The organism is Actinomycetospora chlora (assembly GCF_039542135.1).
GTDB lineage: Bacteria > Actinomycetota > Actinomycetes > Mycobacteriales > Pseudonocardiaceae > Actinomycetospora > Actinomycetospora chlora.
In genome coordinates this window covers 1-47,886 of sequence record NZ_BAABHO010000049.1, presented here as the reverse complement: position 1 = coordinate 47,886, position 47,886 = coordinate 1, and the positions used below count along the sequence as shown (strand labels likewise).

At 74.2% G+C, this 47,886-nt stretch carries 47 protein-coding genes and 1 pseudogene; 12 read left to right on the top strand and 36 right to left on the bottom strand.

The window, feature by feature from the left end:
• The 3 genes from ABD994_RS24440 to ABD994_RS24430 all read right to left on the bottom strand — a co-directional run.
• Window positions 1-2,283, bottom strand: a 2,283-nt coding sequence (locus ABD994_RS24440) for an ABC transporter transmembrane domain-containing protein (RefSeq protein ID WP_345421612.1), incomplete at its 3' end; no start/stop codon positions are given.
• Window positions 2,280-3,242 carry a cytochrome d ubiquinol oxidase subunit II gene (gene cydB / locus ABD994_RS24435; protein WP_345421610.1) on the bottom strand — a complete coding sequence of 321 codons (963 nt, stop codon included), beginning with the start codon at window positions 3,240-3,242 and terminating at the stop codon, window positions 2,280-2,282. The genes ABD994_RS24440 and cydB, both read right to left, overlap by 4 nt.
• A gap of 10 nt (window positions 3,243-3,252) precedes the next feature.
• Window positions 3,253-4,695, bottom strand: coding sequence for a cytochrome ubiquinol oxidase subunit I (locus ABD994_RS24430; protein ID WP_345421607.1), 1,443 nt, complete (start codon window positions 4,693-4,695; stop codon window positions 3,253-3,255).
• A gap of 88 nt (window positions 4,696-4,783) precedes the next feature.
• Between ABD994_RS24430 and ABD994_RS24425 the strand changes: the two genes are divergently transcribed.
• Window positions 4,784-5,212: a BlaI/MecI/CopY family transcriptional regulator gene (locus tag ABD994_RS24425; RefSeq protein WP_345421604.1), complete on the top strand. Its 429-nt coding sequence runs from the start codon at window positions 4,784-4,786 to the stop codon at window positions 5,210-5,212.
• 31 nt (window positions 5,213-5,243) lie between these two features.
• Complete coding sequence (locus ABD994_RS24420) at window positions 5,244-6,146, top strand: M56 family metallopeptidase (RefSeq protein WP_345421601.1); 903 nt, start codon at window positions 5,244-5,246, stop codon at window positions 6,144-6,146.
• 79 nt (window positions 6,147-6,225) lie between these two features.
• Here ABD994_RS24420 and meaB read toward each other — a convergent pair whose 3' ends face one another.
• A complete protein-coding gene (gene meaB, locus ABD994_RS24415) occupies window positions 6,226-7,176 on the bottom strand; it encodes a methylmalonyl Co-A mutase-associated GTPase MeaB (RefSeq protein WP_345421598.1) in 951 nt (316 codons plus the stop codon).
• A gap of 98 nt (window positions 7,177-7,274) precedes the next feature.
• On the opposite strand from meaB, the gene mce reads away from it, so the two are divergent.
• The 3 genes from mce to ABD994_RS24400 all read left to right on the top strand — a co-directional run bounded on the left by mce (window position 7,275) and on the right by ABD994_RS24400 (window position 10,389).
• The gene (gene mce, locus ABD994_RS24410) at window positions 7,275-7,733 is read left to right on the top strand and encodes a methylmalonyl-CoA epimerase (protein ID WP_345421595.1); all 459 of its coding nucleotides are present in this window, start codon (window positions 7,275-7,277) and stop codon (window positions 7,731-7,733) included.
• Between the two features lie 90 nt (window positions 7,734-7,823).
• Window positions 7,824-9,155, top strand: a complete 1,332-nt coding sequence (gene ccrA, locus ABD994_RS24405; protein ID WP_345421592.1) for a crotonyl-CoA carboxylase/reductase — start codon at window positions 7,824-7,826, stop codon at window positions 9,153-9,155.
• A gap of 100 nt (window positions 9,156-9,255) precedes the next feature.
• Complete coding sequence (locus ABD994_RS24400; protein WP_345421589.1) at window positions 9,256-10,389, top strand: DivIVA domain-containing protein; 1,134 nt, start codon at window positions 9,256-9,258, stop codon at window positions 10,387-10,389.
• 4 nt (window positions 10,390-10,393) lie between these two features.
• Here the strand turns inward: ABD994_RS24400 and ABD994_RS24395 are convergent, their stop codons facing one another.
• The 8 genes from ABD994_RS24395 to nucS form a co-directional block, all read right to left on the bottom strand.
• Complete coding sequence (locus ABD994_RS24395) at window positions 10,394-10,696, bottom strand: hypothetical protein (protein WP_425550118.1); 303 nt, start codon at window positions 10,694-10,696, stop codon at window positions 10,394-10,396.
• The gene (locus ABD994_RS24390; protein ID WP_345421585.1) at window positions 10,696-12,480 is read right to left on the bottom strand and encodes a 3-hydroxyacyl-CoA dehydrogenase family protein; all 1,785 of its coding nucleotides are present in this window, start codon (window positions 12,478-12,480) and stop codon (window positions 10,696-10,698) included. Before ABD994_RS24390 ends, ABD994_RS24395 begins: the two co-directional genes overlap by 1 nt.
• A gap of 61 nt (window positions 12,481-12,541) precedes the next feature.
• Complete coding sequence (locus ABD994_RS24385) at window positions 12,542-13,999, bottom strand: MFS transporter (RefSeq protein WP_345421582.1); 1,458 nt, start codon at window positions 13,997-13,999, stop codon at window positions 12,542-12,544.
• Complete coding sequence (locus ABD994_RS24380) at window positions 13,996-15,129, bottom strand: MBL fold metallo-hydrolase (protein WP_345421579.1); 1,134 nt, start codon at window positions 15,127-15,129, stop codon at window positions 13,996-13,998. The genes ABD994_RS24385 and ABD994_RS24380 overlap by 4 nt, the downstream gene beginning before the upstream one ends.
• The gene (locus ABD994_RS24375) at window positions 15,126-16,493 is read right to left on the bottom strand and encodes an FAD-binding oxidoreductase (protein ID WP_345421576.1); all 1,368 of its coding nucleotides are present in this window, start codon (window positions 16,491-16,493) and stop codon (window positions 15,126-15,128) included. Before ABD994_RS24375 ends, ABD994_RS24380 begins: the two co-directional genes overlap by 4 nt.
• A gap of 69 nt (window positions 16,494-16,562) precedes the next feature.
• Entirely contained in the window at window positions 16,563-18,077 is a 1,515-nt protein-coding gene (locus ABD994_RS24370) for an aldehyde dehydrogenase family protein (RefSeq protein ID WP_345421573.1), read from the bottom strand.
• A gap of 50 nt (window positions 18,078-18,127) precedes the next feature.
• Window positions 18,128-18,619 carry an HIT family protein gene (locus ABD994_RS24365; RefSeq protein ID WP_345421570.1) on the bottom strand — a complete coding sequence of 164 codons (492 nt, stop codon included), beginning with the start codon at window positions 18,617-18,619 and terminating at the stop codon, window positions 18,128-18,130.
• Entirely contained in the window at window positions 18,620-19,279 is a 660-nt protein-coding gene (gene nucS, locus ABD994_RS24360; RefSeq protein ID WP_345421567.1) for an endonuclease NucS, read from the bottom strand. It abuts the gene before it with no gap.
• 84 nt (window positions 19,280-19,363) lie between these two features.
• On the opposite strand from nucS, the gene ABD994_RS24355 reads away from it, so the two are divergent.
• Complete coding sequence (locus ABD994_RS24355) at window positions 19,364-19,849, top strand: NUDIX domain-containing protein (protein WP_345421618.1); 486 nt, start codon at window positions 19,364-19,366, stop codon at window positions 19,847-19,849.
• A 49-nt stretch (window positions 19,850-19,898) separates the two neighbouring features.
• On the top strand, window positions 19,899-20,849 hold the full coding sequence (locus tag ABD994_RS24350; protein WP_345421564.1) for a methyl-accepting chemotaxis protein: 951 nt from the start codon (window positions 19,899-19,901) through the stop codon (window positions 20,847-20,849).
• A gap of 2 nt (window positions 20,850-20,851) precedes the next feature.
• Here the strand turns inward: ABD994_RS24350 and ABD994_RS24345 are convergent, their stop codons facing one another.
• Entirely contained in the window at window positions 20,852-21,247 is a 396-nt protein-coding gene (locus tag ABD994_RS24345) for a PaaI family thioesterase (RefSeq protein ID WP_345421561.1), read from the bottom strand.
• A 114-nt stretch (window positions 21,248-21,361) separates the two neighbouring features.
• Here ABD994_RS24345 and ABD994_RS24340 point away from each other — a divergent pair, with 114 nt between their 5' ends.
• Window positions 21,362-21,721 (top strand): nuclear transport factor 2 family protein, encoded by a 360-nt coding sequence (locus ABD994_RS24340; protein ID WP_345421557.1) that lies wholly within the window; start codon window positions 21,362-21,364, stop codon window positions 21,719-21,721.
• A 1-nt stretch (window position 21,722) separates the two neighbouring features.
• Here the strand turns inward: ABD994_RS24340 and ABD994_RS24335 are convergent, their stop codons facing one another.
• Window positions 21,723-23,753 carry a protein meaA gene (locus tag ABD994_RS24335; protein ID WP_345421554.1) on the bottom strand — a complete coding sequence of 677 codons (2,031 nt, stop codon included), beginning with the start codon at window positions 23,751-23,753 and terminating at the stop codon, window positions 21,723-21,725.
• 165 nt (window positions 23,754-23,918) lie between these two features.
• On the opposite strand from ABD994_RS24335, the gene ABD994_RS24330 reads away from it, so the two are divergent.
• Window positions 23,919-24,215, top strand: a complete 297-nt coding sequence (locus ABD994_RS24330) for a hypothetical protein (RefSeq protein ID WP_345421551.1) — start codon at window positions 23,919-23,921, stop codon at window positions 24,213-24,215.
• A 12-nt stretch (window positions 24,216-24,227) separates the two neighbouring features.
• On the opposite strand, the gene murA is transcribed toward ABD994_RS24330, so the two are convergent.
• Complete coding sequence (gene murA, locus ABD994_RS24325) at window positions 24,228-25,496, bottom strand: UDP-N-acetylglucosamine 1-carboxyvinyltransferase (RefSeq protein WP_345421548.1); 1,269 nt, start codon at window positions 25,494-25,496, stop codon at window positions 24,228-24,230.
• A gap of 70 nt (window positions 25,497-25,566) precedes the next feature.
• On the opposite strand from murA, the gene ABD994_RS24320 reads away from it, so the two are divergent.
• Window positions 25,567-26,151 (top strand): cob(I)yrinic acid a,c-diamide adenosyltransferase, encoded by a 585-nt coding sequence (locus ABD994_RS24320; protein ID WP_345421545.1) that lies wholly within the window; start codon window positions 25,567-25,569, stop codon window positions 26,149-26,151.
• Here ABD994_RS24320 and ABD994_RS24315 read toward each other — a convergent pair.
• Complete coding sequence (locus tag ABD994_RS24315; RefSeq protein WP_345421542.1) at window positions 26,148-27,314, bottom strand: alanine racemase; 1,167 nt, start codon at window positions 27,312-27,314, stop codon at window positions 26,148-26,150. The two genes, ABD994_RS24320 and ABD994_RS24315, sit on opposite strands and share 4 nt — an antisense overlap.
• A 23-nt stretch (window positions 27,315-27,337) precedes the next feature.
• Between ABD994_RS24315 and ABD994_RS24310 the strand changes: the two genes are divergently transcribed.
• Together ABD994_RS24310 and ABD994_RS24305 are read left to right on the top strand one after the other, a co-directional pair.
• Entirely contained in the window at window positions 27,338-28,642 is a 1,305-nt protein-coding gene (locus ABD994_RS24310) for a D-arabinono-1,4-lactone oxidase (RefSeq protein ID WP_345421539.1), read from the top strand.
• 38 nt (window positions 28,643-28,680) lie between these two features.
• Window positions 28,681-29,181: a hypothetical protein gene (locus ABD994_RS24305; protein ID WP_345421536.1), complete on the top strand. Its 501-nt coding sequence runs from the start codon at window positions 28,681-28,683 to the stop codon at window positions 29,179-29,181.
• Here ABD994_RS24305 and ABD994_RS24300 read toward each other — a convergent pair.
• The 20 genes and pseudogenes from ABD994_RS24300 to rho all read right to left on the bottom strand — a co-directional run.
• A complete protein-coding gene (locus ABD994_RS24300; protein WP_345421533.1) occupies window positions 29,163-29,606 on the bottom strand; it encodes a DUF2550 domain-containing protein in 444 nt (147 codons plus the stop codon). The two genes, ABD994_RS24305 and ABD994_RS24300, sit on opposite strands and share 19 nt — an antisense overlap.
• A gap of 18 nt (window positions 29,607-29,624) precedes the next feature.
• Window positions 29,625-30,023 (bottom strand): F0F1 ATP synthase subunit epsilon, encoded by a 399-nt coding sequence (locus tag ABD994_RS24295; RefSeq protein WP_345421530.1) that lies wholly within the window; start codon window positions 30,021-30,023, stop codon window positions 29,625-29,627.
• Complete coding sequence (atpD, locus tag ABD994_RS24290; RefSeq protein ID WP_345421527.1) at window positions 30,023-31,483, bottom strand: F0F1 ATP synthase subunit beta; 1,461 nt, start codon at window positions 31,481-31,483, stop codon at window positions 30,023-30,025. The genes ABD994_RS24295 and atpD overlap by 1 nt, the downstream gene beginning before the upstream one ends.
• 11 nt (window positions 31,484-31,494) lie before the next feature.
• Entirely contained in the window at window positions 31,495-32,547 is a 1,053-nt protein-coding gene (locus tag ABD994_RS24285; protein WP_345421524.1) for a F0F1 ATP synthase subunit gamma, read from the bottom strand.
• Window positions 32,548-32,756: 209 nt separating this feature from the next.
• Window positions 32,757-34,301 (bottom strand): annotated as a pseudogene (gene atpA, locus ABD994_RS24280) (F0F1 ATP synthase subunit alpha); the annotation flags it as partial.
• 56 nt (window positions 34,302-34,357) lie between these two features.
• On the bottom strand, window positions 34,358-35,200 hold the full coding sequence (locus ABD994_RS24275) for a F0F1 ATP synthase subunit delta (protein ID WP_345421521.1): 843 nt from the start codon (window positions 35,198-35,200) through the stop codon (window positions 34,358-34,360).
• Window positions 35,197-35,910 (bottom strand): F0F1 ATP synthase subunit B, encoded by a 714-nt coding sequence (gene atpF, locus ABD994_RS24270; protein WP_345421518.1) that lies wholly within the window; start codon window positions 35,908-35,910, stop codon window positions 35,197-35,199. Before atpF ends, ABD994_RS24275 begins: the two co-directional genes overlap by 4 nt.
• A gap of 44 nt (window positions 35,911-35,954) precedes the next feature.
• A complete protein-coding gene (gene atpE, locus ABD994_RS24265) occupies window positions 35,955-36,161 on the bottom strand; it encodes an ATP synthase F0 subunit C (protein WP_116706531.1) in 207 nt (68 codons plus the stop codon).
• A gap of 61 nt (window positions 36,162-36,222) precedes the next feature.
• Window positions 36,223-37,053, bottom strand: coding sequence for a F0F1 ATP synthase subunit A (gene atpB / locus ABD994_RS24260; protein WP_345421515.1), 831 nt, complete (start codon window positions 37,051-37,053; stop codon window positions 36,223-36,225).
• Window positions 37,050-37,349 carry an AtpZ/AtpI family protein gene (locus ABD994_RS24255; RefSeq protein ID WP_345421513.1) on the bottom strand — a complete coding sequence of 100 codons (300 nt, stop codon included), beginning with the start codon at window positions 37,347-37,349 and terminating at the stop codon, window positions 37,050-37,052. Before ABD994_RS24255 ends, atpB begins: the two co-directional genes overlap by 4 nt.
• A gap of 87 nt (window positions 37,350-37,436) precedes the next feature.
• Window positions 37,437-37,910: a Cg1360 family ATP-synthase-associated protein gene (locus ABD994_RS24250; protein WP_345421510.1), complete on the bottom strand. Its 474-nt coding sequence runs from the start codon at window positions 37,908-37,910 to the stop codon at window positions 37,437-37,439.
• Window positions 37,911-37,946: 36 nt separating this feature from the next.
• Window positions 37,947-39,080 carry a glycosyltransferase family 4 protein gene (locus ABD994_RS24245; RefSeq protein ID WP_345421615.1) on the bottom strand — a complete coding sequence of 378 codons (1,134 nt, stop codon included), beginning with the start codon at window positions 39,078-39,080 and terminating at the stop codon, window positions 37,947-37,949.
• Between the two features lie 54 nt (window positions 39,081-39,134).
• Window positions 39,135-40,421 carry a serine hydroxymethyltransferase gene (locus ABD994_RS24240; RefSeq protein WP_345421507.1) on the bottom strand — a complete coding sequence of 429 codons (1,287 nt, stop codon included), beginning with the start codon at window positions 40,419-40,421 and terminating at the stop codon, window positions 39,135-39,137.
• Between the two features lie 55 nt (window positions 40,422-40,476).
• Window positions 40,477-41,121 carry an L-threonylcarbamoyladenylate synthase gene (locus tag ABD994_RS24235; RefSeq protein ID WP_345421503.1) on the bottom strand — a complete coding sequence of 215 codons (645 nt, stop codon included), beginning with the start codon at window positions 41,119-41,121 and terminating at the stop codon, window positions 40,477-40,479.
• Between the two features lie 11 nt (window positions 41,122-41,132).
• On the bottom strand, window positions 41,133-41,963 hold the full coding sequence (gene prmC, locus ABD994_RS24230; protein ID WP_425550119.1) for a peptide chain release factor N(5)-glutamine methyltransferase: 831 nt from the start codon (window positions 41,961-41,963) through the stop codon (window positions 41,133-41,135).
• A complete protein-coding gene (prfA, locus tag ABD994_RS24225) occupies window positions 41,960-43,060 on the bottom strand; it encodes a peptide chain release factor 1 (protein WP_345421497.1) in 1,101 nt (366 codons plus the stop codon). Before prfA ends, prmC begins: the two co-directional genes overlap by 4 nt.
• Window positions 43,061-43,148: 88 nt before the next feature.
• Entirely contained in the window at window positions 43,149-43,367 is a 219-nt protein-coding gene (gene rpmE, locus ABD994_RS24220; protein ID WP_345421494.1) for a 50S ribosomal protein L31, read from the bottom strand.
• Window positions 43,368-43,460: 93 nt separating this feature from the next.
• Window positions 43,461-45,035 carry a phenylacetate--CoA ligase family protein gene (locus tag ABD994_RS24215; RefSeq protein ID WP_345421491.1) on the bottom strand — a complete coding sequence of 525 codons (1,575 nt, stop codon included), beginning with the start codon at window positions 45,033-45,035 and terminating at the stop codon, window positions 43,461-43,463.
• Window positions 45,032-46,096 carry a nitroreductase family protein gene (locus ABD994_RS24210; RefSeq protein ID WP_345421488.1) on the bottom strand — a complete coding sequence of 355 codons (1,065 nt, stop codon included), beginning with the start codon at window positions 46,094-46,096 and terminating at the stop codon, window positions 45,032-45,034. Before ABD994_RS24210 ends, ABD994_RS24215 begins: the two co-directional genes overlap by 4 nt.
• A 124-nt stretch (window positions 46,097-46,220) precedes the next feature.
• Window positions 46,221-47,886: transcription termination factor Rho (gene rho, locus ABD994_RS24205; protein WP_345421482.1), on the bottom strand; the 1,666-nt coding region annotated here is incomplete at its 5' end.

The following is a 47,886-nucleotide window of genomic DNA, read 5'->3' as shown; positions in this document are numbered from 1 at the left end:
GTCGTGCAGCGCCCGGCGCACGGTGAGCTCGTCGCGGGCGGCGTGGGTCTCCACCGCCGCCGCGCGCAGGGCGGCGGGGCCCCGCTCGACGGCGGGCGCATCCCGCCGGGCGGCCGCCGCGGCGAGGGCCGGTGCGGCGAGCACCGCGACCGCGAGCCCGGGCAGCAGCGCGCCGGCCAGTGCCGGGCTCGCGAGCGCCGCGAGACCGAGCAGAGCGGGCAGGGCGAGCGCCGCCACGGCCAGCGGCAGGACCCCGCGGACCAGGCCGTCGAGGCGCACGTCGACGTCGTCGACCACCCGCGTGAGCAGGTGCCCGCGCCGGCCCGACACGGCGCCCGGCACGCGATGGGCCAGGGCCGCGACCACCCCGCGGCGCCAGCCCACCACCCGCGCGAGCCCGTCGCCGTGCGCCGCGACCCGCTCGAGGTGGCGCAGCAGCGGCCGGGCGATCGCGAAGGCCCGCACCGCGACCACGGCGATCGAGAGCGTCAGGATCGGCGGCTGCGCGGCCGCCCGGGCGATGAGCCAGGCCGCCGACGCCGTCAGCGCGACGCCGGCCACCGCCGCCCCGGCCCCGAGCCCCACCGCCCCCGCCAGCCCGCGCCGTCGCCGCCCCGGTGTGGGCGCGAGGGACTCCCTCGCACCACCGGGCGCGGCGCCGGCGTGAGGAGCGAGGGCGTCCCTCGCTGTGTCCGGCGGAGCCGAGGAGTCCCTCGCTCCCGAGGGAGGGACCAGGTCGAGGACGCGGTCGGCGGCGGCGCGCAGGGCGGCGCGGTGGGCGACGGCGACCACGAGGGCACCCCGGGCCGCGAGGTCCCGGAGCTCCGCGACGACGGCGCGCTCGGCGTCGGGGTCGAGGTGCGCGGTGGGCTCGTCGAGCAGGACGACGGTGCCGGCCGGGTCGCGGTCGGCGTCGCCCAGCACGCGCGCCAGGGCGAGGCGGCGGCGCTGGCCGGCCGACAGCGAGCGCCCGGCCTCGGCCAGCGGCGTCGCGGGGTCGAGGTCGAGCCCCAGCCGGCGCAGGCGCTCCGGCGACGCGCCGGCCAGGGCCTCGCCGACCGTCGCGGCGTGGGGCAGCTGGGGGTCCTGGCCGAGGACGACGAGGTGCCCGCTCCCCGTCACGGAGCCGCGCGCCGCGGACGCGTCGTCGAGCGTGCCCGCCACCGCCCGCAGCAGCGTCGTCTTGCCCACCCCGGACGGCCCGGCGACGACCACGAGCTCGCCGCCGGCGGCGTCGAAGGCCGGCACGGACGGGGTGGCGTCGGCGCGGTCAGGGTGGCGTACGGCGAGGTCGCCCACCCGGACCCGGGCCGGGCCGGCGGTCCACGCCCGCGCGAGAGCGCCAGGGGCGGGCGCGGCGAGCGCGTCCCGCTCGTCGAGCACCGCCGTGGCGCGGGCGTTGTCGTGGAACCGCGCGCCGGCCTCCCGCAGCGGCCGGTGGGCCTCGCCGGCCAGCAGGATCGCGACGAGCGCCGGCCACAGCGCCACCGTGCCCTCGACCAGCCGCACCCCGGCCCCGACCGCGACGAGCCCGACCGAGAACGTCCCCAGGAGCTCCAGCGCCGTCGACGACAGGAACGCCACCCGCAGCACCCGCACCGACGCCGCGCGGTGCCGCTCGCCGAGCGCCGCGACGGACGCGACGGCCCGGTCCGCCCGCCCGAACAGCCGCAGCGTGGCGAGCCCGGCGACGGTGTCGAGGAAGTGCCCGGCCAGCCGCTCCCCCGCCGCCCACTCCCGCCGCGCCCGCCCCCGCGCGGCCCGCCCGAGCAGCACCGCGAACACCGGCACCAGCGGAAGCGTCACGGCCACGACCAGCGCCGACGTCGGGTCGGCGAGTGCGATGACGACGAGCACCGCCGGCGGGAGCACGACGGCCAGCACCAGCGCCGGCAGCGTCGCGGTGAACCAGCCGCGCAGCGCGTCGACGCCGTGGGCGGCCAGCGGCACGATCCGGGGGTCGTCGTCGTGGGCGAGCCGGTCGAGCAGGCGCTCCCGCTCGCGCTCGACCACCCGCTCGCCGGTCCGGGCGGCGAGCCACGGCTCGAGCCAGGCCAGCAGCGCGCGGGCCACCACGACCGCGGCCAGCACCGCGACGGCGCCGTGCGGCACCTGGCCCGGGCCCGTGACCAGGGCCGTCACGACCGTCGCGGCCGCCAGCGCGACCGCGACCGTCCCCGCGGCCTGGAGCACGCCGACGACCACGAGCCCGGCCACGCCCACCCAGGCGCCCCGGGCCAGGTCCAGCAACCGAGGGTCGACCGGGCCCCTCACGGTGCTCACGACGCCACCCGCTCGCTCGCCACGCGCCGCCGGAACACCCAGTACGAGAACGCCTGGTAGGCCACGACGCCGGGCAGGACGACCACCGCGGCGAGGGTGATCAGCCGCAGCGCCTCCGGGCCCGCGGCGGCCGAGGCGATCGTCAGCGACGCGGCCGGGTCGAGGGTGCTGGGCAGCACCACGGGCAGGTGCGCGGCGAGCACGGCCACCACGCCGCCGGCCACGGCCAGCGACGCCGCGGCGAACGCGAGCACCTCCCGGCGGGCGGCGACGAGCCCGGCCACCACGACCACAGCCGCCAGCCACCAGACCTGCACCACCGCGACGACCGCGGCCACCGGCACCAGCGCAACCAGCGCCGCCGTCCGCGCACGTCCGCGCAGCGGTCCGGTCGTGCGCAGCCCGAGGAACGTCGCGCCCTGCACCAGCGCCACCGCGACGCCGAGCACGGCCCCGAGCAGCGCCGGCCCCGACACCAGCGGCGCCAGCGAGCGCCCGAGCCCCGCGCCCGCGACCTCGCCGTCGGCGCCCAGCGCGAGCCCCGCCGACAGCACCCCGAGCACAGCGCCCCACAGCGCCGCGACCACCAGCGACGCGCCCGCCAGGACGCCGTCGCAGGCCGCGCGCCAGCCGGCCGTGCCGCCCTTGCCGCGGAACTCCAGGGCCACCCCGCGCGCCGCCAGCGCGAGCAGGACCAGCACGAACGGCAGGTAGAGCCCGCTCAGGAGCGCGGCGTACCAGTCCGGGAAGGCCGCGAACGTGACGCCGACCGCGGCGACCAGCCACACCTCGTTGCCGTCCCACACCGGCCCGATCGTGGTGACGCCGGCGGCGCGCTCGTGGTCGTCGCGCCCGAGCGCGGACGCGAGCACGCCGACGCCGAAGTCGAAGCCCTCGAGCACGAAGAACAGCACCCAGCAGGTGACCGCCAGGGCGAACCAGAGGGTCGGGAGGTCCATCGCGGGCTCCTCAGTAGGACGGGACGAGGGGGCGGTCGGGCTCCTCGGCGGGGTCGGGGGCCGGGTCCTCCGCCGCGCGCGTCACCCGCAGCACCAGCCGCACCCAGACGACGGCCAGCGCCCCGTAGACCAGCGCGAACCCGGCGAGCGACGCGACGATCTCGATCGGCGTCAGGCCCGGCGAGACGCCGTCGGCGGTGCGGAAGAGCCCGAAGACGAGCCAGGGCTGGCGAGCCGTCTCGGTGAACAGCCAGCCGAACGTCGCGGCGAGCGCCGGCAGCACCGGGACGGTCCAGAGCAACCGCAGCAGCCACCGGTCGGCGACGTGCGCGCCGTCCAGCGCACGACCCCGCCGCGTCCGCCACAGCACCCAGGCCGCCACGACCGTCGCCAGCACCCCGAAACCGATCATGAAGCGGAAGCTCCAGTAGGCGACGGGGACGACCGGGACGTAGTCCCCCGGCCCGAACTGCGCGACGTACTGCGCCTGCAGGTCGTCGATGCCCTGCACGGTCGCGGTCGGGTCGCCGGTGGCGAGGAACGACAGCAGCCAGGGCACGTCGAGCGAGAAGAACGGCTCCTTCGCCCCCGGCGCCCCGACCGCGAACAGCGAGAACGGCGCCCCCGCCTGCGTGGCGTAGAGGGCCTCGGCCGCCGCCATCTTCATCGGCTGCACCGCGGTCATGACCTTGCCGAGCAGGTCGCCGGTGAGCGCCACCGCGACGCCGCCGGCGAGCGTCGTCCACGCCCCGACGCGGGTGAACAGCCGCCACGCGCCATCCGGGTCGGCCTCCTCGACGGGTCGAGCTCCGCTTCGCTTCGTCTCCCGGCGCGCGCGATACGCCCCCACGGCCAGCAACAGCGCCCCACCGCCCGCGAAGGCGCCGGCGATGGTGTGCGGGAAGGCGGCGAGGACGACCTCGTTGGTGAGCAGGTCGGTGAAGCTGCCCAGCCGGGCGCGGCCGGTGGCCGGGTCGAGCGTGTAGGCCACCGGGTGCTGCATGAACGCGTTCGCGGCGAGGATGACGTAGGCCGAGATGAGCGTGCCGACCGCGACCACCCAGATGGTGGCCAGGTGCAGCGCGGGGCGCAGCCGGTCGCGCCCGAACCACCACAGCCCGAGGAACGTCGCCTCGAGGAAGAACGCGAGCATCCCCTCGACGGCGAGTGTCGGGCCGAAGACGTCGCCGTAGAAGCGGGCGAACGCCGACCAGGAGAGCCCGAACTGGAACTCCTGCACCAGGCCGGTGACCACGCCGACCGCGAACGTGATCATGAGGAGCTTGCCGGCGAGCAGGGTCAGCCGCGGCCACCGGGCGTCGTCCGGGCGCCGGTACGCGAACGTCTGCAGCAGCGCCGTCAGCGTCGCCAGCGAGATCGACAGCGGGACGAACAGGTAGTGGTACACCGTCACGACGGCGAACTGCAGCCGGGACAGCTCCACGGCGGTCATCGTCGACCCTCCTACCTACGACAGCACGTCGTATCTACGACTCAGCGTAGTACGACGGGTTGCGTTGGCAAGGGGATCCCTCGCTAGGATGTGTGACGTGGCCTTGGGTGAGCTGGAGCGCGCGGTCATGGCGCAGCTGTGGGCCGCTCCCGGCCCCCTGACGGTGCGCGAGGTGCACGACCGCCTCGAGCGCGAGCTGGCGTACACCACCGTGATGACGGTGCTGGGACGCCTGGCGAAGAAGGGCGTGGTCCGCCAGGAGCGCGACGGCAAGGCATACCGGTACGCCGCGGCGTCCACGCGGGAGCAGCTCGCGGCCTCGCTGATGCTCGACGCGCTCGGCGACGTCGGCGAGGACCGCACCGCCGCCCTCGTCGCCTTCGTCGACCGCGTGGGCCCCGAGGAGGCCGCCGCCCTGCGCGCGGCCCTCCGGGACGCCCCCGCCCCGGCCGCGAGGCCCCTGCCGGAGGTGCCCGAGCCGCGCGTCGACGGCGAGGACACCGGCCCCGGTTCGTGATCTGACCGCTCCGGCACCAGACTGACGTGCCATGGCCTCGGTGTGGCTGGCCGTGCTGGCGCTCCTGCTGGCCGGCCCCGTCCCCTCGGTGCTCGCGCGCGCCCGCTGGCCCCAGCGCGTTCCCCGGGCGGCCATCGTGCTGTGGCAGGCGATCGCCCTCGCGGCGGTCCTCGCCGCCGTCGGCAGCGCTCTCGCCGCGCCGGAGGAGCTCCTGCGCGCGCTCGGGCCCGAGGACCGCCGCGGGACGCCCATGGTCGTGGCGGTCGTCGTCGCGGCCACCGTCGCCGGGCTGATCGTGCTGCGCCTGCTCGGCGTCCTCGCCCTGCTGGCCGTGCGCACGCGACGGCGGCGGGCCCGCCACCGCGACATGGTCGACCTGCTCGACCGCGCCGAGCGCAGCGCCGCCCTCGGCGGGTTCGGCGCGCGCACGGTGCTGCGCGTGCTCGACGGCGCCGTGCCGTTCGCCTATTGCGTGCCCGGGCGGGCACCGCGGGTGGTGGTCACCGACGGCGCGCTCGACACCCTCGACGACGACGAGCTGCGCGCGGTCCTCGCCCACGAGCAGGCCCACCTCGACGCCCGGCACGACCTGGTCCGCGAGGGCTTCGTGGCCCTCCACCAGGCCTTCCCCGTGCTCGTGCGCAGCCGCCAGGCCCGCGACGCCGTCGGGCTGCTCCTCGAGATGCTCGCCGACGACGCCGGGCGCGCCCGCTGCTCGGACGCCGCGATGGCCGGCGCGCTCGAGGCCTTCGTGGCCGCGGGCGACGCCGAGGTCGCCGCCCGCCTCGAGCGGGTCCGGGCCCACCGCTGCGGCGGGCCGGCCCTGGCCACCGGTACCTACCTCGTGGCCGCCGCGGTCGTCGTGGTCCCGACCGTCGCGGTCGTCATCCCGTGGCTGTCCCAGGCCCTGCCGGCGGCCGGCTTCCTGCGCTGATCCCGCGAATCAGCGGTTACTGGCTGGTATCGCTCGCTGGGCGAGCGATACCAGCCAGTAATCGCCGAGCTCCGGCGAACTAGCCGCGGACCGAGGCGACGAGCTCGTCCGCGGCGGCGAACGGGTCGAGCTCGCCGGCCACGACCCGCTCGGCCAGCCGGTCCGGGGACCCGGCGCCGGCGAGGGCGCGGATGCGGCCGCGCAGCTCGGCCAGGGCGATGGCCTCGATCTCCGCGCGGGCACGCCGGCGTGGTCCCTCGGCCAGCCGGCCGTGCTCGGCGGTCCAGGCGTGGTGGGCGTCGAGGGCGGCCACGAGGTCGTCGATCCCCTGCCCCGACGCGGCGACCGTGCGCACCACCGGCGGGCGCCACGACGGCCCGGTCTCGCGGCGCTGCAGCGACATCGCGTGCTGGAGCTCGCGCACGGTGGCGTCGGCGCCGTCCCGGTCGGCCTTGTTCACGACGAACACGTCGGCGACCTCGAGGATCCCCGCCTTCGCGGCCTGCACCCCGTCCCCCATCCCGGGGGCGAGGAGCACGACCGTCGTGTCGGCCAGGGCGACGACCTCGACCTCCGACTGGCCCACACCCACCGTCTCGACCAGGACGACGTCGCACCCGGCGGCGTCGAGCACGCGCAGCGCCTGCGGCGTCGCGGCGGCGAGGCCCCCGAGGTGGCCCCGCGTCGCCATCGACCGGATGAACACGCCGGGGTCGGTCGCGTGCTCGCCCATCCGCACGCGGTCGCCGAGCAGCGCCCCGCCGGAGAACGGCGAGCTGGGGTCGACGGCGAGCACCCCGACCCGCCGCCCGTCGGCGCGCAGGGCCGTGACCAGCGCGGACGTCGTCGTCGACTTCCCGACCCCGGGCGAGCCGGTGAGCCCGACGACCCGGGCGTGGCCGGTGTACGGCGCGAGCGTCGCGGCGAGCTCGCGCCGGCGCGGGCTGCCGTCCTCCACCAGGGAGATCAGCCGGCCGACCGCGCGCGGCACCCCGGCGCGCGCGTCGGCGACCAGCCGGTCCAGGTCCACGGCGCGGGACGGTACCGATCGCACCAGGTGCTTGATAAATCGAGCGTGCGCTGCGTCACGGAGCGGATACTTCGATTCAGATGGTTACCCTGCCCGCCATGGCTAACGACGACCTGGCCGCGAGCGGGATCACCACGATCGACCACGTGGGGATCGCCGTGCCCGACCTCGACGCCGCCATCACCTGGTACGCGGAGAACCTCGGGCTCGTGGCCACGCATCAGGAGGTCAACGCCGAGCAGGGCGTGCGGGAGGCCATGTTGCACGCCCCCGGCGACGACGCGGGCCCCGCGGTGCAGCTGCTGGCGCCGGTGGACGAGTCGTCGACGATCGCCAAGTTCATCGACCGCAACGGCCCCGGCCTGCAGCAGGTCGCCTACCGGGTGACCGACGTCGAAGCCAGCGCCGCCGCCCTGCGGGAGAAGGGCCTGCGCCTGCTCTACGACGCGCCGCGCCGCGGCACGGCCGGCTCGCGCGTGAACTTCGTGCACCCCAAGGACGCCGGCGGCGTGCTGGTGGAGCTCGTCGAGCCCGCCGACCCCGCCACCGACCACTGATTCGCCCGAACGGACTCGTCACAACCCGGTCCCCCGCGGCCGTTACCCGTCGGTAGCCTCGCTCCGACGCACCAGACCCGGAGGCAGAACGTGCAGGACATCCGCGACGCCATCCTCGCCGACGAGACCGACGCCCTCGCGGGCCTGTCGGTGCCCGACTCGTACCGGGGCATCACCGTCCACGCCGACGAGGCCGACATGTTCGAGGGGATGGCCTCGCGGGAGAAGGACCCGCGCAAGTCGCTGCACCTCGACGACGTGCCCACCCCGGAGGTGGCACCCGGCGAGGCGCTGGTCGCCGTCATGGCCAGCGCCATCAACTACAACACCGTCTGGACCTCGATCTTCGAGCCGGTCTCGACGTTCGGCTTCCTCAAGCGCTACGGCCGCATCTCGCCGCTGGCCAAGCGCCACGACCTGCCCTACCACGTGGTCGGCTCCGACCTCGCCGGCGTCGTGCTCAAGACCGGCGCGGGCGTCCAGATGTGGAAGCCCGGCGACAAGGTCGTCGCACACTGCCTGTCGGTGGAGCTCGAGAGCCCCGACGGCCACGACGACACGATGATGGACCCCGAGCAGCGCATCTGGGGCTTCGAGACCAACTTCGGCGGCCTGGCCGACCTGGCGCTGGTCAAGACCAACCAGCTCATGCCCAAGCCCGACCACCTCACCTGGGAGGAGGCCGCCTCCCCCGGGCTGGTCAACTCCACCGCCTACCGGCAGCTGGTCAGCCACAACGGCGCGAACATGACCCAGGGCGACGTCGTCCTCATCTGGGGCGCCTCGGGCGGCCTGGGCTCGTACGCCACGCAGTTCGCGCTCAACGGTGGCGCCACCCCGGTGTGCGTCGTCTCCTCCCCGGAGAAGGCCGAGATCTGCCGGAAGATGGGCGCCGAGCTGATCATCGACCGCTCCGCCGAGGGCTACCGGTTCTGGTCCGACCCCGAGACCCAGGACCCCCGCGAGTGGAAGCGGTTCGGGCAGAAGATCCGTGAGCTGACCGGCGGCGACGACCCCGACATCGTCTTCGAGCACCCCGGCCGCGAGACCTTCGGCGCGAGCGTCTACGTCGCCAAGCGCGGCGGCACGATCGTCACCTGTGCCTCGACGTCGGGCTTCATGCACCAGTACGACAACCGCTACCTGTGGATGAACCTCAAGCGGATCATCGGCTCGCACTTCGCGAACTACAAGGAGGCCTACCTGGCGAACCGCCTGGTGGCCCAGGGCAAGATCCACCCGACGGTCTCGCGGAGCTACGCGCTCGAGGACACCGGCGAGGCGGCGAACGACGTCCACCACAACACCCACCAGGGCAAGGTCGGCGTGCTGTGCCTCGCGCCCGAGGAGGGTCTCGGCGTCACGGACCCGGAGCTGCGCGAGAAGCACCTCGAGGCGATCAACCGCTTCCGCGGGGTGTGATGACGGACTCGGCACACGACGGCGTGTCGCCCGGGCGGGTGGCCGTGTCGCGGTCACCCGTCCGTGGTTGGTACCCGGCCCCGCCGGTACCGTGACCCGCATGTCGTCGGACGAGCACGAGCTGTTGCCGCTGGGCACCGGCTTCGACGTCGTACGCCGCGGTTACGACCGCGGGCAGGTCGAGGAGCACCTCGACCGCGTCGAGGCCGACCTGCGCATCCTCACGGCGGACCGCGACGCCGCCGTCGCGCAGGCCAGCGAGCTCGCCCGCGCGCTGGACCACCACCGCGCGCACGTCGAGGACCTCCGCGCGCAGGTCGACCGTCTCTCGGCCCCGCCCGACACCATGGAGGGGCTCTCCGAGCGCCTCCAGCGCATGCTGCGGCTGGCGCAGGACGAGACCCGCTCGATGCGCGAGGAGGCGGGCCAGACCGCCCAGCGCATCCGGGAGGACGCGGACGAGTACGCCCGCCGCGTGCGCCGTGAGGCCGACGAGCACGCCCGGCGCACGGGCGCCGAGGCCGACGAGCACGCCCGTGGGACGCTCGCCGACGCCGACGACCGCGCCCGCCGGATGGTCGAGCAGGCCGAGGAGCAGGCGCGCGGCACGCTGGACGAGGCGCGCCGCCAGGCCCGCGAGATCCACGAGAGGGCCGAGGCCGAGGCCGGCGAGGCGCGCACCCGCTACGACGCGGGGCTCGCCGACAACGACCGTCGCCGCCAGGTGATGGAGGACGAGCACCGCAGCCTCATGGACGGCGCGCGCGCCGAGGTCGCCCGCCTGCGTCACGACGCCGAGCAGGAGCGCGAGCGCCTCGACGGCGAGGGGCGCAGCCGCCGCGAGCAGGTCGAGCACGACTTCGCCGTCGCCATGGCGGCCCGCCGCCGTGAGGCCATGCTCGCGCTCGAGGCCGACGAGCAGGCCTCGAAGGAGCGCGCGGAGAAGTACGTGCGCGACGCCGCCGAGGAGGCCCGGCGCCGCCTGCGCGAGGCCGACGCCGAGGTGGCCGAGATGCGCCGCCTGCGCGACCGTGTCGGCCAGCAGCTCACCACCCTGCGCGCGGCCCTGGGCGCCCTGCCCACCGTCGACGCGTTCCCGGACGAGGACGCCGCCGACGGCCGTCCCGTCCTCCCGGAGCCGCCGGCCGGGCACACCAACGGCGCCCACCCGGCCGAGCCGGAGCTGGGTGGCGCCTCCGCGCCCGAGCAGCGCAGCGCGGCGCCCTCGCGCTAGCCCGTCAGGCGCGTCGCGCCCGGCGCCAGCACCCCGTGTGCCAGTGCCGGCGCTCGACGGTGCCCTCGGGCTCGACCCCCGACCAGGTCGAGCTCCGCTCCGCTTCGTCTTCCGCCGGCCAGGCCACCACGTGGGGCGTCCCCGGCGGGATGTCCTGGTGGCAGCCCGGGCAGACGTAGCTCTTCGTGGCGGCGGTGCCGCTGATCGAGCGCACGGTCCAGCCGTCCTCGTCGCGCAGCCAGCCGCCCCGCAGCGCCGGGGGCTCGGCTGCGGGGCGGGCGGGCTGACGACGAGGCCGGCGGGGCACTACTTCTTCTGGTAGTCCCGGAAGCCCTGGCCCGTCTTGCGGCCCAGGCGCCCGGCCGTGACGAGGTGCTCCAGCAGCGGGGCGGGCGCGAAGCCCGGGACCCGGAACTCCATGTACAGCGAGCGCTCGATCGCCAGCGAGACGTCCAGGCCCACGACGTCGAGCAGCGCGAACGGGCCCATCGGCAGGCCGCAGCCGTTCTTCATGGCCGAGTCGATGTCGTCGGCGGTCGCGTAGTTGGCCTCGAGCATCGCGGTCGCGTCGTTGAGGTAGGGGAAGAGCAGGGCGTTGACGATGAAGCCCGCGCGGTCCCCGCAGAGCACCGGGTGCTTGCCGATCGACGCGGTGACGGCCCGCACGGTCGCGGTGACGTCGGGCGCGGTGGTGATCGGGCTGACGATCTCCACCAGCTTCATCACCGACGCCGGGTTGAAGAAGTGCATGCCCACGACATCGTCGGGACGCTGCGTCGCGGCGGCGCACTCGACCACCGGCAGCGACGACGTCGTGGTCGCGAGGATCGCGCCCTGCTTGACGACGTCGTCCAGCGCGCCGAAGACGGCCTGCTTGACCTCGAGGTCCTCGGCGACGGCCTCGACCACGAGGTCGCAGCCGGCGAGGTCGTCGAACGAGGTGGTCGGCCGGACGCGGGCGAGCGTCTCGTCGCGGCCCGACTCGGAGAGCTTGCCCTTGACCACGGCCTTCTCGAGGGACTTGCGGATGCCCGCGACGACGCCCTCGCCCTTGGCCTCGGTGCGCGCGCGGACGACGACGTCGTAGCCGGACTTCGCGAACACCTCGGCGATGCCGGTGGCCATCGTGCCCGTACCGACGACGCCCACGACCTGCACCGGACGGTGGTCACCGCCCTCCTGCCCCGGCGGCGGCGGGGTGAGGTTGTCGGCGACGACCTCGGGCGAGCCCGGCGCGGCGTAGGTGTAGAAGCCGCGCCCGGACTTCCGGCCGAGCAGCCCGGCGGTGATCATCTGCTTGAGGATCGGGGCCGGCGCGTGGCGCTGGTTGCGCGACTGCCGGTACATCGTGTCGAGGATCTCGTAGGCGGTGTCGAGCCCGATGAGGTCCATGAGCGCCAGCGGGCCCATGGGGTAGCCGCAGCCGTAGCGCATCGCGGCGTCGAGGTCCTCGCGCCCGGCGTAGTGGGACTCGAACATCCCGACGGCCTGGTTGAGGTAGGTGAAGAGCAGGTTGTTGGCGATGAAGCCGGCGCGGTCGCCGCACACCACCGGGCTCTTGCCCAGCGACACCGCGAGCTCGGTGACGTCGGAGAGCACCTCGGGGTCGGTGACGACCGTGCGCACGACCTCGACCAGCGCCTGCACCGGCGCGGGGTTGAAGAAGTGCATGCCGACCACCTGGTGCGGGCGCTCGGTGCGCACCGACAGCTCGGTGATCGAGAGCGACGAGGTGTTCGACGCGAAGATCGTCTGCGGCCCGCACACCTTGCTCAGCGCGGCGAACACCTCGGCCTTGAGCTCGAGGCGCTCGGGCACGGCCTCCACGACGAGGTCGACGTCGGCGAGGTCGTCGAGGTTCGTGCTGATCGACACGCGGCCGAGCAGCGCCTCGCGGTCGTCGGCGGCGAGCTTGGAGCGGTCGACGGCCCGCTGGGTCGACGCCTCGAGCGTCTCGCGGCCCTTGTCCGCGGCGGCCTGGTCGACCTCCACCGCGACGACCTCGATGCCGCCCCGGGCGAACACCTCGACGATCCCGGCCCCCATGGTGCCGAGACCGACCACTCCCACCCGGGCGAATTCGCGCGCCACGTGTCAGACCTTCCTGCCGACGACCGCTGTCCGGCGCGATCCTGCCATGCGTGGCGGCGTCTCACCCGGGTCCGGCGGAGGGGTTCGTACCAGCGGGTAACTTGACCGTTCCGGTAGGTGCCGGCACCCGACGGGCCAGGAGCAGCGCCCCCACCACCGCCGCGAGCGCGAACGCCCCGGCCGCGACCCCGAAGCCCGCCGCGATGCCCGCCGGGCCCGCCGTGCGCCCGGGCAGGTCGGGCTCGGCGGCGATCACCACCGCACCGATCACCGCGACGCCGAGCGTGCCGCCCAGCTGGCGGACGGTCTGGACCACCCCGGAGGCCTGGGTGCGCTCGGTGACGCCGACGCGGGCCAGCGCGTCGGTGTTGGTCGGGGACAGCGTGAGCCCGAGCCCGACGCCCACCAGGGCCATCCCGGGCGTCTGGAGGGCGTAGTCGAGGCCCGGCAGCGCCAGCAGCCAGAGGACCGTCCCGGCCGCGCAGAGGACGAGACCGGTGATGACCGGACCGCGGACGCCCGCGCGGTCGAACCAGCGTCCCCCGAGCTGGGCGGCGAGGGTCAGCGGCAGGATCAGCGGCAGGACCGCGAGCCCGGCCTGCATCGGACCGAGGTCGAGCAGCTCCTGAAGGTAGATCGAGCTGTAGAGCACGAGCCCGAGCAGCCCGAACTGCACCAGGCCCATGACGACGGTGTCGCCGGTGAAGGCACGGTCGGTGAACAGCCGGACGTGGATCAGCGGGTCGGCCGCCCGCACCTGGCGCACGACGAACCAGCCCGTGGCCGCGAGACCGCCGACGAGCAGCGCCAGGACCGGCGCGGACGCCGGGCCCGCGGTCCCCGCGAGCTGGATGCCGAACGTCGTGGCGGCGAGGCCCGCCACCACGAGCACCACGTCGAGGGGCCGGACGACGGTCCCGGGGACGCGGGCGGCCGGGACCGGCGCGATCGCGACGAGCACGAGCGTCGTGATCCCGACCGGCACGTTGAGGAAGAACACCGCGCGCCAGGACACGTACTCGGTGAGCAGACCGCCGATGAGCGGCCCGAGCGCGACGAAGATCTGGCTGATGCCGGCGAAGATCGCCATCGCCCGTCCGCGCTCCCCCGGGCCGAACGAGGCGATGACGATCGCGCCCGACACCGGCACCATGAGCGCCGCGCCCGCCCCCTGCAGCGTCCGGCAGGCGATGATCGTCGCCTCGCCGAGGTCGCCCGCCGGGGAGAGCCCGCAGCCCACCGAGGCGAGGAAGAACAGGGTCACCCCGGACCGGAAGGCGCGCCGTGGCCCGAGGAGGTCGGCGGCCTTGCCCCCGAGGGCGACCAGGGCCGCGAGGGCCAGCACGTAGGCGTTGACCATCCACTGCTGCCCGGCGGGGTCCAGCGACAGGTCGCGCCCCATCGTCGGGAGGGCGACCGACACGACCGTCTGGTCGAGCATGATCATCGACAGGGAGCCGGTCATGGCGACCAGGACGAGCCACCGCTTCGGTGAGGACTCCGGTGCGGGGGTGCTCACTTGTCGCGCCCGCGCAGCTTCCAGCCCACCATCGCGGCGGCGGCCGGCAGCAGCGCGAGGCCGTGGGGCATCCCGGCGACCGGCTCCGGGTCGGTCCGCGCCGGCGCCGCCCACGGGCGGGCGTCGTCGCCGCGGGCGGGCCGCAGCCCGAGCTCGGCCAGCAGGTTCACCGCCATCATGCCGGTGAACACCGGATTCGGGCTCGGGCCGTCGCCGAGCTCCGCGAGCCGGTGGGTGATCGCGTCGGTGAACGCCGTCGGGTCGACCTCCGCGTGCCCGGCGGTGAGCTCGACGGCCGCCCCCTGCAGGGCCAGGCCCTGCTCGACGAGTTCGTCGAGGTGGGCGACGGCGTCGGCGCCCCGGCGCACCGTGGCGTCGTGGGCCTGGGTCACCGTCGTCACCGCCCCCTCGGCGGCCGCGGTGGCGACCGCCCCGAGCACCGTCGCCAGCTTGAGCTGGTCGGCGTCCGGCATCGCCCCGCACCCCCCGTTGGGCTCGTCGCCGAGGTGCAGGAGCCCGGTCTCGGCCAGGTGGACCACGACGTGGCCGGCGGTGTGCCCCTGGCTGCGCAGGACCCGGACCGCGCCCCCGGCGAAGGACCACCCGGTCATCCGGACCGAGCCGAGGGTGAGGCGCTCGAGCGGGCGCTCCTCGTAGGTGCGGGTGGTGTCGCCGAAGGGGTGCAGGGGCTGGAACATCGAGACGATCTTCGCCGCCGACAGCGCCGGCGGGGCCGGGAGCGCGGTCACCCCGGCGATCCGGGCGAACGCGTGCTCCCAGTACGGGACGGGGTGGGCCATCTGCTCGACGTCGCGCGCCGGGATCCAGTGCTCGGCGGGCGCGCCGCGCTCGGCCGCGAGCTCGTCGACGAGGTCGTTGTTGCCGACGTGGTCGGTGTGACCGTGGGTGGTGAGCAGGAGCAGCCGTGACCAGGGCCCGACGCGGTCGGCCGCCGCGCGCAGGGCGGCGCGGAACGCCTCGGTCACGCCGGTGTCGACGAGGACGAGCGTGTCGCCGGCGCGGTGCACGAGCGCGTTGCCCACGTCCGGCCGGTCGTGCGCGACGTCCAGCTCCTGGCCGAGCACGAGGACCGTGCGGTCGTCGATCACCTGGACGTCGCCGAGCGTCATGGGGTCCTCTCGCGGGACGGGATGTTGTGGTTGATGCGGAAGACGTTGTCCGGGTCCCAGGCGGTCTTGATCGCGACGAGTCGCTGCCAGGTGGCCTCGTCGTAGGCCGAGCGCACGTCGGCGGGGGTGACGTGGGCCCCGGCCAGGAAGTTCACCAGCGCCCCGCCGTCGGTCCAGGGGCCCAGGTCGTCGAGCAGGGCCTGCTCGGCGGCGGTGTCGGCCGGCGTCGGCCCGTCAGGGTGGGGGTAGGCGGTGGTGTAGACGGTCCAGGCGCCGTCGCGGTGCCCGACGGCGTTGGGCACCGCGGGCTCGCGGGCCAGCGCGCCGCCCATCTGCCGCACCTCGACCAGGAACGACGTGGACGGGCCCGCGTGGCGCAGGATCGCCGCGACGGTGCCGGGGTCGGCGCGGTGCAGCACCAGCGAGCGGCTGTTGGTGGCGACCGGCGTGGTGGGGTCGGCGTGGATCGTGCCGACGTCGGTGACCGGCATCGTGCGCACCGTGTCCGCCAGCGGGGTCGCGGCCCGCCGGATCGGCGCGATGACCTCCTCGCAGCGGGCCGGGTCGCCGGTCGAGCTGACCCGCACGTGGCAGCACCAGCGGCCCCGCAGCGGCGGCGGCACGGCCGCCACGTCGGGGAAGGTCATGAGGATCGCCGAGAGGCTGACGTCGTCGGGCGCCCCGCCACCCGCCTCGAGCAGGGCACCGAGCACCGCGGCGGCCTCCTCGCCGGGGAAGAACAGCCCACCGCCGTAGAGCTCGCGCAGCGCGACCAGCTCGAACTGCATGCCGGTGACGACCCCGACGTTGCCGCCGCCGCCGCGCAACGCCCAGAACAGGTCCGGGTGCTCGTCGGCGGTCACCCGACGCGGCTCCCCGTCGGCGGTGACGACGTCGAGACGGCGCACGTGGTCGGCCGAGAAGCCCCAGCGGCGCCCGAGCACCCCGAGCCCGCCGCCCAGGGTGTACGAGACGGCCCCGACCGCGGGGGCCGAGCCCGCCAGCGGCGCCAGCCCGAACGGGGCCGCCTCGTGCAGCACGCGCGACCACACGGCCCCGGCCTCCACCCAGGCCGTCCCGTCCGCCGGGTCCACCCGCACGCCGGCCGCCCGACGGGTGGTGATCAGCAGGGCGTCGTCGGCCGGGACGGTGATGCCGTGGCCGGTGGCCTGCACCCCGACCGGGAGCCCCGCCCCGATCGCGTGGCGCACGGCCGCGATGACGTCGGCCGCCCCCGTCGCGCCGACCACGAGCGCGGGGTGCTGGCCGACCGCCAGGTCGAACCCGGCCAGCTCGGCGTCGTAGCCGTCGTCACCGGGGCGGAACACCGGACCGGCGACCCGGTCGCGGAGATCCTCGGGCACACGACGCAGCCTGACCGACGCACGGCGCCGGCGGTAGATCGTCTCCCGTGAGCGTGCGGGTGCGGAGCGTCAGCGGCGGCCGTAGAGGACGCTGACGAGCCGCGCCAGGACCGTCACGACCCAGCCCGGCCGGTCGAACGTCATGACGTTGACACTGCGGAAGCGGCGCTCGGAGATCGCGAGCGGGCGGGTGAACTCGCGCAGCCCGTCGACCCCGTGGATGCGCCCGAAGCCGGAGTCCCCGACGCCGCCGAAGGGCAGCGACGGGATGCCGGCGAACGCGATGACGCCGTTGACCGACACCATCCCGACGCGCAGCCGGCGGGCGACCTCGTGGCCGCGGGCCTTGCCGAACACCGAGGCACCCAGCCCGTAGCGCGAGGCGTTGGCGCGGTCGACGGCCTCGTCGATGTCGCGGACGCGGTTGACCACGACGGTCGGGCCGAACGTCTCGTCGGTGACCGCGGTCGAGTCCTCGGGCACGTCGGCGAGCACGACCGGGTCGACGTAGGGCGCGCGCACGGAGTCGCGCCCGCCGACGACGGCCCGGCCCCCGCGGGAGAGGGCGTCGTCGATCTGGCCGGAGATGATCCCGAGCTGGGAGGGCATGGTGATCGGCCCGTACTGGGAGTCGGCGGCCCCGCCCGGCGTGACGTTCGCGGCGCGGCGGGCGACGCGGTCCAGCAGGTCCTCGGCGACCTCGTCGACGACGTAGACGCGCTCGACACCGACGCAGGTCTGGCCGGCGTTGGACATCGCGCCCCACACCACCGCGGCGGCCGCGTCGTCGAGGTCGGCGTCGGCGTCCACGAGCAGGGCGTCCTTGCCGCCGCACTCGACGAGCACGGGCGTCAGGCGCTCGGCGCAGGTGGCCATGACCTTCTTGGCCGTCGCCGTCGACCCGGTGAACGCGACCTTGTCCACCCCGGCGCGGCACAGCGCGGCGCCCGTCTCGCCCTCACCGGTGACGAGCTGGAACACGGCGTCCTCGCCGACGGCCTCGGCGAAGCTGTCGACCAGCCACTTCCCGACGCCCGGGGTGAGCTCGCTGGGCTTGAACACCACGGTGTTGCCCGCCGCGAGGGCGTAGGCGATCGAGCCCATCGGCGTGAACACCGGGTAGTTCCAGGGGCCGAGCACGCCGACCACGCCCACCGGCGGGTACTCGACGGTGGCCTTGTGGTTGATCATCAGCAGGCCGGCCGCGGCGTTGCGCGGACCGAGCACCTGCGCCGCGTGCTTGCCGGCCCAGTGCAGGTGGTCGAGCGCGAGGATGCCCTCGATGCGCGCGTCGTCCATCGGCTTGCCGGTCTCGCGGCTCACCACGGCGGCGAGCTCGTCGCGGTGGCGGTCGATGTACTGGCGCCACGCCGCGAGCCGGTGCTCGCGGCCCTTGAAGCCCAGGTCGGTCCACCAGCGCGCCGCCCGCCGCGCCCGGGCCACGGTCTCCTCGACCTGCGCCGGCGTGTGCCGGGGGTAGGAGGCGATGACCTCGCCCGTCCGGGGGTCGAGCGAGTCGAACGCGTCCGTGCCGTCGCCGTCGCTCGTCGCGGGCACCGACACCGCGTCGCGGGTGCTCGTCATGGGCCGAATCTACGCACCGGTAGCCGTCAGGCGCGACTGCCTCTTCTGTGTCATGTGTCCTCCACCGCGCCGCGGATCCGGTCGGCCGTGTGGTCGAGTCGGGTGCGCCCCGGGCGGGTCCAGGCCGCGAGCAGGCGCAGGCCGTCGCCGCGGCGGCGCGGGATGACGTGCAGGTGGACGTGCCACACCGTCTGCCAGGCGACCGCCCCGTCGGCGAGCAGCAGGTTCACGCCCTCGGCGAGGCCCGCGACGCGCAGGCCCGCGGCGACGCGGCGGGCGAGCGCCCACACGGCGGCACCGTCGACGTCGTCGAGGTCGGCGAGGTGGGCCGCGTGGTGGCGGGGCACGACGAGGACGTGGCCCGGGGTCACCGGCTGGAGGTCGAGGAACGCCAGCGCGCCCGGGCTCTCGGCCACGACGCTGGCCTCGCCCCGGCCCTCGACGATGCGGCAGAACACGCACTCGCCGTCGACCTCGGCCGGTAGGCGTTCCCGGACGCGACCCAGGCGCCGGGCGAGGGCCCGGGACAGGCGCCCACCCACTCAGAACAACCGGAACTCGTCGACCTCGGCGCCGCGCAGGGCGTCGTAGTCGAGCGTGACGCAGCGGATGCCGCGGTCGGTGGCGAGCGTGCGGGCCTGCGGCTTGATCTGCTGCGCGGCGAAGATGCCCGCCACCGGCGCGAGCAGCGGGTCGCGGTTGAGCAGCTCGAGGTAGCGGGTCAGCTGCTCGACGCCGTCGATCTCGCCGCGGCGCTTGATCTCGACGGCCACCGAGGCGCCCGCGGCGTCGCGGCAGAGGAGGTCGACCGGGCCGATGGCTGTCGGGTACTCGCGCCGCACCAGCGTCCAGCCGTCCCCCAGCGTCGTGACGTGGGCGGCGAGCAGCTCCTGCAGGTGCGCCTCGACACCGTCCTTGACCAGCCCCGGGTCGACGCCCAGCTCGTGGCTGGAGTCGTGCTGGATCTCCTCGAGGGTGATCGTCAGCGTCTCGTCGGCCTTGTTGCGCACCGTCCACACGCCGGGCGCCTCGGTGAGCCAGCACGGCGGGCTCATCCAGTTCAGCGGCTTGTAGGCGCGGTCGTCGGCGTGGACGCTCACCGACCCGTCGGCCTTGACCAGCAGGAGCCGCAGGGCGCTCGGCAGGTGGGCGGTCAGGCGGCCGTCGTAGTCGACCGTGCACCGGGCGATGACGAGACGCACGCCGCCGAGCGTAGGAGGGCAGGATGCGCCGCCGTGGAGCACCCCGTGACGACGACCAGCCGCGAGATCTACACGAACCCGTGGATGTCGCTCCGCGAGGACACCTTCCGCCGTCCGGACGGGTCGGACGGGGTGTACGGGGTGATCGACAAGCCCGACTACGCGCTGGTCATCGCCCTCGAGGCCGACCGCCTGGGCATGGTGGAGCAGTACCGCTACCCGATCGGGCTGCGGCGCTGGGAGTTCGTGCAGGGCACCGCCCCCGACCGCGCGGAGATGCCCGCCGGGGAGCTCGCGGCGCGGGAGCTCCGCGAGGAGACCGGCCTGACCGCGGCGACGTGGACCTACCTCGGCCTGCTCGACGTCGCCCCCGGCGTGTCCTCCCAGCGCGGCCGCGCCTACCTGGCGACCGACCTCACCGCCGGCGCCCCGGACCGCGAGGACACCGAGGCCGACATGCGCTTCGCCTGGGTCCCGCGCGCCGAGTTCGAGGACCGCGTCCGCGCCGGCGACATCACCGACGCCCAGACCCTCGCCGCCTACGCGCTGCTGATGCTCCGGTCGCCGTAGCCGGGCACGCGACGGGTATGGACGGGGTGGGCGCGGGCACAGTGGGGGCATGTCGTTGGTGCGCCTCGGTCCCGTGTCGGTCCCCACGCCGAACGAGGTGCTGGGCTGGGTGGGCGAGGTCGTCGACGTCGGCGCGCGCCTGCCCGGCCGGGTCGACGCCCTGCTCGACGAGGTGACGCGCCTGGTCGGCGTGCTCGGCGCGCTGGCCGAGCGCGTCGACGGCCTGGTCGACCGCGCCGACACGATCGTCGGGCGGGTCGACGGCGTCATGACGCGGGTGGACGGGGTCATCGTCGAGGCCGGCCGGATCACCGAGGGCGCGAACGACGTCGTCGGGTCGGCGCGCTCGATCACCTCGGGCGCGGAGGAGGTCGTCGGGAGCGCCCGGAAGATCACGGCGGGTGCCGACGAGGTCGTCTCCTCGGCCCGCGGCATCACCTCCGGCGCGTCCGAGGTGGTGGAGTCCGCCCGCGGCATCACCTCCGGGGCCGCCGAGGTGGTCGACTCCGCCCGCGGCATCACCTCCGGGGCCGACGAGGTCGTCACGTCCGCGCGCAGCATCACCTCCGGCGCGTCCGAGGTCGTCGACTCGGCCCGCACGATCACGTCGGGCGCCGAGGGCGTCGTGGGCGACGCGCGCGACATCACCGCCGGCGCGCGGGAGATCGTCGAGGGAGCGGGGACCACGAGCCGTTCGGCGCAGGAGCTCCTCGACACCTACCGCCCGATGCTCGAGCGCGCCGCGCCCCTGGCCGGCAAGTTCGTCGACGAGCTCAGCCCGGAGGAGGTCGACGCGGCCATCAAACTCGTGGACCAGATGCCGCAGTTCACCGAGCACATGGTCACCGACATCATGCCGATCCTCGCGACGCTCGACCGCGTCGGACCGGACCTCCACGAGCTCCTCGACGTCACCAAGGACCTCCGCCAGGCGATCGACGGCATCCCCGGCTTCTCGTTCCTCAAGCGCCGCGGCGCCCGCGACGACGACGAGGACTGACCTCAGCCACCCACGATCACCGCCTGCGTCTGGGTGGTCCGGGCGACGAGGCGGCCCCGGTCGTCGGTGACGTCGGTCTGGACGACGATCTGGGTCCGCCCGGCGTGCACCGGCCGGGCGGTCGCCCGCACGTCGGACCCCGCCACCGCGCGCAGCAGGTGGGTGCCCGACTGCGTCGTGGCCGTGCGGGCCCCCTCGGGCAGGGCGAGGAACGCGCAGACGGCGCCGGCGGTGTCGGCCAGCGTCATCAGCGCCCCGCCGTGCAGCAGCCCGCCGGCGGTGGTGTGCGCGTCCGACCAGGGCAGCACGGCGACGGTCTCGTCCGGGCCGGCGGTCTCGAGACGGATACCGAGGCCGGCGGCGAAGGGCATGGCGGCGATGAGGTCGTCGGGGGTCACGCACAGCAGCGTCGGGCCGCGGCGTGCTGATCGTCCATGACCCACGAGGTCATCGACCCGGCTACCGCGCCGCGGTCAGGGTTCTCCCCGTCAGCCACGACGAAGGAGGACCCCATGGACACCACCGCCACCATCGACCGCTACCTCGCCGCCTGGAACGCGACCGACCCGGCCGCCCGCCGCGACGCGATCGCCGCGGCGTTCACGCCCGACGCCCGCTACGTCGACCCGCTGGCCGACGTCGCCGGCCACGACGGCGTGGACGCCCTCATCGCGGGTGCCCAGCAGCAGTTCGCGGGCCTGGAGTTCACCCGCGGCGAGCTGCTCGACGCCCACCACGACGTCGTCCGCTTCACCTGGCACCTCGGCCCGGCGGGCGCCGAGCCCGTGGTGGTCGGGTTCGACGTCGCGGAGATCGCGGACGACGGCCGGCTGGCCCGGGTCCACGGGTTCCTCGACAAGGTCCCGAGCTGACCTACGACCCCGCGACCGGCGCCGGCGAGGGGCTGTCGAGCCCGTTCGCCTCGCGCACCACGTCGACGAACTCGCCCATGATCCCGGTCAGCGAGTACGTCTTCGGCGTCACGACGCGGTGGACGCCGAGGCGCTGCAGCTGCTCGGCGTCGGCGGGCGGGATGATCCCCCCGACGACGACCGGGATGTCGTCGGCGCCGGCGCGGGCCAGGCCGTCGAGCACGGCCGGGACGACCTCGAGGTGCGAGCCCGACAGCACCGACAGGCCGACGACGTGGACGCCCTCCTGCACGGCGGCGGCCACGATCTCGGCGGGCGTGAGCCGGATGCCCTGGTAGATGACCTCGAAGCCGGCGTCGCGGGCCCGGACGGCGATCTGCTCGGCGCCGTTCGAGTGCCCGTCGAGGCCGGGCTTGCCGACGAGCATCCGCAGCGACGCCGTGCCCATCTCCTCGGCGGTCGCACGCACCCGGGCCCGGACCTCGGCCAGCTCCTCCGGCGCCTCGCCGGAGCCCGACGACGCCGCGGACACGCCCGTCGGGGCGCGGTAGGAGCCGTAGACGTCGCGCAGCGCGCCGGCCCACTCCCCCGTCGTCACGCCGGCCTTGGCGCAGGCCAGCGTGGCCTCCATGAGGTTCTCGTCGGTGCCGGCGGCCTCCCGGAGCCGGGAGAGCGCCGCGTCGGCCGCCTCCTGGTCGCGGGCCGAGCGCCACTCCTGCACCGCGCGGGCGGCCTCCTCCTCCACCGACTTCTCGACGGTGAAGATGGCCTCGGCGCCCTCGGCCTGCAGCGGGCTGGGCTCCGTGGAGGTGAACTCGTTGACCCCCACGACGGTGTCCTCGCCCGACTCCAGCCGCATCCGGCGCTGTGCGAGCGAGCTGACGAGCTGGGACTTCATGTAGCCGGAGTCGACGGCCGGCACCGCGCCGCCCATCTCGGCCACCTTGGCCATCTCCGCACGGGCGCCCTCGACGATGGCGGCCGTCTTGGCCTCCATGACGTGCGAGCCGGCGAAGACGTCGTCGTGGTCGAGCAGGTCGGTCTCGTAGGCCAGCACCTGCTGCATCCGCAGCGCCCACTGCTGGTCCCAGGGTCGCGGCAGGCCGAGCGCCTCGTTCCACGCCGGCAGCTGCACCGCGCGGGCCCGGGCGTCGCGGGACAGCGTCACCGCGAGCATCTCCAGCACGATGCGCTGGACGTTGTTCTCGGGCTGGGCCTCGGTGAGCCCGAGGGAGTTGACCTGCACGCCGTACCGGAACCGGCGCATCTTGGGGTCCTCGACGCCGTACCGGTCCCGGCACAGCTCGTCCCAGAGCTGGGAGAACGCCCGCAGCTTCGCGATCTCCTCGATGAAGTGCAGCCCGGCGTTGACGAAGAACGAGATGCGCCCGACCACCGTCGGGAAGTCCTCGGGCGGGACCTGCCCCGAGTCGCGCACCGCGTCGAGCACCGCGATCGCGGTCGAGAGCGTGTAGGCGACCTCCTGCGTCGGCGTCGCCCCGGCCTCCTGCAGGTGGTAGCTGCAGATGTTGATCGGGTTCCACTTCGGGACGTTCGTGTAGGTCCAGGCGATCATGTCGGTGATCAGCCGGACGCTCGGCGCGGGCGGGAACGCGTAGGTCCCGCGCGAGAGGTACTCCTTGACGATGTCGTTCTGCGTCGTCCCCGCCAGCCTGCCGCGGTCCGCGCCCTGCTCGTCGGCGACGGTGACGTAGAGCGCGAGCAGCCACATGGCCGTCGCGTTGATCGTCATCGAGGTGTTGGCCTCGTCGAGCGGGATCTGGTCGAACAGCGCCCGCATGTCGCCGATGTGCGAGACGGGGACGCCGACCTTGCCGACCTCGCCCTTGGCCAGCTCGTGGTCGGGGTCGTAGCCGGTCTGCGTGGGCAGGTCGAAGGCCACGGACAGGCCGGTCTGGCCCTTGGCGAGGTTGCGGCGGTAGAGCTCGTTGGACGCGCGCGCCGACGAGTGGCCGGCGTAGGTCCGCATGACCCAGGGCCGGTCGCGGGAGTCGTCGCTGGGGTAGGGCACGGGACAGCACCTCCGCATCGCTGTCGTCCGGCGGGGGCCTGGCCGGACGACCCGCTGATGTTACCGACGGGTCCGTTCGGCGGGGCCGGGCGCGGGATGCCGTGCCCCACAGGATCGGTCAGGAAGACGCGGCGCGGCGGGGCCGCGAGGGTGACAATGACGGACATGGTCGGCTCCGTCACCGAGATCCTCCTCGCGATCTCGATGATCATCCTGCTCGCCGGCATCCTGCGCTACACCTTCGGCCGCGGGCCCCAGGGCGCGCTGCCCGACGAGAACGGCGACCTGGGGCTGCTCGAGACCGTCGCCGTCGTGCCCACGCGGGAGGCCGCCGACGTGCTCGTCGCCAAGCTCGCCCGCGAGAAGGTGCGGGTGACGGTGAGCAAGGGCGTGGACGGCTGGCGGCTGCTCGCGTTCCCGTCCGACGCCGACGACGCACGGCTGGTGCTGCACGACCTCTGACGCGGGGAACGGTCAGCGCTGCGGCGGCGCCACGATCCGCTCGATGTCCCCGCCGAGGGCCGCGAGGTTCTCGACGAACAGCGGGTACCCGCGGTCGATGTGGGCCACGTCCCACACCTCGGTCTCGCCGTCGGCGCAGAGCCCGGCGAGCACGAGGCCGGCGCCGGCGCGGATGTCCGAGGCCCACACCGGCGCCGAGGACAGCCGCCGCACGCCGCGCACCACCGCGTGGTGGCCGTCGGTGCGGGCGTCGGCGCCGAGGCGCACCATCTCCTCGACGAAGCGGAAGCGGCCCTCGAACACGTTCTCGGTGATCATCGACGTGCCCTCGGAGACGGCCGAGAGCGCGATGGCCATGGGCTGCAGGTCGGTCGCGAAGCCGGGGTAGGGCAGCGTCACCCAGTCCACCGAGCGCGGCCGCCGCGCCATGACGACGCGGAAGCCGTCGCCGTCGGCCGTGACCTCGGCGCCGGCCTGCCCGAGCCGGTCGAGCACGAGGTCGAGGTGGTGCGGGTCGACGCCCCGGACGGTGACGTCGCCGCCCGACATCGCGGCGGCGAAGCCCCAGGTCGCGCCCACGATCCGGTCGCCGATCACGCGGTGGGTGGTGGGCGTGAGCGCGGCGCCGCCGTGCACCGTCAGCGTCGACGTGCCGCCGCCCTCGATCTTGGCGCCCATCTGCTGGAGCATCGTCACGAGGTCGACGATCTCGGGCTCGCGCGCGGCGTTGTCGATCACCGTCGTGCCCTCGGCGAAGACCGCGGCCATGAGGATGTTCTCGGTGGCGCCGACGCTGGGGAAGTCGAGCCAGATCTGGGCGCCGCGCAGCGTCTCCGCGTCCGCGACCACGCAGCCGTGGGAGATCTCGCTGGACGCCCCGAGCAGGCGCAGGCCGGCCTGGTGCATGTCGAGGGGCCGCGAGCCGATCGCGTCGCCACCCGGCAGCGGGACCACCGCCCGCCGGCAGCGGGCCACCAGCGGCCCCAGGACGCACACCGAGGCGCGCAGGCGCGACACCGACCGGTAGTCGGCCTCCGGGGACAGGTCGGCGGGCACGTCGATCGTCACCGTGTCGCCCGCGACCGCGACCGCGCAGCCCAGGCTGCGCAGGACGTCCGCCATGAGGGGGACGTCGAGGATCTCCGGGCAGTTCGTGATGACCGTCCGGCCCTCGGCCAGCAGGGAGGCCGCCATCAGCTTGAGCACGCTGTTCTTGGCGCCGACGACGTCGACCGCGCCCTCCAGCCGGCCCGAGCCGCGCACGACGAAGTGCTCGTTCATCGGGCGTGGACGCTACCCGCCGCCCCGCGCGGACCCGTCGGCGGCGCTCCCGGCTCCCTAGACTGGTGTCGTGGCCGTTCACCTGACCCGGATCTACACGCGCACCGGCGACGACGGGACCACCGGTCTCTCGGACTTCTCGCGCGTGCCCAAGACCGACCCGCGGCTGGCGGCCTACGCCGACTCCGAGGAGGCGAACGCGGCGATCGGGGTCGCGCTGTCGGTGGGGGCGCCGCCGGAGGCGATCGTCGCCCCGCTGCGGCAGATCCAGAACGACCTGTTCGACGTCGGCGCCGACCTGGCGACGCCGATCGTGGAGGACCCCGAGTATCCGCCGCTGCGGGTCACCGAGCGCCAGATCGAGCGGCTCGAGGGCTGGTGCGACACGTTCAACGAGGACCTGCCCAAGCTCGACTCGTTCATCCTGCCCGGGGGGACGCCGGCCGCGGCGTACCTCCACGTCGCGCGCACCGTCACCCGCCGCGCCGAGCGCAGCACCTGGGCGGTGGTCGCCGCCGACCCGGACCGCACCAGCGTGCTGCCCGCGCACTACCTCAACCGCCTGTCGGACCTGCTGTTCATCCTCGGCCGCGTCGCCAACCCCGGCGGCGACGTCCTCTGGGTGCCGGGCGGGCCCGAGGAGCAGCAGGGCTAACCGAACGCCTTGCCCTCCCCGCGGTAGGTGGGCGCGCTCGCCGCGATCCGGTCGCCGTCGAGCAGGTGGTAGGTCGTGACGTGCTCGGCGAGCTCGCCGGCCTTCGCGTGGCGCATCCAGACGCGGTCGCCGAGGTCCGGCACGTGCCGGCCGCGCACCGGCGTCTGCACCTCCCCCGCCCCCTCGGTGCCGGTCAGCGCGAGGCCGGTCTCCGGCGACGGCAGCCGGGACACGGCCGCGGGCCCCGAGGCCACCCAGCCGCCGCCGGCGAGGGTCGCCGTGCGGCGGTCGGGGCGCCGGACGACCGGCAGCGCGTAGGCGACCGCCGGTCGGGGGTGCATGCGCGTGTAGCCGTCGAAGAGCGTCGAGCCGATGAGCCCGGAGCCGGCGGCGATCTCCGTGACCGACCGATCCGCGCGGGTGGTCTCGACGCTGCCGCTGCCGCCGCCGTTGACGAACTCCAGCGCGGCCACCTCCCGCACCGCCGCGACCGCCGCGCCCCGGCGTCCGGCCAGCTCGCGCGCCGAGCGCCGCTGCATCCAGCGCACCACGCCGTCGCGGATCCGCGCGCCCGTGGCGTCCGGGACGCCGGCGATCTGGCCCTCGTAGGCCATCACCCCGACGAGCCGGAAGCCGGGACGGTCGACGATCGCCCGGGCCAGCGCGCCAGCGGTGCGCGCACGGTGGACCGGCGAGCGCCGCGCGCCGACGTGCAGCCCGGGCAGCGGCCGCCAGGCCGCGTCGAGCTCGAGGCAGACCCGCAGCTCGGGGTGCCCCGGGCGGAGGACGGCGTCGACGAGGTCGAGGTGGGCGACGGAGTCCACCATCAGCGTCACCGTGCGGCGGGCCCGCTCGTCGGCGGCCAGGGCCCGCAGCGCCGCGCGGTCGACCGTCGGGTACCCGACGAGGACGTCGTCGGCGGTCCCGGCCGCGACGTGCCACAGCGCCTCGGGCAGGGCGTAGCACATCAGGCCGGTGACGCCCGGACGCTCGAGGGCCCGCGCGATCAGCGCGCGGCACCGCACCGACTTGGTGGCCAGCCGGATCGGGCGCTCGCCGGCGCGGCGCAGCAGGTCGTCGAGGTTCGCGTCGAAGGCGCGGAGGTCGACGACCGCGAAGGGCGGGTCGAGGTGGGCGGTGGCGCGATCCCGGTCGCTGATCACCGTGCGGAGGCTACGGTGCCGGGATGGTCCGTGGCACCTGGCGCAACTGGGCCGGCAACGTCACCGCCGCCCCGGCCCGGGTGCACCGGCCCCGCTCCGTCGACGACGTCGTCGCCGCCGTCCGCGCGGCCGCCGCCGACGGCGGCACCCTGCGTCCCCGGGGCAGCGGCCACTCGTTCACGCCGCTGGCCGCCACCGACTCCCACGCGCTCGACCTGCGGCACTGGACCGGCGTCGAGTCCCTGGACACCACGACGGGCCGCGTCCGGGTCCGGGCCGGGACGACGCTGCGCGCACTCAACGCCTCCCTGCACGCGCACGGGCTCGCGATGGCCAACCTCGGCGACATCGACGCCCAGACCATCGCGGGCGCCGTCGGCACCGGCACCCACGGCACGGGCACGCGCGTCGGCGGGCTGGCGACGCAGGTCGTGGGGCTCGACCTCGTGCTCGCCGACGGCACGACCGTGCACGGCGACGCCGGCGAGCACCCGGAGCTCTTCGCCGCCGCCCGCGTCGGGCTCGGCGCGCTGGGCGTCGTCACGCACGTGGAGCTGCAGTGCGTGCCGGCGTTCACGTTGCACGCGGTCGAGCGCCCGGAGCCGCTGGACGACGTCGTCGCCGGCCTGGACGGGCTCTTCGACGAGGCCGACCACGTCGAGTTCTACTGGTTCCCCTACGGCGCGCAGGCGCTGGTCAAGCGCCACCGGCGCACGCCGGACCCGCCGCCGCCGCTGCACCCGGTGCGGCGGTTCGTCGAGTTCGACCTGGTGGAGAACGCGGCGTTCGGGACGCTGTGCCGGGTCGGCCGCGCCGTCCCGCGCACCGCCGTCCCGCTGGGCCGGGTCGCGTCGTCGGTGCTCTCGACGCGCGAGTACGGCGACCAGTCCCCCCGCGTGTTCACCACGCGGCGCCGCGTGCGGTTCGTCGAGTCCGAGTGGGCCGTGCCGCGCGAGCGCCTCGCCGGGGTGCTCGACGAGCTGCGGGCGCTCGTCCCGCGCCTGGAGCACCCGGTGCTCTTCCCCGTCGAGGTGCGCGCCGCGCCCGCCGACGACGTGTGGCTCTCGACGGCCCACGGCCGCGACACCGCCTACGTCGCGATCCACCAGTACGTGGGCGCCCCGCGCGAGGAGTACTTCGCGGCGTTCGGCGCCGTGGCCGCGGCCGCGGGCGGGCGGCCCCACTGGGGCAAGGTGCACCACCTCGACGCCGACGCCCTGCGCGAGCGCTACCCGCGGTTCGAGGACTTCCGGCGCGTGCGCCGCGACGTCGATCCCGGCGGGCTGTTCACGAACGCCCACCTCGAGCGCGTGCTCGGACCGGTCTGAGCGTTGACCACCGCGGCGCGCGGCAGCACGGTGGCGGGATGGCGCGCAACCTGCTGGCCGGGGTGATCACCGTCGACGACCTCCCGGCGGCCACCGCCGCGTTCGTCCGGCGGCAGGCCGCGGCGCGCGGGTACGAGGGCGACCCGCTCGACGGGGTCACCCACGGCCTGCGCACCGACGAGGACACCATGGAGCGGCTGCGGTCGGGCCCGCGCGTCGAGCACCACACGACGGAGCTGCTGCTCTCGCCGGACCTGCTGGTCATCGCCTACCGGCAGGGCCACGACGACCGGTACGACCAGGTCGACCCCGCGGCGCGCGTCAGCTTCCACCGGCTCGACCAGCTCGAGGTGGCGCCGGCGGCCACCGGGCTGCGGCCGCGGGGCACCGGTGGCGTGCCGCAGGGCGTGCTGGCCCTGACCAGCACGGCGCTCGGCACCACGCGGCGGACCACCCGCCACGTCCCGACCGGCAACGCCCCCGAGGTCGCGACGTTCCGCGCCGCCCTGGAGGCGGCGGTTCAGCTGGCCTGCCGGTAGCCCGTCGAGCGGCCGGGCGGGATCGACTCGAGCCACGAGGAGAACCCGGTCAGCGCGTCCGCGCCCATGGCCAGCTCCCACGTCGTGCCGCCCTGCCGGCAGGACAGCACCGTCGAGCCCGCGGGGTGCATCTCCCCCGCGACCGGGGCGCGACGGTCGATGATCTCGAGCCGGGTGCGGTCGAGCACGACGTTGGCCCCCGAGCGCAGGCCGCTGATGCGGAACCAGCGGAACTCGTTGCCGCGGTAGCGCGCGAGCCCGGAGTGCCAGCCGCGCAGGTCACCGCCCGTGCGGGCCTCCCGCAGGGCGACGTCGACACCGCCGCGCCGGAGCACCCGCAGGCGCCGCACGGCGAGCAGGGCGACGACGAGCAGCACCGAGAGCACGACGACGGCCGCCAGTTCGGCGATCAGCGTCGTCCCCACCGGTGCCGCTCGCCGCCCTCAGCGATCCGGGTTCTCGCCGGCCGCCCGCAGGCGTGCCCGCGCGCGATGGGCGGCCGCGGCGGTGTCGTCGACGTCGTCGCCACCGCCCTCGGCCTTCTGCAGCGCGTCACGGGCCGCGGCGACGTCGATCTCCGACGCCATCTCGGCCAGCTCGGCGAGGATCGTCACCGACTCCGCGGTGACCGACAGGAACCCGCCGAACACCGCGGCGTGGAAGGACTCACCGTCGGTGGGGTCGATCCGGACGACCCCGGCCTCGTCGAGCGCGGCGATCATCGGCTGGTGCCCGGGCAGCAGACCGATGTCGCCCTCCACCGTGCGGGCCGAGACGAAGTTCGCCTGGCCCGACCACAGCTGCTTCTCGACGCCGACGATGGCGACCTCCATCTCCGCCATCAGGAGGAGTACTTCTTGGCCGCGGCCTCGACGTCGTCGAGCCCACCGACCATCGCGAAGGCCTGCTCGGGGAAGTTGTCGTACTCCCCCTGCGTGATCTTGTCGAAGGCCTCGACGGTGTCCTTGACGTCCACGAACGAGCCCGGCTCGCCGGTGAACTGCTCGGCGGCGTACATGTTCTGGCCGAGGAAGCGCTCGATGCGCCGCGCGCGGGCGACGGTGAGGCGGTCCTCCTCGGAGAGCTCGTCGATGCCGAGGATGGCGATGATGTCCTGCAGGTCGTTGTAGCGCTGCAGGATCCGGATGACCTCGCGGGCGACCCGGTAGTGGTCCTCGCCGACGTACTGCGCGTCGAGGATCGTCGAGGTCGAGGTCAGCGGGTCCACCGCGGGGAAGATGCCCTTGGCGAACACGCCACGCGAGAGCTCCGTGGTCGCGTCGAGGTGGGCGAACGTGGTGGCCGGCGCCGGGTCGGTGTAGTCGTCGGCGGGCACGTAGATCGCCTGCATCGAGGTGATCGAGCGGCCGCGGGTCGAGGTGATCCGCTCCTGCAGCTCGCCCATCTCGTCGGCCAGGGTCGGCTGGTAGCCCACCGCCGAGGGCATGCGGCCCAGCAGCGTCGAGACCTCCTGGCCGGCCTGCGTGAACCGGAAGATGTTGTCGATGAACAGCAGGACGTCCTGCTCCTGCTGGTCGCGGAAGTACTCCGCCATCGTCAGCGCCGACAGCGCGACGCGCATGCGCGTGCCCGGCGGCTCGTCCATCTGCCCGAACACGAGGGCGGTGTCCTTGAGGACGTCGGCCTCGCCGAGCTCGACCCAGAGGTCATTGCCCTCACGGGTGCGCTCCCCGACGCCGGCGAACACCGAGGTGCCGCCGAAGTTGCGGGCGATGCGCTGGATCATCTCCTGGATGAGCACCGTCTTGCCGACGCCCGCACCGCCGAACAGGCCGATCTTGCCGCCCTGCACGTAGGGGGTGAGCAGGTCGACGACCTTGAGGCCGGTCCAGAGCACCTCGGTCTTGCCCTCGAGCTCCTCGAAGGGGGGCGGGTCGCGGTGGATCGTCCAGCGCTCGGCGTCCGCGGCGTAGCCCGGCTCGTCGAGGCAGTCGCCCAGGGTGTTGAACAGGTGGCCCTTGACGACGTTGCCGACCGGCACCGAGATGGCGTGCCCGGTGTCCTGCACGTCCGCACCGCGGACGACGCCGTCGGTGGGCTGCATGGAGATCGTGCGCACGGTGTTGTCGCCGAGGTGCTGCGCGACCTCGAGCGTCATCTTCTTGGTGTTGTCGCCGAGGGTCACGTCGAGCGTGAGGGCGTTGAACAGGTCGGGCACCTCGCCGCGCGGGAACTCCACGTCGACGACGGGGCCGAGGATGCGGGTGATGCGGCCGACGGCACCCTGCGAGCCGTTCTCCTCGGTGCCCGCGGCGGCGTCACTAGCGGTGGACTGGGTCATCGTCAGCTCCCCTACTCGGCGAGGGCGTTGGCGCCGCCAACGATCTCGCTGATCTCCTGCGTGATCTGGGCCTGGCGGGCCTGGTTCGCCTCCCGGGTCAGGTTCTCGACCAGGTCGTTGGCGTTGTCCGTCGCCGCCTTCATGGCGCGCTGCCGGGCCGCCGACTCGGACGCCGCGGCGTCGAGCAGCGCCGCGAACACCCGCGCGCGGAGGTACTTGGGCATGAGCCGGTCGAAGAGCACCTCGGGCTCCGGCTCGAACTCGTACTCGGCCTGCCGCTCCTCGGAGTCCGACCCGGAGCCCCCGGAGTCGGAGTCGCCGGACTCGTCGTCCTCGTCGAGCTCGAGCGGGGCGATCTGCCGGACGACGACGGTCTGGCTCGCGATCGAGTTGAACGCCGTGAACACGACGTGCAGCTCGTCGACGCCGTCCAGGCCCTCGGCGTCCTCGGGCGGGACGAACGACGTCCCGCGCGAGGAGCCGCCGCCCTCGGAGCCCTCGGACGAGCCGTCACCGCCCTGGGAGGAGCCGCCCTGGTCGTCGTCGGACGGGCGCTGGACGGTCTCGCCGTCGCCGGTGAGGAAGACCGCGGTCAGCGTGTCGGCCGCGTGGGTGGCGTTCGGGTAGTCCGGGACCTCGGAGAAGCCGGACCACTGCCCCGCCATCTCGCGATTGCGGAAGCGGTAGTACGACGCGCCCTTGCCGCCGATGACGAACAGCGAGGCCCCACGCCCGGCGCTCTCGTACTCGCGCAGGAGCCGGTCGGACTCACGCAGGACGTTCGCGTTGTAGCCGCCCGCGAGACCCCGGTCGCTGGTGATCACGAGGATCCCGACGCGGCCGGGCTCCTCCCGCGGCACGAGCAGCGGGTGGTCGCTCGCGCCCGCCTTCGCCGCCGTCGTCAGGACGTGGGTGAACTCATCGGAGTAGGGCCGCGCCGCCTGGACGCGGGCCTGCGCCTTGGCGATGCGCGAGGCCGCGACCATCTCCATCGCCTTGGTGATCTGGGCGATGTTCTTGGTCGACCGGATGCGCCGGCGGAGGACGCGCAGGGATGCGGGCATACGGCCTAGCTCCCCGAGCCCTGGGAGGACGACCCGGAGTCCGAGCCGGAGCCCGAGCCGGAGTCGGAGTCGGACGCCTCGGCGTCGGACGAGCTCGAGCCGGAGTCCGAGTCGGAGCCGGAGGACTCGTCCGAACCCTCGTCGCCGTCGGTCTCCGAGTCGCTCTCGCCCACCAGCTCACCGCTGCCGCCGTCGTCCTCGACGGCCTCGCCGGAGCCGGTGGCGAACTGCTGCTTGAACTCCGAGACGGCCTTGTTGAGCCGCTCCTCGCCCTCGTCGGTCAGCTTGCCGGAGTCGCGGATCTCCTGGAGCACCCCGCCGTCGCGGCGGACGTGCTCGAGGAACTCCGACTCGAAGCGCGGGACGTCCTCGACCGGCACCGAGTCGAGGTGACCACGGGTGCCGAGGAAGATCCCGACGACCTCCTCCTCGACCGGGTACGGCTCGCCCTGGCCCTGCTTGAGCAGCTCCATGAGGCGGGCGCCGCGGTCGAGCTGCGCCTGGCTGGTCGGGTCGAGGTCCGAGCCGAAGGCCGCGAACGACTCGAGCTCGCGGTACTGCGCGAGGTCCACGCGCAGGCGGCCGGCGACCGACTTCATCGCCTTGATCTGGGCGTCGCCGCCGACGCGCGACACCGAGTTCCCGACGTTCAGCGCGGGCCGCTGGCCCTGGTTGAACAGGTCGGCCTCGAGGAAGCACTGGCCGTCGGTGATCGAGATGACGTTCGTCGGGATGTAGGCCGCGATGTCGCCGCCCTTGGTCTCGACGATCGGCAGGCCCGTCAGCGACCCGGCGCCGAGCTCGTCGGAGAGCTTCGCGCAACGCTCGAGGAGCCGCGAGTGCAGGTAGAACACGTCGCCCGGGTAGGCCTCACGGCCCGGCGGGCGGCGCAGCAGCAGCGAGATCGCGCGGTAGGCCTCGGCCTGCTTCGACAGGTCGTCGAAGACGATCAGGCAGTGCTTGCCCTGGTACATCCAGTGCTGCGCGATGGCCGAGCCGGCGTAGGGGGCGATGTACTTGAAGCCCGCCGGGTCGGAGGCCGGGGCGGCGACGATGGTCGTGTACTCCATCGCGCCGGCGTCCTCGAGCGCCTGGCGCACGCCGGCGATCGTGGTCCCCTTCTGGCCGATCGCGACGTAGACGCAGCGCACCTGCTGCTGCGGGTCGCCGGTCTCCCAGTTCTCGCGCTGGTTGATGATCGTGTCCGTGCAGACCGCGGTCTTGCCGGTCTTGCGGTCACCGATGATCAGCTGGCGCTGACCGCGGCCGACCGGGGTCATGGCGTCGATCGCCTTGATGCCGGTCTGCAGGGGCTCGCTGACGCTCTGGCGCTCGACGACCGAGGCCGCCTGCAGCTCCATCTCGCGCTCACCCTCGGACTCGATGTCGCCGAGCCCGTCGAGCGGCTGGCCGAGCGGGTTGACCACCCGTCCGAGGAAGTTGTCGCCCACCGGCACCGAGAGCACCCGGCCGGTGCGCGTGACCTGCTGGCCCTCCTCGATGGTCTCGTACGACCCGAGGATGACGACGCCGATCTCGCGCTCCTCGAGGTTCTGGGCCAGGCCCAGGACGCCGCCGGGGAACTCGAGGAGCTCGTTGGTCATGGTCGAGGGCAGGCCCTCGACGTAGGCGATGCCGTCACCCGTCGAGGTGACGATGCCGACCTCCTGACGGGTCGAGTCCGCGGAGTACGAGGACACGTAGTCCTCGATCGCGCTACGGACCTCGTCGGAGGAGATGGTCAACTCGGCCATGGCTTCCGCTCTCGCTAGACGTTAGGGGTGTTCGGGGGAATCAACCGAGCCACTGGTCAGCCCAGTCTCCGGCCGAGCTCGTCGAGCCGGCCCGCGACGCTGCCGTCGATGACCTCGTCCCCGACCTGGATCACGAGACCACCGACCAGGGCGGGGTCGACCTCGAGGTGCAGGGTGATGTCCCGACGGTAGATGCGCGCGAGGGCACCGGCCAGCCGCTCCTGCTGCTGGTCGGACAGGGCGACGGGCGAGCGCACGGTGGCGACCGACCGCTCCCGGCGCTCGGCGGCGAGCTCGGCCAGCCGCTCCAGGCCCTGGGCGACGCCGCGCCCGGTGGGGTGGGCCACGAGCTGCTCGGCGAGCTTGCGGGTGGTGGCCTCGGTGCGGTCGGCCAGCAGCCGCTCCAGCACCTGGTGCTTGCCCTCGGCGTTCGCCGCCGGGTCGGCCAGCAGGCGCTCGAGCTCGGGCTCCGCGGCCACGATGCGGCCGAGGCGGAAGAGCTCGTCCTCGACGGCGTCGAGGCGGCCGTCGCGCTCGGCCGAGATCAGCAGCGCCTCGCGGGCGACGGTGCGCAGGCCGTCGACGAGGTCGTCGGGCTTCGACCACGACGCCGACACCGCGGCCTTGACGACGTCCGCGGTGACCGACGTGACCTGCCCGTCGAGCAGCCGTGACGCCAGTCCCTCGCGGTCCTGGGCGTCGCGGGACGAGTCGGCCAGGGTCCGGCGGAGCACCGGCTCGCGGCGCAGCAGGTCCGCGACGCCGTCGAGCTGGTCGGCCACCGTGCCGAGGTCGCCCGCGCTCGCCTGCTGCGTCGACTCGGAGAGCCGGCGCCGCGTCGACTCGAGCGCGTCGCGGCTCGCGGCGTGGAAGTCGGCGAGGAGCCCGGAGGTGCTCACGACGGTGCTCCGTTCCCCTGGGTGGGCGTGGTGGACGGGCCGGACGGGCCGGCGGTGCCGAACGCCGCCGCCGTGCTGGACCGGCCGGAGCCGTCACCGGACCCGTCGGACCCGTCGGACCCGCCGGGCTGGCTCGCCGACCCGGTCGAGCCGTCGGGGGACCCGCCACCGCCCATCGCCTCGAGCTCGTCGAGGAAGCGGTCGACGCTCTGGCCCTTGCTCGTCTCGTCGGACAGGGACGACTCGACGATCCGCCGGGCCAGCTCGACCGACTGCCGGCCGGTCTCGGCGCGGAGGTCCGCGACGGCCCGCGAGCGGGACGCCTCGAGCGACTGCCGGCCCTGGGCGCGGACGCGTTCCGCCTCCTCCTCGGCCCGGCGGTCCATGTCCTGGCCGATCCGCTCGGCGTCGGCGCGCGCGTCGTCCCGGATGCGGGCCGTCTCGTCGTCGACGCCCGCCAGCCGCTCGCGGCTGCGGGCGAGCTCGGCCTTCGCGTCGGCCTCCATGGCCTCGGCCCGGGCGATGCCCGACTCGATCTGCTTCTTCGTGTCGTCGTGCGACGTCACGAGGTTCGGCCACGCGTAGCGGTAGAGCACGTAGACGAGCAGCGCGAACGCCACCAGGCCGACGATGATCTCCGCCGGATGCGGCAGCGTGGCGTACGGGTGCCCGGCCGGCTGTTCCTCGGCCAGGAGCTCGGTCACGCTCATCGGTTCACCTCCCGCCCCTGCGGTGTCGACCGGTCAGGGACAAATCAGATGGCGAACGCGAGGACCAGACCGATGATGGCGAGCGCCTCGGAGAGGGCGAAGCCGATGAACGCGATGGTCTGCAGCTGGCCGCGGGCCTCGGGCTGGCGGGCCACACCGTTGATGAAGGCCGCGAAGACGATGCCGACGCCGATACCGGGGCCGACGGCGGAGAGGCCGTAGCCGACCATGTTGAGGCTGCCCTGAACCATGAGGGGTTCCTTTCCAGACGGGTCGTTCGGGAATCGGGGAGGGAGGGGTCCCGCCGGGGACTCAGTGCTCGTCGGCCAGCGAGGCGCCGATGTACGACGCGGTGAGGATCGTGAAGATGTACGCCTGCACGACCTGGATGAACGCCTCGAAGAACGTCATCACGATGGCGAACAGGAACGCGAACGGCGAGAGGATGTTCAGCACCAGCGAGTCGGCCACCGTGAGCATGTACTCGCCGCCGAAGATGAAGACCAGCAGCAGCAGGTGGCCGGCGAGCATGTTGCCGAACAACCGCAGGGAGAGCGTGACCGGACGCAGGATGAAGTTCGAGATGAACTCGATCGGGGTCAGCACGATCCGGACGGCCCAGGGCACCCCGGGCGGCCAGGTCTGCAGCTTGACGTAACCGCCGAAACCCTGCTTGCGGATGCCGACGTAGTTGTAGATCACCCACGTGACCATGGCCAGCGCGTACGCCATGCCCGGGTGCGAGAACGTGGGGAACTGGATGAAGGGGAAGATGCCGAAGACGTTGTTCACCAGGATGAAGGCGAACAGCGCCACCAGGTAGGGCACGTACCGGCGGAACTCCGGGCCGATGTTGTCACGCGCGATCTGGTCGCGCACGACGCCCTGGAACTTCTCCGCGAGGAACTGCAGACGTCCCGGCACGATGCTCGGCTTCTTCGTCGCGAGGGCGAAGAAGCCGTAGACGATGAGCGCCGCGATGATCATCTGGATCGCGGGCTTGTCGAACCACTCCAGGACCGGGACGCCCTCGAAGATGGGCGGGATGTTGAAGTCCTCGACACCGGGTGCCTTGAAGCCCTCCGCGGGCGCGCCCGGCGGCACCGGCGGCGCCGGCACCTGCGTCCAGACCGACGAGATCACCCGTGCTGCTCCTTCCGGTCCTCCGGGCCGGCGGGTTCACCGGGTCGAGGGGGGTCGGGGGGGACGTAAAGGTATCGGATGTAGATCAGGGCGAAGGATGCAACCCCTCCGGCCAGAAGGCCGATGAGGAGGAACCACCGCGTCGACAGGAGGACGTCGAGTACCCAGCCGAGCCCCCCGAACACCAGGAATCCGGTGATCAGGTGGGAAAGGATCGTCCAGGCTTCCGCCGGTGAGTGGTCGGACCCCTGCGCGGGGGTACGTCCCGCATCTCCGCGGAGGCTGTCCTGCGCCATCGGGGCGCACCATATCAGCAGGTTCGTCACAGTCCACTACGGGCCGTCGGAGGCCACACGGCCGGTCGGGCGACCCCCGGACGAGCCCTAGACCGCGATCGTGGGGGTGCGCAGGCGGGCGAAGGCGATGACCTCCCCGGCGATGAACGCGATCGCCGTCGGGCCGAGCGCGAGCGCCGCGATGCGGGTGTCGACCACGCCGAGCGCCTGGAGCACCAGGAAGACCACGAGCAGCAGCCCGAGCTTGGCCATCATCGACACCAGCGCGGCGGCCATGACCACCATGGGGTCGGCGGCGGCGGTCCAGCGCATCACGAGCGGGCCGAGCGAGCAGACCCCGATGACGACGACCGCGCCGACGATCGCGGCGACGACGCCGGTCACCCCGGCCAGCAGGCCTGCGACGACGGCGGCGAGCACCGCGACCACCAGGGCGGGCCAGAGCCCACCGCGCAGCATGGCCCGGCTGGCCTCGAGGACCTGGGCGGTGGTGGCGGCGCTGGAGTGGGAGGTGCCGGTCAGCGGGCTCTCGGGGGTGCGGTCGGGCTCGGGGCTGGTCATGAGGGGTCCTCGAGGTTCGGCTGGGGAGTCGAGAGGTCAGGCGCGGGTGCGCAGGCGGGGCACGGCGGAGGCCAGCACGGCGACGAGCACGCCGGCGGTGACCAGCCAGACCACCACGAACGCGTTGTCGACGAGCGCCAGCGCCACCGCGCCGAACGCCAGCACCCCGGCCCACAGGTAGATGAGCAGCACGGCGCGGCGCTGCGAGTGCCCGATCTCGAGCAGGCGGTGGTGCAGGTGCATCTTGTCCGGCGCGAACGGGCTGGTGCCCGCGCGGGTGCGCCGCACGACGGCCATCAGCAGGTCGAGCAGCGGTACGAACACCACCGCCGCGACGACGATCAGGGGCGTGACCAGCGCGAGGGCGCCGGTCGCGCCGGTGGTCGAGTAGTTGGTGCGCCCCGACGCGGTGGTGGTGGCCGCGGCGAGGGTCAGCCCGATGAACATCGAGCCGGAGTCGCCCATGAACAGGCGGGCGGGCTGGAAGTTGTGCGGCAGGAAGCCGGCGCAGGCACCGGCGAGCACCGCGGCGATGAGCGCCGGCGGGTAGGCGTTGACGTCGCCGTTCTGCTGGCCGAGCAGGCCGAGCGCGAACGCGCAGGTGGCCGTGGCGGCGATCGTGCCGATCCCCGCGGCGAGACCGTCGAGGCCGTCGACGAAGTTCATCGCGTTGACCAGCAGCACGCACAGGAACACGGTGATGAGCACGCCCTGGTCCTGCCCGAGCAGCAGCACCGACCCCGTGCTCCCTCCCGTGCCGCCCCACGGCAGGTACACCGCGGTCCACTGCACGCCCATGAGCACGAGCACCCCGGCCGCGGTCGCCTGGCCGGCGAGCTTCGTGAGGGCGTCGAGGCCGAAGCGGTCGTCCAGCGCCCCGACCACCACGATCACGCCGCCGGCGACGAGCACCGCGAGCGTCTCGTTCGAGTAGTCGAAGGCGCGCCGCAGCACCGGCAGCTGGCTGGCGACGAACACGCCGCCGAGCACGCCGAGGTAGATCCCGACCCCGCCGAGGCGCGGGATCGGGATCGTGTGCACGTCACGGCCGCGCGGGACCGCGATCGCGCCCCACCGCAGCGCGAGCCGGCGGATCAACCCGGTCAGCAGGTAGGTGACGACGGCCGCGGACAGCCCGACCAGGAGGTACTCCCGGATCGGGAGCCCCATGGGGGCGAAGTCCGGTGTCGGGCCCACGGAGTCCGAGGGTAGCCCGAGAGTCGTCTAGCGCGGGTACGCGGGGAACCGCGACACGAGCGCGCCGACCTCGTCGCGCACGTCGGCGAGGGTCTGCTTGCCGTCCTCGGTGGTCTCGTCGGCGGTGACCGCCCCGGCGATGAGGCGCGCGACGTCGCCCATCTCGGCCTCGGTCATGCCCTGGGTGGTGATCGACGGCGAGCCCACGCGGATGCCCGAGGCCGTCATCGGCGGCTGCGGGTCGTACGGGATGGCGTTCTTGTTCAGCGTGATGGCGGCCAGGCCGCTGCGGGCCTCGGCCTCCTTGCCGGTGACGCCGAGGGGCTGCAGGTCGAGCAGCGCGAGGTGGGTGTCGGTGCCGCCGGAGATCGCCCGCATCCCGTGCGACTCGAGCGCGGACGTGAGCGCCTGGGCGTTGGCGATGACCTGCCGGGCGTACTGCTGGTACTCCGGGGTCGCCGCCTCGGCGAGCGCGACCGCCTTGCCGGCCACCGCGTGCATCAGCGGGCCGCCCTGCAGGAACGGGAAGACGGCCTTGTCCAGGGCCTTCGCGTGCTCGGCCTTCGAGACGAGCATGCCGCCGCGCGGGCCGCGCAGGACCTTGTGCGTCGTGAAGGTGACGACGTCGGCGTAGGGCACGGGGCTGGGGATCGCCTGGCCGGCGACGAGGCCGATGAAGTGGGCGGCGTCGACCCAGAGGATCGCGCCGACCTCGTCGGCGATCTCGCGGAACCTGGCGAAGTCGATGAGGCGCGGGTAGGCGGTGGCCCCGGCGACGATCATCTTCGGGCGGTGCTGGAGGGCCAGCTCGCGCACCTGGTCGTAGTCGATGAGGTGGTCGTCCTCGCGCACGGTGTAGGGCACCGGCTCGAACCACTTGCCCGAGAAGCTGACCTTCGCGCCGTGGGTGAGGTGGCCGCCGTGGGGCAGGCTCATCGCCAGCACCTTGTCGCCCGGCTGGCAGAACGCGGCGTAGACGGCGAGGTTGGCGTTGGCGCCCGAGTGCGGCTGCAGGTTGGCGTGCTCGGCGCCGAAGAGGGCCTTCGCGCGCTCGATGCCGATCTCCTCGGCGCGGTCGACGACCTCGCAGCCGCCGTAGTAGCGCCGGCCCGGGTAGCCCTCGGCGTACTTGTTCGACAGCGTCGAGCCGAGCGCGGCGAGCACCGCGGGGCTGGTGAGGTTCTCGCTCGCGATGAGCTGCAGCCCGCCGCGCAGCCGACCGAGCTCGTCGTCCACGACCTGCGCGATCTCGGGGTCCACGGCCCGCAGCGCGTCGTAGTCCGGGCCCCAGAAGTGCGGTGAGTCGGCTGCCATGTGGGCCCACGTTACCGGCCGTTCGGGCACCCGGGCTGCCCCCGTGGTAGCTACCTCACAGCCGGACGGGGATGCCCACCACCCGCGAGACGTCCTCGGCGCTCACCGCGCCCTCACGCCGCAGGCGGGGGGTCTCGCCGGTCAGGTCGACGATCGTCGAGCCGACGCCCGAGGCGCAGACGCCACCGTCGAGGTAGACCTCCACGGCGTCGCCGAGCTGGTCGCGCGCCTCCTGCGCCGTGGTCGCCGGCGGCTGCCCGGAGACGTTGGCGCTGCTCTGGGCCAGGGGGCCCGTCTCGCGCAGCAGCTCGAGCGCGACCGGGTGCAGGGGCATCCGCAGCATCACCGTGCCGCGGGTCGTACCGAGGTCCCAGGCCAGGCTGGGCGCGTGCGGCAGCACGATCGACAGCCCGCCGGGCCAGAACGCCTCGACGAGGTCGCGGGCCACCGGCGGCACCGTGCCGACCAGCCCGTCGATCGTCGACCAGCTGCCGACGAGCACCCCGAGGGGCATGTCCGGCCCGCGGTGCTTGGCGGCGAGCAGGTCGGCGACCGCCCGGGCGTCGAAGGCGTCGGCGACGATGCCGTAGAGCGTGTCGGTGGGGATGACGGCGAGCCGGCCCGCGCGGACCGCGGCGGCCGCGGCGGCCAGTCCGGTGGGGCGCGTCGCCGGGTCCTCGCAGTCGTAGACCATGGCCACGGGGCGCCAGCCTAGGCGCGGTGCCCGGAGGTCACGCGGGGGCGTCCGGCGAGGTCGGTGACGGTCGCGACGCCGGTGAACCCGGCCGCCGCGAGCACGTCGCGCACGGCCGCGGGGTGCGACTCGTCGTGCTCGAGCGCCACCGCTCCCCCGCCGCGCAGCAGCCGGTGGGCCAGCGTCGCCACGGGGCGGACCACGTCGAGGCCGTCGGCGCCGGCGAAGACGGCGACGTGCGGGTCGGCAACGACCTCGGGCGGCACCGCGGTGCCCTCGGGCACGTAGGGCGGGTTGCAGGTGACGACGTCGACGGTGCCGTCGAGACCGGCGAGCACACCGGGCACGGTCACGTCGGCCTCGTGCACGGTGACGCCCGTCCCGGCGGTGTTGCGTCGCGCCCAGACCAGCGCGCCGGGGTCGGCGTCGACGGCGTGCACGGTGGCGTCCGGGCGCGCGTGGGCGATCGCCAGCGCGAGGGCCCCGGTGCCGGTGCAGAGGTCGACGACGACGGGCCGCTCGCGACCGTGCAGCAGCCCGAGCGCGAGCTCGAGCAGCGTCTCGGTCTCCGGACGCGGGACGAACACCCCGGGCCCGACCGCCACCTCGACCGGGCCGAGCACGGCCGTCCCCACCAGGTGCTGCAGGGGCTCGCGGGCCGCGCGGCGCGCCACGAGGTCCTCGAGCACGCGGGCCTGCTCGGCGTCGGGCGGGTCGGCGAGCAGCAGCCGTCCCCGCGGGACACCCAGGGCGTGTGCGACCAGCAGCTCGGCGTCGACGCGGGGCGAGGCCACGCCGGCCGCGGCCAACCGCTCGGTGAGCCGGACGAGGAGCGCGCGCACGGTCAGGACGTGGCGCCCTCGGCCGCGGTCGCCATGCGCTCCGCGCGGTCGGCGGCGCGCAGGGCGTCGAGCACGCCGTCGAGGTCGCCGTCGAGCACGCGGTCGAGGTCGTGCGACTTGTAGCCGATGCGGTGGTCGGAGATCCGGTTCTCGGGGAAGTTGTAGGTGCGCACCCGCTCCGAGCGGTCGACCGTGCGGACCTGGCTGCGCCGGTCGGCCGACGCCCGGTCCTGCGCGGCCTCGTCCGCGATGGCCTGCAGGCGGCTGCGCAGCACCTCGAGGGCGCGCGCCTTGTTCTGCAGCTGGCTGCGCTCGTTCTGGCAGCTCACGACCACGCCCGTGGGCAGGTGCGTGATCCGCACCGCGGAGTCGGTGGTGTTGACGCCCTGGCCGCCCTTGCCCGACGAGCGGAACACGTCGATGCGCAGGTCCTTCTCGTCGATGACGACGTCCGGCGCCTCGTCGGCCTCCGGGTAGACGAGCACCCCGGCCGCGGAGGTGTGGATGCGGCCCTGCGACTCGGTGACGGGCACGCGCTGCACGCGGTGCACCCCGCCCTCGTACTTCAGCCAGGACCAGACGCCGTCGGGGTCGTTGCCGGGGGCGCTGACGGTGACGGTGACGTCCTTGTAGCCGCCGAGGTCGGACTCGGTGGCCGAGAGCACCTCGACCCGCCAGCCCCGGCGCTCGGCGTAGCGGGAGTACATGCGCAGCAGGTCGCCGGCGAACAGCGCCGACTCCTCGCCGCCCTCCCCCGACTTGACCTCGATCACCGCGTCGTCGCCGTCCTTGGGGTCGCGCGGCACCAGCTGCTCGGCCAGGCGGCCCTGCAGGGTCTCGACGCGGACGGCGAGGTCGTCGGCCTCGGCGGCGAACGCGGGGTCCTCGCGGGCGAGCTCGCGGGCGTCGGCGAGGTCGGCCTCGGCGGCGCTGAGCTCACCGACGGTGGCCACCACGGGCGCGAGCGCGGCGTAGCGGCGGCCCAGCGAGCGCGCGAGCGTCGCGTCGGCGTGCACCTCGGGGTCGGCCAGGCGCGCCTCGAGGCCCGCGTGCTCCTCGAGCAGCGCGGTGACGGCCGCGCCCGCGGCGGTCTGCTGGGTCACGACCCCTCCTCCTGGCTCTCCCGTCCCGACACGCACGACGCCCGCCGCCCCCGGCTCGGTGGCACGGGGACGACGGGCGTCGAGGGAGCTACTTGCGGCCGGCGCGCTTGCCGTAGCGGGCCTCGAAGCGGGCCACGCGGCCGCCGGTGTCCATGATCCGCTGCTTGCCCGTGTAGAAGGGGTGGCAGGCGGAGCAGACCTCGACGGTGATGTTGCCGCCGGGCTTGGTGCTGCGGGTGGTGAACGAGTTGCCGCAGCCGCACAGCACCTGGGTCTCGTGGTAATCGGGGTGGATGCCGCTCTTCACGGATCGAGGTCCTCTCGCGTCGTGGTCGCCGGGTCCCCTCGGCCGCGCCGTCGAGTCTGGGGTGAACCGGTACCGGATGTGCGGGCCATTCTCTCAGGACCGCCCGCTGTGCTGCACAACCACCTCGGGGGTCGGGTTGTTCCCGTCCCGCGGGGCCGCCACGAGCACCTCCAGGCCCGCCGCCTCGGCCCCGTCGGCGTCGAGGACCGCCACGTACTCGTTCTTGAGCCGCCCGCCGTCCCCGGCGAAGACGCCGGTCCGGAACGGGTAGACGCCCACGGTCGGCGCGGTGCCCGGCGCGCCGGTGGCGATGGCGTGGTCGAGGTCGCGGTTGGCGCGGCGCATCGCCGCGAGCAGCCGGTGCGCGGCCGCGGCGGGGTCGGCCAGCGTGCGTCCCTCCGCGAGCTGGAGGGCGAGGTGCAGCTGCCGGTCGCCGCGGCGGTCCTCGTAGGAGACCACCCGGTGGTTCTCGACGGCGGCCACCAGCTCGGGGTCGCCGGCGACGGCGTCGCGGACCCCGTCGGGCGGGACCACCGCGCCGTTGTGGTCCACCGAGTGGTCGCTGCGCCCGTACTGCAGCAGCAGGGGCAGGTCGAGGACGCGCTCGTCGAGCACGCTCTGCAGGCCGAAGCGGCGCAGGACCGACACGACGTCGCGCATCCGCACCACGTGCCCGCGGTCGTGGATGTTGTAGCGGATGCGGGGGTCGACGTTCTGCGGGCGCGTGATGGTGACGACCAGCTCGCCGGCCTCGTTCTCCTCGACGAGGTAGGCGTACGGGTTGTACTGGAAGATGTTGGGCAGCACGCCGTACTCGTCCTGCCTGGTCAGGGCCGCGGTGAGCGCCGGGTCGGCGGCGATCGCGCGGCGCAGGGCGATGGTGAACTCGGTCTCGACGGCGATGCTGATCTCCAGGTCGCTCGCCCCGTAGGCGCCGACGACCTTCCGCGCGCGGCGCAGGACGTGGTCGCGCATCCCCTCGCTGATCCCCTCGCCGCCGAAGGCGCAGACCACGTCGTAGGCGGCCCAGTCCAGCCGGTCGTCCTCCAGCAGGCCCTTGAGGAACGGCGGGTAGCTGGTGATCACGTAGGTGTAGCCGGTGCCGAACTCGCGCATCGTGTTGATGATCTTGTCGCGGTCCGGTCCGGTGGACTTGATCGTCGAGACCCGGGTGAGGGCCGCGGTGACGTTCATGCCGGTCGCCCAGGCGCCGAGGGAGAAGGCGTTGATGACGAACACCGGGCGGTCCGGCGACGCGTGGCGCAGGAAGCCGACGCGCAGCACCTCGCGGGAGGCACGCCGCTCGACCGGGCCGCGGACCCAGCTGGTCGGGGTGCCCGTCGAGCCCGACGACTCGTCGACGACGACCCCCCGGCGCGGCAGCCGGCCGCCCACGCACCGCTCGGGGATGGGGTAGCGCGTGACGTACGAGCGCTTGTCGGTCTCGGGGAGCGCCGCGAGCGCCGTCGTCGTCACCCCGTGCTCGGCCAGGAAGGCCCGGTAGGCCGGGACGCGGCGCACGGTGCGGGCGACGGTGCGCTGGGCGCGCCGGCGGCCGAGCCACCAGCGCAGCCGCTCGAAGCCGGGCGCGAGGAGCAGGGCGTGGGTCCGGGGTGAGCGGCCGAGCAGGTCGACCAGGAGCTCCTGGAACCACCAGAGGACCCTCATCGGGCCACCGTCGCGGCGTCGCGGTCCAGCAGCATCGCGTCGAGGCGGCGTCGCCACGCCCGCGGCGGCTCCTGCCCGGTGCCGTACCGGAAGAGCATCCACGCCATCCGGCCGCCCGACTCGTCGATGCCGGCGCGCTCGACGAACGCGGCGTGCGAGCGCGGGTTGGTGATCACCGTGCCGAAGGGGTGCAGGTAGACGCCGTGGCGGGTGAGGGCGAGCCAGATCCGCAGGAAGCAGCGGCCGGCCTCGACGTGGTCGCGCGGTGTCTCGAACGGGCCGGTGAGCCAGCCCAGCTCGCGCACCCCGCGCATCGTCGCGAGGTAGGCCCGGCGGAAGACGCCCCCGATCACCGGCAGGTCCCACAGCCACCGGTGGCGCATCGCGACCCGCAGCAGCGGGCCGGGGATCAGCATGGTCTCGGCCGAGAGGCCGTCGCGCGTGGCCGCCGCCTGCCGCGTCGACGTGCGGATCCAGGCGAGGATCTCGGCGTGGACCGCGTCGTCGCGCAGGTCGTCGAAGAGCGTCTCCTGGTTGACCCGGATCAGGTCGTCCACGAGCCCGCGCTCGCCGGTGCGCCCGAACTCCTGGCCCATCGCGGCGGCGATCGCCGCGACCTCGGCGGTGTCCCGCGGGTCGACGGGGCGGCGGTCGTAGGGGCGACGGGACGTCCGCCGCCGGTGGAACGCCTCCGACTGCTCACGCGCCTCCGTCGTGACGGGCACCGGGGCGAGCTCCAGGTGCCCGAGCAGGTGCTGGCGCCGCGGCGAGTCGAAGTCCATCTCGGTCAGGCGCAGGTCCTCGTGGACCGCCCAGCCGTGCGCCGCGGCGACCGTCGCCAGCGACTCGAGGTAGACGCCGACGCAGACGTGCGCGAACGGGATGCCGAAGTTCTCGGCGGGCAGACCGCGGTCGAGGTCGTAGAAGAGGTCCGCGCGCCGGTCGTCGTGCACGCGCACGGTGATCGGCTGCGAGTTGTGCGGCGAGGGGTAGCGGCGCGCCTCGTCCAGGAGCGTCCGCCAGGGTCCGGGCAGGTGGGGCGCTGTGAGCTGGTCCGTCATGCCGCCCAGCCTCGGCCGCGACCCGGTGCCGGGTCTGCCGTGGAACTACTCAACCCCGGACGCAGCGAACGCGCCGTTCGTGCGCCTAGGCGCAGCGAACAGCGCGTTCGCTACCACGGGAAGGTCAGTCCTCGTCCTTGCCGGGCGTCGTCTTGGCGACCTGCATGAGGAACTCGATGTTGGTCCGCGACTTGCGGAGCCGGTCGAGGACGAGCTCGATGGCCTGCTGGGAGTCCAGCGCGGCGAGCACGCGGCGCAGCCGGTGGGTCACCGCCATCTCGTCGGGCGAGAGCAGCAGCTCCTCCTTGCGCGTCCCCGACGGGTCGGGGTCGATCGCGGGGAAGATGCGCTTGTCGGCGAGCTTCCGGTCGAGCTTGAGCTCCGCGTTGCCGGTGCCCTTGAACTCCTCGAAGATCACCGTGTCCATCGTCGACCCGGTCTCGACCAGGGCCGTCGCGAAGATGGTGAGCGAGCCGCCGTCCTCGATGTTCCGCGCCGCGCCGAGGAAGCGCTTCGGCGGGTAGAGGGCGGTCGAGTCGACACCACCGGACAGGATGCGCCCGGAGGCCGGGGCCGCGAGGTTGTACGCGCGGCCGAGACGGGTGATCGAGTCGAGCAGGACCACCACGTCGTGACCCATCTCGACCAGGCGCTTCGCCCGCTCGATGGCCAGCTCCGAGAGCGAGGTGTGGTCCGACGGCGGCCGGTCGAAGGTCGAGGCGATGACCTCGCCCTTCACCGAACGCTGCATGTCGGTGACCTCCTCCGGCCGCTCGTCGACGAGCACGACCATGAGGTGGACCTCGGGGTTGTTCGTGGTGATCGCGTTGGCGATCGCCTGCAGCACCATCGTCTTGCCGGCCTTCGGCGGCGAGACGATCAGCGCGCGCTGCCCCTTGCCGACGGGCATGACCAGGTCGATCACGCGCGTCGTCAGCAGGTGCGGCTCGGTCTCGAGGCGCAGCCGCTCGTTGGGGTAGAGCGGGGTGAGCTTGGTGAACTCGGGGCGGCGCTTGGCCTGCTCCGGGTCCAGCCCGTTGATCGAGTCGATGCGGACCAGCGGGTTGAACTTCTGCCGGTTCTGCTCGCCCTCGCGCTGCTGGCGCACCTGGCCGGTGACCGCGTCGCCGCGGCGCAGGCCGTGCTTGCGCACGAGCGACATCGACACGTAGACGTCGTTCGGCCCGGACGCGTAGCCCGAGGTGCGGACGAACGCGTAGTTGTCCAGCACGTCGAGGATGCCGGCGACCGGGATGAGGACGTCGTCGTCGCGGACCTCCGGCTCGCCGCCCCCGCCGCCCTGCCCGCGCTCGTTGCGCTCGCCGCGGTCGTTGCGGTTGCGGCGACGGTCGCGGAAGCGCCGGCCGCGCCGGCGGCCACCGCCCTCCTCGTCGTCCTCGTCGTCGTCCCCGCGCTGGTTGGTCTGCTGCTGACCACCCTGCTGCTGACCACCCTGCTGCTGATCCCGCTGCGGCTGATCCCGCTGCGGCTGATCCCGCTGCGGCTGATCACGCTGCTGGGGGTCCCGCTGCTGCTGGCCGCCGCGCTGACCGTCGCGCTGGCCGTCACGCTGCTGGCCGCCCTGACCGTTCTGGTCGGGCCGCCCGCCCTGCTGACGGTCGCGGTCGCGCTGGCGGCGGGACTGCCCGTCGCGCTGGTCGCGGCCGGCGTCGCCGTCGGACTCGGGCGCGATCTCGGGCGCGGAGTCCGGTGCGATCTCCGATGTCGCGTCGGCGGTGACGCCGTCGGGCGGCGTGGTGTCGGTGTCGCCACTGCCGCCCGTCGCCTCG

What these genes read in the sequence shown, in the direction of transcription:
- ABD994_RS24340 (WP_345421557.1), top strand. Translation starts at nt 21,362, where the DNA reads ATGGACACCACCGCCACCATCGACCGCTACCTCGCCGCCTGGAACGCG.
- ABD994_RS24295 (WP_345421530.1), bottom strand. Translation starts at nt 30,023, where the DNA reads ATGGCGGAGATGGAGGTCGCCATCGTCGGCGTCGAGAAGCAGCTGTGG.
- ABD994_RS24380 (WP_345421579.1), bottom strand. Translation starts at nt 15,129, where the DNA reads ATGACGCTCGGCGACGTCCAGGTGATCGACGACCGCACGGTCCTCGTG.
- atpF (WP_345421518.1), bottom strand. Translation starts at nt 35,910, where the DNA reads ATGAGCGTGACCGAGCTCCTGGCCGAGGAACAGCCGGCCGGGCACCCG.
- murA (WP_345421548.1), bottom strand. Translation starts at nt 25,496, where the DNA reads ATGAACGAGCACTTCGTCGTGCGCGGCTCGGGCCGGCTGGAGGGCGCG.
- ABD994_RS24210 (WP_345421488.1), bottom strand. Translation starts at nt 46,096, where the DNA reads ATGACGGACCAGCTCACAGCGCCCCACCTGCCCGGACCCTGGCGGACG.
- atpD (WP_345421527.1), bottom strand. Translation starts at nt 31,483, where the DNA reads ATGACCCAGTCCACCGCTAGTGACGCCGCCGCGGGCACCGAGGAGAAC.
- ABD994_RS24285 (WP_345421524.1), bottom strand. Translation starts at nt 32,547, where the DNA reads ATGCCCGCATCCCTGCGCGTCCTCCGCCGGCGCATCCGGTCGACCAAG.
- mce (WP_345421595.1), top strand. Translation starts at nt 7,275, where the DNA reads ATGGCTAACGACGACCTGGCCGCGAGCGGGATCACCACGATCGACCAC.
- cydB (WP_345421610.1), bottom strand. Translation starts at nt 3,242, where the DNA reads ATGGACCTCCCGACCCTCTGGTTCGCCCTGGCGGTCACCTGCTGGGTG.
- ABD994_RS24215 (WP_345421491.1), bottom strand. Translation starts at nt 45,035, where the DNA reads ATGAGGGTCCTCTGGTGGTTCCAGGAGCTCCTGGTCGACCTGCTCGGC.
- ABD994_RS24250 (WP_345421510.1), bottom strand. Translation starts at nt 37,910, where the DNA reads ATGACCAGCCCCGAGCCCGACCGCACCCCCGAGAGCCCGCTGACCGGC.
- ABD994_RS24400 (WP_345421589.1), top strand. Translation starts at nt 9,256, where the DNA reads ATGTCGTCGGACGAGCACGAGCTGTTGCCGCTGGGCACCGGCTTCGAC.
- atpE (WP_116706531.1), bottom strand. Translation starts at nt 36,161, where the DNA reads ATGGTTCAGGGCAGCCTCAACATGGTCGGCTACGGCCTCTCCGCCGTC.
- ABD994_RS24425 (WP_345421604.1), top strand. Translation starts at nt 4,784, where the DNA reads ATGTGTGACGTGGCCTTGGGTGAGCTGGAGCGCGCGGTCATGGCGCAG.
- ABD994_RS24310 (WP_345421539.1), top strand. Translation starts at nt 27,338, where the DNA reads ATGGTCCGTGGCACCTGGCGCAACTGGGCCGGCAACGTCACCGCCGCC.
- ABD994_RS24245 (WP_345421615.1), bottom strand. Translation starts at nt 39,080, where the DNA reads ATGGGGCTCCCGATCCGGGAGTACCTCCTGGTCGGGCTGTCCGCGGCC.
- ABD994_RS24370 (WP_345421573.1), bottom strand. Translation starts at nt 18,077, where the DNA reads ATGACGAGCACCCGCGACGCGGTGTCGGTGCCCGCGACGAGCGACGGC.
- ABD994_RS24420 (WP_345421601.1), top strand. Translation starts at nt 5,244, where the DNA reads ATGGCCTCGGTGTGGCTGGCCGTGCTGGCGCTCCTGCTGGCCGGCCCC.
- ABD994_RS24330 (WP_345421551.1), top strand. Translation starts at nt 23,919, where the DNA reads ATGGTCGGCTCCGTCACCGAGATCCTCCTCGCGATCTCGATGATCATC.
- ABD994_RS24255 (WP_345421513.1), bottom strand. Translation starts at nt 37,349, where the DNA reads ATGGCGCAGGACAGCCTCCGCGGAGATGCGGGACGTACCCCCGCGCAG.
- ABD994_RS24240 (WP_345421507.1), bottom strand. Translation starts at nt 40,421, where the DNA reads ATGGCAGCCGACTCACCGCACTTCTGGGGCCCGGACTACGACGCGCTG.
- ABD994_RS24430 (WP_345421607.1), bottom strand. Translation starts at nt 4,695, where the DNA reads ATGACCGCCGTGGAGCTGTCCCGGCTGCAGTTCGCCGTCGTGACGGTG.
- ABD994_RS24355 (WP_345421618.1), top strand. Translation starts at nt 19,364, where the DNA reads ATGTCGCTCCGCGAGGACACCTTCCGCCGTCCGGACGGGTCGGACGGG.
- ABD994_RS24350 (WP_345421564.1), top strand. Translation starts at nt 19,899, where the DNA reads ATGTCGTTGGTGCGCCTCGGTCCCGTGTCGGTCCCCACGCCGAACGAG.
- ABD994_RS24305 (WP_345421536.1), top strand. Translation starts at nt 28,681, where the DNA reads ATGGCGCGCAACCTGCTGGCCGGGGTGATCACCGTCGACGACCTCCCG.